This window comes from Acetobacter sacchari, from assembly GCF_017377715.1.
Classification (GTDB): domain Bacteria; phylum Pseudomonadota; class Alphaproteobacteria; order Acetobacterales; family Acetobacteraceae; genus Acetobacter; species Acetobacter sacchari.
The window spans coordinates 1-54,948 of record NZ_JAFVMF010000022.1 but is presented as its reverse complement, the minus strand read 5'-3'; the positions used below and the strand labels follow the sequence as shown (position 1 = coordinate 54,948).

The window sequence follows — 54,948 nt, the reverse complement described above, 5'->3', positions numbered from 1 at the left end:
CAGTCCTCGCGGGTAGGCGTCGAGTAATCCCAGCCGCCCTTTGAGGCGGTTTTTTTTGTATCTGGAAACTGAAATGCCTGCACAGGACACGACCGCGGTTGCAACCGTGGATCGCGAACTCGGACGCCTTGAGGGGCGAGTAGAGTCCCTTGAGAAAACTGTCGAGCGCCTTGAGACGTCCGTAAATGGCCTGATCAGCGTGATAGACTTCGCGAAGAACGGGATAAAGATCGTCTGGTGGGCGATTGGCCTGATTGGCCTTGATGGCGTCGTGCGGGCGCTGGCGTTTCTCGCCCATCTGGTGCGCCCATGACCGCCACCAACCTGCAGCCCTGCCTCTCGTTCACACTGACCGAAGAAGGCGGCTACCAGCGTCTCTCCGGTGATCCCGGCAACTGGTACCGCGGTCGCCTCATCGGCACGAACATGGGCATCAGCGCCGTCACTCTGGCGGCGTGGCTACGTCGCGGCGTCGAGATCTCGGACATGCGCGACCTGACCGTCGAGACGGCATCAGCGATCTATCGGCAGAATTACTGGCAGGAAGTGCGCGGCGACACGCTGCCGTCCGGCCTCGACCTGATGGGGTTTGACTATGGCGTCAATGCAGGAGTTGGCGCGTCTCTATCGGCGCTTAGTGATTCTGCGGTTGCTGGCGTGGCGTATCAGGCCATGAACATGGGTCGGTCTCGCCTGCGCGTGCTGCAGGATCGGTTGGGTGTGACGACGGACGGCATCTACGGCCCGATCACTTCGTCCGCGCTGGCGGAGAGTCAGCCCGGGCAACAGGTGGCGCGCATCCTCTACGTCTCCCGCCTGCAGGAGCGGCGCTATCGCAGCCTCGACGGTTTCCCGCAATTCGGCGCTGGCTGGCTGGCGCGTCTCGCCCGGCGGCAGGCGAGGGCTCTGGAGCTTTTTGATGGAGTGAGCGCATGACGACGACGCTACCCAACGGTCTCGTGCCTAGTGCGCTGCGGCTCTACACGGTTCCGGGCGCGAGTAGCGGCGGCGGGTGTCGGCCTGATCAGTGTCGGATGCGCGGGTTTCAGACTGCATTCAAGTCTCCCTCGTTTCCGAAGAAGGCCAGCGCAGACGTCCTGGATTATTCTGTGGACTGGTCGATCTGGGGGGCTGGAACGGGAGACACGATCGAAGACGTATCCGTATCGATCACGTTGTCTGACGGCTCATCTTTACCGGGCACTGCTTACGACTTGGCTGTGATTTCAGACAAATGGCCCGCCGCGGATGGCATGGTCGGCGTCGTGATGCTCGGGTCCGGCGTGCCGGGCACGACATATCGCGTCCTGTTTGAAATCGAGACCGCGCAGGGCCGCACTGACAATCAAGTCGTGCTGCTGATGATCACCAACGACACTCCAGCGACATCACTTTCCGACGCGCTGCTTGCTGCAAACGGAACAATTGTCACAGCCAAAGGCGTCGCGCTCGCGGCGGCAGCGTCATGACAACCACAATCGACATCACTGCGGCAGATGCAGCCACGGCGCTTGAATCTGGCGACATCCTCGCCCTCGTGCGCGGCGGCGTCTGGATGCAGGTTGCAGCGTCGTTGCTTGGCGGCTCTGTGGCGGGGTTCGCGGGCGCGTGGAACGCTGAGACCGCATATACAGCCGGGCAACTGCTGAAATACGCAGGCGCGATCTACGCTGTTACGGCGTCATTCACATCAGGATCGTCCTTTGACCCGACGAACCTGACTCTGGTTAAGGCGCCGACCGGCGTGACGGCTACGACGCTCGGCACACTACCGGACGACGTGACGCTCGAAGGCGACGTCTACATCGCAGGCGCGACCGCGCTTCCGACCGGCCTGACCACCAACGGCTCCGTCATCATGACGGACGGCACGGTCTATTTCCCGAACACACAATCGAACGGCGGCGTCCTGTCCGTCTATACTGGAGCGTAACCGTATGTCTGTTGCAAATGGCAATCCTGTTTTCGTTACTGTCGGCGGCGATGTTTCGGCAGCGACAGTCACGGCGTCAGGTGGGGACACGTCGCAGACGCTGGCGACGCTGGCGGCAACTGTTGCGTCCAACACGACAGCCGCGACTACAGCCACGATCAACGCTGCGGCTGCCGTGACGACAGCAAACGAGGCCACTACGTCCGTCGCAAATTCTCTTGCTAAATATATCCCCTTGACGAGCATAAACGCCGCCAGTGGCGTGCTGGGGCTTGATTCTGGCAAGGGCGTTACGATCCCGACATCGCCAGCCACGAGCAACGCTTATCTGACGATCGGCGACTCCTCGACGACGCAGCCTTATCTCCAGTTCCAGATCGGCAGCGCGTCAAGTCAGGCGGCTATTTTCGGATGGAACAGCAGCTCAAGCCCATACCTTGCGGTTACTGCCGCAGCATTCCATCCGCAAACCAGCGGCGCTTGCACACTCGGGACGGCCAGTAATCCGTGGGGTACGATCTACTCCACGACGAGCACCATCAGCACATCCGATGTTAACGCCAAGGTTAACATAAAACTTCTGTCCGATCCGGCCGGTCACGGGGCGGCAGTTGGGGCGGCGGCCCCCGACGACGAGGCGCAAAAACTTTTGCGTGTTGGACGCAATATCCCCGTTTCGGTCTGGACCTTTTCAGATGGTAAGCGTCGACACATCGGGTCTCTGGCGCAGGCTGTGCAGAAGGCTTTCGAGGCCGAGGGCATGAACGCCGCTGATTACGGCATGTGGTGCGAGGACGCCGTGACGGAGATTGGCACGGACGAAAACGGAAAGACTGTAGAGCGGGCTGTCCTCAATGAGGATGGATCGCAGAAAATGAAGCAAGGCCTGCGCTATGACGCCGTGCATGCTCTGTGCATCGCCGCCCTGCGCGCCGATATCGCCAGCAAGTGAGGTAAGCTGTGGCCACTCCGTCAGCCATCGACAATGCGGTCTGGGGGCTGCGGTCGTCAGAGACGTTCGTCTCCCTGGATTTCCCGGATCGCATTGTGATTACCACAACAGCGCTTCCCGCCATTGGCGACACTGTGGACTGCAACTTTGCGCTTATGCGCGGAGATGCGGTTCTATACTCAAACGATAGCGGCCTGAGCACACTTGAGATACAGGGTCAGACGAGCGCCGATGCCGTAAAGCAGAACTGGAAGATCAAGGTCAAGAACGCCAGCAAGGACAAGGTGGCGCTGCGGTTCGGATCGTGGGACGAGACCACGTCGATCACGTTCAAGGCTTACGGCTCGATCAACAGCAACGCGACAGCCTTTGACCGCACCATGACGCGAGAGGCGATCTGTCTGGAACTCTGGCGTCGCATTCGACGCGCCTACGATCCGCCGAACAATCGTATCGCGCCGTGGTATGCGTGGATGGATGCCGACCTGTCGTTGCTGTCAGATGCGCAATTCTCATGTGACTGTCGCCCGATCGCCGTTTACATGCAGATAGGGTCAGCGACGGCGCCAACGCTTTACGGCGCATATATGTTGCGGTCGAACAACACCAACGCGACATACCTGATCGACGACAGCAACGCGCAACACTATCTGCTGCAACCACAGCACGGACCAACGGATCTTTGGTCCAATACTGCCCACCTGTCAGATGACACGGTGTGGGAGTTTTCGTCCCCGGCGACGCCTGACGATACCGTCCCGGCGCGATTGTTGGCGTGGTTCAAGGCGGTTCTCGCGGGGACGGATAGCTGGGCGAACTACCCAAGTTATCTGCGGCTTGAGTCGTGGATCGACTACAAGATTTTCTGCGATGTGGTCGGCAGCTTTGACAGCATGACCAACAATCTGATGCTCAAATCCTACACCGGGACCGAAACTTCGGGCTTGTGGGAGGTAGATGCATACGATCTCGACGAAAGCCTCGGCTGCAAGTGGAATTTCCCGTACGGCTCTGACCCCGAGACGACGGGTATAACCACTGATCAGGACGCTATGTGGACGTCGTTTTCCGTATACTTCGCGGGCGCTATCAACGCCCGCTACGCCTACCTGCGCGCCAACGGCGTTCTGACGCTCGAAACACTCACGGAGATACAGAAATTCTACAGCGCAGGCTTCCGGCCAGCGGATGTGGAGTATGACTGGACGACGTGGGGCACAAACCTTCCGTCGAACAATCCCTATATCCTCAACTGGTTCTCCAGGCGTCTCGCGTGGCTCGATGACCGATGGGGCTACTCAGCATAATTCAGGAGTCCAACAATGGACCTCTCAACAATCCTCGCGCTGCTCCCGGCGCAGTATGCGGGCGACGCGACGATCATCGTGTCGTTCGTCGTCTCGACATGCGCGCTGATCGCCCGGTTCTGGCCGCGTCCTGCCGCCGGCTCGAAGTGGCTGCCGCTTTACCAGATCGTCAATGCGATCGGTATGAACGGCAAGCACGCGGCAAACGCGGATGATGTTGGGGCCGGGAAGTAACGGCCAAAGCCTATAGTGATTACTTTCTTGTAATAAGCCGAATTATTCTGTCGACACGACTCGTGGAAATTCCACAAACATCGCTGCAAAACACAAATACCACGGCATAAAAACAAGCAAAATCATGAATATACTGATCAAGAATCCCGGAAGACTGGCGTCAAGGAATTTTTTGCGATTGCGACCCCATATCTTGTGTTGGGTCAGGCACCCAATCAGCATATAGTAGTCACTGCTGGTTCAGCGTCGTGATGGCGGCGAACGGGATGCGGGATTTACCTTGGCCGGAACCCGCATCCCAAGCACGTCTCCCGCGCGTCAACGCGGGAAATCACATCAATCGGAATAGGAGTCCGAATGACGAACCGTACACTTACCACCATTCCGTTTCATGGCGCCACCCTTGCTGCTGTTCAGGGCGATAGCCCGCAGACGACGCTGGTAGCGATGAAGCCCGTTGTCGAAGGTATTGGGCTGGACTGGGAGCCTCAGCGCAAGAAGATCATGCGTCACCCCGTTATCAAGTCACGAACCTCCATAATGGAGGTTCGTCTTGATGGAGATGACCGCGTCAGGGAGCATACTTTCCTGACGCTCGACATGCTGAATTTCTGGCTTGCGACAATCCATCCCGACCGCATCAAGGATGCAGGAACGCGAGCCAAGGTCATCGAATACCAGACCGAATGCGCCCGCGTCCTGTTCAATCATTTCTTCGGTAGCGCGCTGCACGCGAATGACGCGTCCTCACTCAGCGACATCGACGCCGGAGACCTGAACGCACGCATCAACGCCTCAAAGCACGCAATGCGTCTGTGGGGTCGGGCAGCAGGCGCGTGGGCGTGGAAGTCATCGGGGCTCCCGGTTCCGCCTCGTAATTTGCTGACGCACTCGCAACAGGCGGTCCTCAATCTCTTGGATAATGCCGCCTAACTTTTCCTAATCCGTTGCCGGATAGACACCGGCCTGCCGACACACAGCCGCCCCTAACCGGGCGGCTTTTTTATTGGAGAAAGACCATGGCCGATCTGGCCTCGATTACCTCGCTCGAAAACCTGATCTCGACCGTTGCGGGCAAGCATGAATCGTCTGCCGTCAAAGCGGACATCGCGCTCGCGGGCAACGCCCTGTCGCTGCTCGTCAACGCGCTAGTGCCGAACCTCGCGCCCGGCGTGGATCTGTCCGGCATCGACGCCGGCCTGTCCAAGGCATTCGACGGGATCACCGCCGTCATCAGCGCCGTCGAGGGCACCGCCAGCACGGAGACCGCCGCCAATGCGTAACGTATCCCGTCGCGCCGCACTGCGTGGCGTCGGTATGCTCGCAGCCGGGACCGCGCTTGCCGCCTGCACCGTCACCACGTCGGGCAACGTCACCACGATCACGCTCAACGTCGCCAAGATCACAGCTTACGGGCAGGCCGGGGTCAACGCTGCGGCCACGATCATCAGCCTCGCGTCGGGCATCTCGGCGCTGACGCCGTATCTCGCCGCTATCGAGGCAGCCGAGACCGCGCTTTCCACGGCGTTGACGGCGTTCTCCACCGCCGCCGGTTCGAGTGTCACGATCAGCTACGACGACACCAACTGGAAGACGCGCGTCGACAGTCTGCTGTCGGATATCGAGTCCGTAAGTTCGACGATTGCGAAAGCGATTTCCGGCGCGGGCTCGTCTCTGTCGTCCACCGTCAAGAGTGACGCGACCACGGCGGCGAACGCGCTGGCGACGGTCGTGTCTCTGTTTGAGGCGCTGCTCGGCTCCACGTCGGCGGCGCGCCTTGGCATGACCGAATCGCAGGCGTTCAAGACGCTGGGCGTGTCGCGCTAATGTGGGGCGCGGCTCTCATCGTCGCGGCTCCGGCACTGGGTCTTTGGCTGTTCTCATGGGCTCTGTGCCGTGCGGCCGCCCGGTGATCCTCGCCGGGATGGCGGCTGCGGCCGTCGTCCTGTGGTGGCTCTGGCGCTGGTATTAGCGATCTCCGCATTGCGCCAACGCGAAATACTCAAAGGGCGATGGGTATGACCATTCAACTTCTCAGTTCAAAACTGGCAACGATCACACATGAGCGCGACGGACTTCCCATCAGTGTGCAGCATTTTACGTGGTGCCCCGGCTGTCAGATGATTCATCCCATCAATGTGACCGGATGCCCGCAAGATGGTCCAAAGTGGTCGTTCGATGGGAATGCGCAGGCCCCTACCTTCGGGCCGTCCGTCAAAGTCGATCTTGGGAGGAATCCCGGCGCGACGTGTCATTATTTCGTTCGAGCGGGCCAAATTCAGTTTTGCGGCGATAGCACGCACGCATTGGCGGGAAAAACTGTCCCGCTGCCCGATATCCCTGACGATTGGCGAGATTGATGCGCGCGCTGATCTTTGCTCTGGCGCTGGTATTGAGCCTCGCGGCCTGCGCCGACCGCACGGAACAGGCGCGCGCCGAACTGGTCGGCATGCCGTATCCAGATCTCGTCGCGTGCGCTGGGCCGCCATCGGTGCGCGTGCAGACGGACGCGGACGATTGGGATGGCGAGTGGGGCGGCTCAGTCTCGACTCCGTCCGTATCCGGCGCAGTCCCGCTGATGGGCGATCTGGTCAAGCCGACCGTTTCCGCCAGCGCCGCAATGTCCTGTCGCATGACGGCGCGCATCCGTGGCGGGCGCGTCTACTCCATCCACTACGTCGGCACGTCGTCGCTGATCTTCGGTGCCCATGCTGCCTGCGCTGCTCTGGTCCGCGACTGTCTGCTGCATCCAGACCACACGACGCTGCCGGACGGTTATGATGCCGGGCGGTATCTTGGGGTAAAATGACGTGACTGCGGGCCGGGCTTGATACCGGCTGTGCATGTGCTCGTGACCCGGGTCTCGAAACCCGGAACGGCTGAACCCACCCACATGCAGGCAGCCCCTGTGCTCAGGGACTAGACCGTCCAGCGCCTAAACGCTGCGTCAGGGTATCCCATTCCCCCAGTCCCGCGTGTCCATCCACGCCGCCGCAGTCATGCGCCAACAATACCACAAATCAGGAACTGAAATGCAAAGAAAGCTGGGCAAACTTTCTCCGCGCCATGACGCGCGCACCTACCGCATGGCCGTGCCACTGGCCGCCGCACTCCCCGTCATCCCTGCGTCCGCGAACTGGGCGAAGGATGTAGCGTGGCCGGTTTGGGAAAACGACCGATACGGCTGCTGCACTCAGGTAGGCGTGGCCAGCGCGATCCGCACGTGGACCGGCGCGGCGCAGGCTCCGGTTCTCCTCGACGACGCGGAAGTCCTGCAGAACTACGCCTCGGCCACGTCGCCGCCGTTCGATCCGGCCACGGGTGCGAACGACAACGGCGCGGTCGAACTGGACGTCCTGAACAAGTGGTGCGTCGACGGCTTCGAACGGCCCGGTCAGACGCGCGACTACCTGACGGCTTACGGTTCGATCGCGCCGACCGACGTGCAGGGCATCCAGCGTGCAATCGCGTTCTTGGGTGGCGTCTATATCGGCCTGTCACTGCCGGAGTGGGCGTGCGTCGTCGGCTGCGGGGATTGGGTGTTCAATCCCCAGCAGAACAACAGCATCGCGGGCGGACACTGCGTCTGGCTGCATGGATTTGACGCTGACTGGCTCTACCTGAATACCTGGGGCGAGCAGAAGCGCATGTCGTGGAGTTTCCTGCGCCAGTTCTGCGACGAGGCTTATGGTCTGGTGTCGCGGCAGAACTGGACCGGGATCAGCGGCCTGTCACCCAACGGCGAGGCGCTTGACGCGCTGGTAGCTGAGATGCGGGCGAGCGCAGCATGACCGACTTCCAAGCAGGCTTCGCGGCAGGCGCTATCTTCGGCGCTTTCGCCGCTGGCGTCGTGATCTTGCTCGCGGTCAGGGCGCACATGCGGCGGAAGTGGCCGGATTAGGGGTGGACTCGCCGACCTTAATGCAAAACAACTCCCAGAGACCCGGGTGCATTACCCGCGTCCCAAGCTCCCAATTTTGCCACGTCCGGCGCTGAGAGTGGATCAGAGCAGCCGCATCCTCCTGCGTGAGACCGGCGGCTACGCGGGTATCTCTGATCTGGTCAGGGGTTGGTTGCATCGGGCTTAGCCTTTTGTCCGGCGCGCATATTACGTCCCTTGCGAGGCGCGCTCGCCTCGACGCTGGTTTGCAGCCTGTTGGTTATGCCTATCGGGCGCGGGGAGATCGGGGACGGCCCCTCTCTCCAACTGCGTCCCTGATCTCGCTCTATTGCAGCCTGCCTTTGTTTTTCGGCGGCGGCGGGTGAGAGTAGGGATGACGTGCGCTTGAGGCCAAACACCTCTTTGTATGTCTCGGCGTCCAGATCATGCACACGGACATGCGTGTTGAGCGCGCCAAATAAACGACCGCAGGCGTGGCAGCGGATTTTTGTGCCGTCTGCGCTGTATTCGTAAGCGCCAAAGGGCGGCAGTCCGTTACGCTCCTGCGTCTCTGGACTCGGCCGATGCTTTGCCCGGTATGCCTCCAGATATGCGACCCTCTCGGCTCGTGACTTATGCGGCATCCGCCGCGTCCAGCATCGCTTGAGCCTTGCGTTGGTCGAGTGTCCCGATCGACCCCCCTGGCAGTTGGATAACCAGAGCGCCGGATGCGAGGCGCAACAACCGCCCCTGATCGTCGCCGCGCTGGATATAGCCGAGAGCCGACGCGCCGGGCGGATTTGTCCAGCTGATTATCTCCAGCGCGCGAGGCGATGGGGACAGGAGCGTGATGCGGGATCTGTGCTTGCTCATTAACGATTGGCTGCGTCGCACGCCTCAAACGTAACGTCGCGGCCCTTATCATCCAGCACCCGTCGGAGATTGCCAGTGTGTGCTGACTGGTAGGAGCGGCCAGCCGCTGCCAGCGTGCGGTGCTCAGACACCAAAGACGTGTCTTTCTGATCAACGTTCGCAAATACGGAGAATTTAGCCATCGTCTTGTCCTAACCCCTGATCCAGCGAGGTGCCTGATGTGATTGTTATGCACTCATTGGGTGCATTGGTCAACGGGGAAATGCGGGTTGGCGCGAATTATTTTTGCTGATCACATGCGGCGGAAGTGGCTGGGGTAGGGGGCGATCGGCTCCAGAGCGAATCCGGGGTAAATGTGGCTGACTTCTGCCGTTTTTACCCGATAGGATGGGCTAAATCGCGATATTCGGACCCGGCCTTATGGGTGATTCTCTCTTGCCGATACGGCTGTCCCGTACGCTCATTTTCTGGCTGTTAACTGCCGAAAACGGGGCGATTTCCTCTCGTTCGTACGGCGGCCAGTTACTCGGAAATCCCGCTCAGCCAGCGGCGCGATCAACAAGCAGAATACCCCATGTGCGCGGGTAAACGCCGGGGCAGTCCGGGCCGCACGCGGCGTCGGACAGGCTCACGTTCGCAAATGGCTCCCCGCACTTGTTGCATGTCAGTCGCTCCGCCAGAGCGATCACGGTCATGCGCCTGACCGATGGCCTGTCGCGCACTACCATCTCCAGATGGGCGGACCCCGATCTGCCGCACCCGCACCGAGCATACAGACTCAGCCCCAATCGCGCGGCCGTCGCAACATCAGTCTCACGCAATGCGGCGTCGAGCGACGGATGGTGAGTGTGATTGCTGCGTCCAAGCATGGATGGAACAGAACGAGAACGCGCGCTCAGAGTCAAGCGCCTCAATGCCGCGTGTCGCTGCCCCACTGCATGATCTGCCGGACGTGCGCGCGGACCTCCATCCAGTCGCGGGCGTTCATTGGTGAACGGTATTGTCCCAAGCGATACGTGGCATCCACACTGTGATTCCCTGTGACCGCGCCTGACGGATCATATCATCAGTGCCTCGACCACCAGGGAAGGCGACAACTCCGTCCGGCGCTCCCTCTAGTAGCATTCGAGAATTTCGATCCGGGCCGGCCCTGCGACCAACAGACCAATCTGCTGGGTATCGATCTTCGGCGACACCGCGCGCAGCGGCCCATTCGCTTGAGAGCTTGTCGGCTCCGCTCGCGCACCCATGGATGATGCGTTCAACCCCGTATCTGCGTGCGATGGCGTCAAGGCAATCGAACACAATATGTCGATGCGGGTATGATCTCCCGCCGCATACGAGTATTCGCACGGATCACGCCCCCTATGGAGTGTTGCCGGGCTTCCACCGGCTGCGGCGTGGGTGGCGTTAACCAATCCACGACTCTGCATGCTCCTTATGACGGGTTCATGCTCCCGGTCCGTCTTTATACGGCGACGACTCTAACGGCCTTGCGGCTACCGTTTTGCTACCGCCTCACGACGGGGGCTGCTGCGGCGGTCCGTACCCACCGTAGTGTTGATCCGACTACTCCACCTCTAACAAGTAGATATGGCCAGTATCGGCACCCAGACCGCCCACGACTTACGCGGTCCCTCTATACTGATTGCTCAGCGCCGCAGCCCGCGCAGAATCGCACGGATGGGGGTGGGGTACAAGGGGAATTTTCTGGAGCGTTTTGTAAAACCGAATCCGCGAACTGTAAAACCGTCTCAAGAAATGGCTGTTTTCTGCGGTTTTTTATTGGTGCTGGTGTCCGCGGCGGACACCGAACGTATGTATCAAGCAACGTCGCGGTAACTCAAAATATCCCGGTAATCCGCCATTTTTTCCGCACCATGTGCGTCTCTTTGCGGCTCGTTGTATCTCCCTATAGCACGCTCTATCGTGGGTTCTATCAGGGGGCGAGGCCCTCTCTTGGGACAGGGATTCGAACCTCATGCCACGGGTAAGACCAGGGCGATTGACCGCTCGGCAGGCGCAAACCGCTAAGCCGGGAGCGCACGGCGACGGGGGCGGCTTATGGTTGATCGTCCGCGAGAGTTCGCGTTCGTGGGAATTTCGCTTCCGGTCGCCGGTGACCGGCCGGGACAGGGCTATGGGCCTCGGACCGACTTACGACGTCGGGCTGGCCGCCGCGCGGGAGGCGGCGCAGAAGGCGCGTGAACTGATCCGCTCGGGTGGCGATCCCCTTGAGGATCGGCACCGTGAGCGGGCGCAGGCGCGGCGTGAAGTTGTTCGTACATTCGAGAGTGTCGCGGATCGGTACATCGACTTGCAGGCGCCCGGTTGGCGCGACCAACGGCGTCCCGAGATCTGGCGTAGCTCCCTGCGCATGTACGTCTACGAGTCTTTCGGGCGCGCGCCGGTGGCGGCGATCACGACTGACGACGTAATTTCGGCCCTGAGTCCGGTTTGGCAGACGGTGCCGACCACGGCGAGCCGCATTCAGGGGCGTATAGAGCGCATTCTCGATTACGCCCGGGCGCAGGGCTGGCGGGAGGGCGAGAATCCGGCTCGCTGGAAAGGGCATCTGTCAGCGATATTCGCCCCGCCGACGAAGATATCCAAGGTCAAGCATCGGGCTGCGATCGATCACAAGGACATAGCCCGCGCCATGGCGGCTTTGGCAGCCTCGCAAGGGCTGGCCGCGAAGGTCGTCAGGTTCGTCGCGCTTACCGCTGCGCGCTCGAACGAGGCGCGGAGCGCGACATGGGCCGAAATCGATCTCAATGCGAGAGTGTGGACGATTCCGGCGAGCCGCGCGAAAACGGGCAAAGAGCACCGCGTGCCTTTGTCCGAGGGTGCTGTGGCTATCCTGCAGGAAGTGCGGCCGCTCCGAGACGAGAAGCAAGGCGATCTCGTATTCCCCGGCCAACGCGCCGGTAAGCCGCTCTCAGACGTGGCGGTGTCCAAGGCCCTTCACATCGCCGCCGGGACAAAGGATGTCACCGTGCATGGCCTGCGATCCACGTTTCGCGACTGGGCGAGCGAAGAGACGGGCTATCCCCGCGAGGCCGCTGAGATGGCGCTGGCTCACGTTGTCGGCGGGGTCGAAGGTGCCTATCGCCGGGGCGATCTGTTCGAGAAGCGGCGGGAGATGATGGGGGCGTGGGCGCAGTGGTGTGCGACCGGCGGAAGGGGAGAGGGGCAATGAGAAACGCTGTCGATGTTCGAGACATTTCGCCCGTGGCGGATGACAAGATAGAAATGGTGAGCGGATGGCTGAAAGAGATAGGAGTGGTTGACTCCGAGCAAAAGGATATCAAGCCCTTTGTCACTCGAATTGAGCTTTTGTCAAAAAGAGCTGCATTACGAAAAGAATCTAAAACTTTCTCCGAATCCAACGAGGAAGCCAGAAGAGAGCTTGTAAAGTGTCTCCGTTCCGCCGATCTGGCGATAACGCGTTACCTCGGTAACAATGGCGCTGAGAACGATTTTTGTGACGACTTGGCGCCCGTGAAACTCGGTTTAGAGGGCTTCCTCACAAGGTGGGGTGAAGTATACACTGCGCGCAGTCCGGACAGCCGCTCGGGGCATTACCCGGATGTTCGCGACGCTGTCAGTTTGGCTAGAGCGTTTTTTCGACTTCGGGGGTTCGGACCCACAGCTCCTCAAATAAAACTCGCCGCTTATATAATAAGGTATACAAGACCTGACCTGTGGAACAATAACTCAATTAGTGAAATCGTAAAAAAAATAAAGGAAATTCAAAAAACTACATCCAACCCACGACCGCGTAAGTCAAAGGTCGCGCCCGGTGCCCATCAAGGCGGTATAGGGGGAATTTCTACCCCCAAAGTTTCCCCCTAGGGGAAATATCGCTCGCTAGAGATGCACTCTATGCCGCACTGTTCCGAAAGACATAGAAAGCTCCTGCTTGATATAACAAGCAACATCAATGCAGGGGGATAGAGATGAAAAAGTTTTACTCGATCCGCGAAGTTTGTGAGATGGCGGGCGTTAGTCGCGCGACTGTCCAGCGTCGTCTGGACGACGGTACGTTACAGTCTATCAAGCTCGGGACAGCCCGTCGCATTACGGTCTCCAGTCTGAATGGGTGGCTAGGCGGGACTCTTGCTGAGGAAACCGCATGCGCGGTGCGCGGACGATGACCGATCACCAGGAAGCTGCGGAGCGCGTCGCGGGAATCGTCGTGGATTCCTACGAAAATGACTTCCGTCGTGCTGTTCGAGCAGGTGCGGCATGGCCAGATCCCCGGTCCCTGGTGGCGGCCCTGTCCGAACATTTGGAGCCCGCGTACGCGCCTGAACAGCGCCGCGAGCGGATCGCATGCCTCACTGCGAGCGTCGCGTATGAGCTCGCCGTCGAGAATGTCGTCACGCCACCGGCCGTCGCCAGCATTCGGAGGCGCTTTGATCGAGCGATCGCGGAGCAGTTCGAGAGCGAATATCCTACGAAGCCGCTTACCGCTGCGATGCACTAAACGCGAAGATGTGGAGATCAATAATGGCGCGCAATAAGACAATTCCTAATACATATACCGTAAAAGAAGTGTCTGATATTACCGGATACTCAGAAAGCACGATCCGTCGGCAAATCGGGGCCGGCCAACTGTGGGCGGTCAACATAAACGGTCTGAAATTTGAGGATATAACCGCAGGCGAGCGGTTTGTCATGGGTTGTTGGGCGCAGGACGCGCATGTCCACTTCCTGAGTCTGTTCTTTTCCGCAGCCAGGGCTTCCGAGCATCCTCGTACAGGGGGCGAACGCAAAGAGATTGATAACGCTATCAGCGTCGCCGTACGCAGCTACAAACGCCGTTTTCGAGCGGCAACTCTTCGCAATACGAGTCGGCCCTTTCCCGAGTGCCTCATCTGGTTACTAGAATCATTCGTCTGGAAGATATACGCTCCGGAAGAGCGGCGGGACGAGCTAACGAGCCTCGCGGACCAGGTCGTGGAAGATTTGCAGTGTCTCGGCGACATCCCGATACACGTCATCGCGGATGTCCGGCATCGCTGCTATCGGGCGATCGCGGAGTATTTCGAAGTTGCGGCGTGAGTTGTGTGTATAAATAGGCTATATCCTATCTATACGTTTTGAAAAAAACTGAAAAAATGATGGATTGTTGGGGCGGAACGTGCCAGCGTGACAACGGCGCCGGGAATGGTCCCGGAAACATGCATTCAGGAAAATAGGCCATGAAATCAGAAACTATGCGCGTATTGCGCAGGAAAACGTGTGAGGTCGACTGTGAAACAACCAGAGCGTATTCTACTCCGGCCAGGCGAAGCGGCGCGAATGCTTGGCGTGACGACGGCGACCGTGCGGGCGTGGCTCGATAAAGGCAAAATCGCCGGATACAATACGAAGGTGGGGTGCCACCCGCGGTACGATCGAATTTCGGTCCAGAACTACCTCGAGCAGACCAAGGGCGGTGACCGCAAATGACGGTCCTCGAGTTCAAACGAAAACGCCCCCGGTTGCAGGCCGGGGGCGAGATCGAAATCAACAATGACGCAAGCGAAGAATACTGCGGAGGGAGTTTTCGACGCAAGGGAAATCGATTCCAGTATGCAGAGAAAACGCAATCGCAAGGCGTCGAAATTGTTCTCGCCTATCGTGATCTTTGTGCCGCGTTCACTGTAGTGGGCCGGCTGGCTGGCGATCCATGCTGTACACTGCTCGCAGTTCAGAATTTCTCAGGAAAAACTGTCGAGCTGGAGATTCACGCCGAGATCGTTACAGAGCGCCTCGGGTTTGTGAAGTTGTTCCGGGCGAGCGGGGTTTACGTTGCCGCCGGTAGAGGCATAAACGAGCTGATCGTCTCGCTCCTTACCGCTCTGGAGCAAGACTCGCCTGTGTATCCGACACAAGCGAGGCCAGGATGGAGTACTGATTTTTCCAGCTACGTAATGGCCAACGGTGAGGTCATCGGCCGAGCAGATCCGCCTCCGTATCTGCGCGGCAAACGTCCAGATCGCCATGTTCGGTATCCTGAAGGTGGCCGAGGGAGATATCCGCAGTTCGCACTCGCCACGGGTAATCCGACCTTGTTGACTGCGGTAGGTGCGGCACTGGCTCCCGTGCTATTGCGGCCGCTCGGTCTGGAGGGCTTCGGACTACATCTCGACGGGGAGTCCGGGCTCGGAAAGTCAGTCGCGCTGTTGGTCGCGGGTAGTGCCTGGGGGGACCCGGGCAAAGAACGACAATCCTGCGCAGGTACTACAAACGCCCTCCTCGCGCGGCTTGCGGCGGCCGACGACGGGCCGCTTGTTGCCGACGAGTTGGGCGAGATAGGACTCCGGGGACGCGGTGACATTGCGTACGCCGTCGGGAACGGCGGCGGAAAGTCGCGTTGTCGCGTGGATGGCAGTCTTAGACCCACAGTCAGCTTCCGAACGGTTATGCTTTCAGCAGGCGAAATGTCGTATCGGGCTCTGGTCGAGAGTTCGAAAGACGGTGAGGGTGCAGCAGGCCAAAACGCCCGACTGCTAGATTTGCCCGCCGAAGGGTCTGCAGGCGGAATATTTGACGAACTGCATGGCCGCGGGGGCAGTTATGAACTGTCGCAAGAACTGCGCGACTGTGTTCGGCAGGAACACGGCATACTAGCGCGCGCATTCATAACCTCGATTTTGTCTGATCTTGGAACGGTCAGGCGGGAGTGGGGGCAGTTTGGCCCCGCGTTCCGCGTGCGATGTGTTCCTGTGAACGCTTCCGCCCAGGTCGACCGCGCCGGACAATCTTATGCGGTCATCGCCTTTGCGCTTCGCCGCGCATGCGGCGTCATACCTCGGTGGCGAGGGCTTGAACAAGAAATGGAGACGGCCGTCGCGACTTGCTTCGGGCGATGGCTGGACGCGCGGGGAGGTGCTGAAAACGGCGAATTACTTCGGCTGGTGGAAGGCCTCCGCGCTTTTCTGGAAACGCAGGCCGCGAGATTCATGCCTATGACAAGCGGCGGTCCATCGAGTTTAACGCCCCCGCCAAATGCAGCGGGTATCCTTCTACAAAATCGATCAGGCGATTCCGATCTGCATTTACTGAACACGGCCGTGTTTAAGGAAATTAAGGGCCGCATGAATGTCGAAGCTGCAGCGCGCATGCTTTTCAAGGCGGGATTGTTGCGAGGATATGGCGCGGATCCGGAAAAATACCGCTGGAGATATCAACTTCGTTTAGGAAGCGGGCGACAATCCTCTCCGCGATATTTCTACGCGATCGAATCTTCGATCTTTTCTTACGGGGTCGCGAACAATGAAAATTGAACTCGAGAAAATCCGAAAATTCCTTCCTGAAACTGGCGAAGTCGCCATTGTCGGCATGGTCCGCGACCCTGATGCAGGATTCTCCGTCACCGCCGCGCACCACGTCTGGCTCGACCTCGATCGTCCTGACCTACTCGATTACATCGAGGGCGCCGTCGAGGCGTTGCAGGCGCGCGGCGCCACGGATTTTTACTGGACGCCGGCCGCCTTCGAGTTCGAAGCAGGTGTGCCTAAGCGCCGCAATGCGGCCATGGCCAAGGCGTGGCGGTGCTTCTATGCCGATCTGGACGCGCACGGCGGGGATGACGGCTATGCCAACCCCCGTGCGGCGCTGGAGCACCTGTTCGAGGTTTGCCAGCAGGTCAACCTCATGCCGTCCTGCGTCGTGTTCACGGGGCGCGGCGTGCAGGCGATATGGGGGTTCGACCAAGACCTGAGCGTCACACGATGGCGCGTCGCCGCAGATGATATCTGGACGGTCCTGTCGCACTACGGCCTGAAGATGGACCCTGCATGCCGGCAAGACCGCGCACGGGTGATCCGTCTGCCCGGCACTACGAACAGCGTTGCGGGGGCGCAGGCGCGCGTTGTCTACGAGGGTGACCTTATCTACATCCCGCGCCGGATGGTTCGGTACCTCCAGGTCTTCATGACGCAGCGCGGAATCATGCCCCCGCCCGAACCGAAGGCCCCGGTCGCACGTGCCGCCAGTGATGACGGGACGGTGTTCGATTGCGAAACGAATCGTAAAACTTTGGAGTTCCTGCTCGACAAGATCCCATCCAGCTTCACCGGCCGCAAGGCGAACAATTCAAACGGCGCCGTTGATCCGAAGTCCGGTTACGAGCGCTGGAGGGACGTCGTCTGGGCAGCCAAGCGCACCGGTCTGCCGAACGCGTGGAGCGTTGTCTACGACTGGGCGCACAAGGCCGCGCGCGAGTATGACGATCTTGACGAAGCGCTGACGCGCACATGGGACAGCGACAACGCGGGAGCTGCCAACGCGATCGGGCCGGGAACGCTTGTCATGACGGCGCGGCAGTTCTGCCGCAGGAAGGCTGACGTTTCTGCGCTGCAGCGCGCGCATTTCATCAATCACGGCGAGGCTGTTCTGCGGGGCGAAGCGCTGCCCGATGAGCGCGTGGACTGGTGGGGTCATCAGATCGTTCGTGACGAGCAGGGGGAAGTGGCATGAATTACGAACACGAAACGATCTGTGCGGCTGCGCCCGTGGTCGTCTGGGCAGCACTCGGGGCGCCTGTGACCGTTACACATTTTGCGATTGTCGATCGGGACGACACTTTTTCAGTCGTCGATTCTACGCTCTCGCAGGCGGCGTACCAGCTCACGCCCAACGCCATTGCGGCGACTATGGCCGGGTATCTTGCCGCACCGATCGCGCACCGAATCTGCGAGAAGCGGGTTGTCGACGCGCTGTGGGACTGGCGGGTAGCAGACCCTTATGTGCAAGAGTGTGAGAAATTTCTTGCGGAGATGGGCTACGGTCCGGACCGAGTTGCGATTTTCAGCCACGCAATGGACGCGGCGGAATTCGCGCTCGGTGATCCCGAAGTATGGCGCGCGGTTCAGACGCTTGCGCGTCATGCCCGTCATCGACACGGCCCGATGCAACGAAGGGCGCTCGCTGCAGTGCTGCGTGACGTCCACGGGACATGCGCTGGCATAGCGGGCGACTTCCGCATAGCGGGCACTTGATAGGACGCCCCCTCAATCTATGGCCTGCATAGTTATGCCGCGCCCTGTAATGCTTTAGGGGTGCGGTTAGTGCGATCGCTGTCCTAGCGTGCGGCGTCGGTCGTACAGCCTGTTGGCGAGCGCCACTATGAACGAACTTAGAGCGAGCGAGGCGATCAAGGCAAGAATCCCGAACGTCGTGTAGACGGCTTCGTCTCCAGGCGGGCTCATTCGCGCGAGCAATTGAGCGCCCGACGCAGGCATATTTGTCGCGGCCCAAACCCACGCGACACGCACGCCGAGGACCGTCAACAGTGCAATGCTGGCTAGGTTTACAGTGAACCGCTTCATCGTACTTCGACGGTCCCGTAGGCAAGCATTCCAGCGCCAGGGATCGACATCATTTGCCCACCAAGGATTTTTGTGCGCAACCGGGCATAGCCGGTCCTGTCCACGACAGTAATGCACCCTTCGGAAATTCCACGGATACCGGCAGGATGAAGCCGAAAATTACCACGTTTGATTCCTTCGATAAACGTATAATCGTCTATCTGACCGTCTGCACGGTATAGTGCAAACCAGTCGGATTGGTCCGATTGCAAGATGTATCGATGAACCAGTTCATAGAGCCAGCCGAACCGGCCCCCTGATTGCCTGCCGACGATGTAGTAAAGCCCGCGCGGGAGGGGGCCGACCATTGGGATTCCAACTTTGGCTGGATTGTCTACAGCCCCAGCCGCCCCTGAGAACGCGGGCAAATCCCCGAAACCCTCGCAGTGCAGGACGGATGAGGATTTGTTGTTCAGAGAAAATGTGCAGCTAACCGCCATAAGCCACGCTCGTTTACTTTACGAGACATTGATAGCGAGCGGCTAGTTCAGAAGCAAATTATCGTCGAAAAATACTTGCTTCGACCATTCGCGGCGGTGGGAGCCGTGACTCTGATCGCCACAGCGCCACGGCGAGCGCCATCACGACGTCGTCGTGAACGCCTTGCCGGGCGTCGCCTTCGAACGCGATCGTACCAGACGCGCGCCGTTTTGCCCGGAATCCCGCGAGTTCTTGCCGGAGGATGGCGGAAGCAGAACTTTCGCCTGTGATCGACAAGCGATCGTCGGCGAGGACTGCATCGAGCGTGCTGACGAGGAGCGATTTTGCGACGCCGAAATCTTTCGTACCATGCGCGACAAAGTGCTCGCCCGAGGTGATCGTCACCGCGACAGGGGCGAGGCCGTTGTGACGGAGCAGGTCGATGACCGGGCGCCCGACGCCCGATGCGTCGACGACCAGTTCCGGGCGCTCTTCGCGGAGGGACAGTTGGCCGAGAACCCCTGCGACCGATCGCGTTATTGCCAGATAATCGCATCCAACCGGGTAGCGATGCACGTTACGCACCGCATACTCGCGCCGGACGCGCGATGCGACCCGCTCCGGACGATCTGGGCCGAACTTCAGGCGCATGCGCCGTTCCTCTCGCCGGTGCGATTCCTCGATCACGACGAGCGCCGTATGGTCGCTCATTTTTCCCAGATCAACGCCGACAGTGAATCGCTTCGGCTGGGTATCGGTAACCACCCACTCGTCACTGACAACCAACTCTTTCGCGGAATGCTGCGGAGCGGCGGACATCACAGCGTCTCCAGGGCGTCCGGGTGGTCGGGAGCCGACGTTTCCTCCACAACGCCGAAATGAAACCGACCGGCGATCACGGTGAAGGGGCCGCCCCAGTAACTCACTGCCAACCCTGCGGCATCCGCCAAGTATGCGCGCTTGAACGGGTCGATTACGTGGCGCCGTGCGGGGATGCGCGGGACACTGTCTGGCAGGGTCGAGACACCGTCGGTGTAAGTAAGGATGAGCGGCACTACGCCCTTGTTCGCAACCAGCACGACGTTTGCAGGCGTGTCGCCTGCCAACGTCCCGGGGAACACAACGGCGGCGCCCAGTGGGGCGACAGGGACTTGGATCGCATCGGCAATGCCCGAAGGCGTTGCGTTGCCGGAAGCTGGATTGTGTGGGGCGGATAGAAAAAGACGCGTGATCTTCATCTCGAAATCCTCAGAACCGTAGGGGAAGAAATTCAACATCGCGATTGAATGCGCGATCTATTGCGGCATCATCGAACAATTGCAGGTCATCGCCGATGAATTTGCATTGATACTCCTGAGAGAACTTGAAAGGCCCGGCGGTTCTTCTGGCTTCTTCAAGAAATTCCGCAGATATGCGCGGGCATTGCTCGGCGGGCACTTCGAACCGGCGCCAGGTTTCGCCGCCTTCACTCCAGAAGCGGTAGAATGCGCCGTGTTGCCCGTTAGGCGTCGACAGGAGCAGCATGCGGGCATGTGGCGCGGCGGCGATCATCGGGAATAGCGCGGTAAACACGCGCTCATCGATGAATGCCGCTTCGTCGGCGATTATGAGGTCCGGCGCGCTGTATCCGCGGATCGCATCCTCATTGTCGCCGGGAAGCGCCACGATGCGCGACTTGTTGCCCAACTTCAGTTCGAGCGTGGCGTCCTTGTCCAGAGAAGGTAATCCGGGAACACGACCGAGGAAATCTCGTGATTTTCCCAAAAGCTCAACAGATTGACGTTGCGCGCGGGCTATCATGAGAACGAGTGATCGCGGGCGGTAGAGCGCGGTATGCGCGGCGAGAGCCGCCGTGATGGTCGACTTTCCACTCTGCCGCGAGCAATTTAGCAAAACGCGCTTGTCTGCGCTCCGCAGGAATTGCGCTTGCCAGCGATCAGGCTGAACACCGAGTACGTTTGTGGCGAAACGGACAGGGTCGATTGCGTTCGCTAGATCGCGGGCGAATGGATCGGACGTCATGGCGCGTCGATACCCTCCAGCGCGTTCGCGACGGCCCTGCGCGCATCTGCGTACGGCGCCAGCGCGTCGGCAAGTTTCGTCCGGATCGTCTGCCAGCGATCAGAATCCAATGTGACGTCGCTTGCGGCCGAGACCTCGGCCGCAGCCCGGGCTTTAGCAAGTGATTCCAGGCACTGCCTGTATTCCCGGTTGAGCGGGCCGATATCGCGTTTCGGGAGACCTTTCCGCTCGGCTTCATCGAGAACCGCCCGGAGACGCCGGGCGCTCCGTTCGAGTTCGTCGATCGGCACGATCGGCGCATCGTCTGGCAGCGCATCGACCGTCGGTGAGGCTGCGCGCCCCAGATGCCGCGCTAGGTGGCGCTGGATCGCCGCCCGGTGCAGGCCGTACTTGTCCGCAAGCGCCTGCTGCGTGGCGCCCGCTGCGGCGTCTGCGTCAATCGACGCCAGATCCGGATGCGCGCAGACGGCGCAGGTCCTGCCCTTCGTCGTCTTCAACATGCCGCGTCGCCCCGGTTACGTTCGGTCTGAATCATCCGCTCGACGTGCCGAAGCTCTGCTGACAGCGCCGCCAGATCCGACGCGGGGAAGGCGTCGTCAGATGCCGCGCGGATCAGACGATCGCGCAGGGCGCCGGCTGCACTTACGAGCCGCGACGCTCCATCGGCCCGGAGACGCCGGACGCGGCGGTAGAGGGACTGTTCGGCCGTACCGAAACGGGCGGCGATGTCCGGGACACGCGCCCCGCTCAGGAGCGCCGCGTCGATCTCGGCGATCCGGGGGTGATGGCGTAGAGGGCGGCTCATAGCACCAGCTCGACGGGCACGCAGGGGCGTGCGCGGATGCGTTGAATCGTAGTCGGACGCGACCCGTTGATGAGCTCCCTTTCTGACGGCTCAAGTTTCACACCGGCCGGACAGAAAAGGCGTACCTTGCCATCCGGCGTAGCTTCGTAGTGGATGCCGCGCTCCAACCACGCGTCGAGCATATCGTCAGTCTGCTCGACCAGCGTTTTCGCCTGAATGGGAGGCGACGGGGGCGGTGGGGGCGGTGGGTCGATCTCTCGGACGATGGCGGCGGTCGGAAGGCTCTCCCACCGGGCGACGTCGGAACGCAGCTCCCGGAACACGCCTGCAATGTTTTTCAAGTTGACGGCGTTCTCAGTGCCGCCGATGCCGCCTTGCATGGATCGTAGGTTCGCGACGTTGTAGGACAGATTGCGTCGGCGCGCCGCAAAACCTTCCACAACATGAGGCGGGGCTTCTTTTGCCAGGCGCGCCGCCATAGCGTTTATTGCGGGCTCCGCCGCAAGCCGTGCGTTGTGCAGGTCGTTCCAATTTCCGATAGTTTCAGGCATTTCAAAAATCCTTCGGGTATAGGCAAAGGGGGCGCGCGGCAATGTCCGTCGCCAATTCCTCAGGCGTCATTTTTTCCCAACGATCGACACGCATTTTCGCAAGACCGACCGCGAAAGCAGCGGAGTCCGCAACCATTTGGCGTTCTGCAGGCGAGGTGCGCTCCTCGCTCAACCGCCGGGCGCGTTCCTCAAGTCTGATCTGCGCTTCGCCGATCCAGCGATAGATGACGCCTATGTGCGGGCCGCCCGCGCGCAACGCCTGCTGAAGCGCCCGAGGGCGTAGAGCCCGGAGGGATGCCAGGCATCGTTCGAAGGCACGAGGCGCAGGTGCGATGATGGGAACACTTGAGGCAATTTCCCGGTCGAACTCCGCCTCAGACATGCGACGACGCCTCCGTGATCGCATCGATCACCGCTCCTACGTGAACGGGATCGGCGACGCCCGCCAGTCCGGACGGGCGGACTGTAATCATCGGGAACGGTCGACATTCATGCTCGATCCGACGACGATCCGAGCGTCAGCGCGGCCCCGGCGTGCCATGAGCCTTGCATAAGCTGCCTCATGGTCGTGGCGATTGGTGCCCGTCTGGATGAAGTGCGCACCGACGTCCGGATTGATCCCGAGTTCGGCCGCACGCGCCCGGCGCTCTTCCGGCGTTGCAGTGACGGCGTTGAAGCGTGGGCCAGCAGCGTAATCCGCCACAGCTTGCGCCCGGGCCTCTTCTGCCTGGGTGGCCAGCGCGAGGCGTTCATGTTCCGCCTGGAGGGCGCGGGCGGCGCGCTCTTCCATGACCTGCTGAACAGCGATGGACGGCCGGGGACGGCTGCGATCAAGCGCCAGAGCATTCGCAGCCTCTCGCAGCTCGAAAATGTTCATCTCGGACGCAGGTTTTCCCCGCCATCTACCTGTAATCGGATCGATATTATGCATAACAATTTCTCGGTAGGGTTTCGCGTGTTCGTAATTGACGCTTTTTCACACGTTTTAGTCAATAAAATGTATAATCAATACTTTTGATATTTTTAAATTTTGCAATGTTTTTACTTTTATATCGCTGTGTGCGTTTTGCGCCCTCCGCTCGATTGCGGGGTATATGGTTAGAAAATATTGTTTATCAGTCGATGGAATTTAAAAAACTGATTTTTTGTGAGGCTACCATGCGCGCCCGCGCAGGGGGCGGGGTGGGTAGGGCACCCCCCGGCCTCTCGCGCACGCGCGGGCGCGCGTGGGGTGTGCTGGCGCGCATGCGCGAGGCGCGACGGGGGTAGCGTGCGCTCCGATAGGGCTTGCTCCAGTGGAGCGGCGACGGTGGAGCACAATATCGCTCCATTAGGGTTGACTATCTGATTTTCGGAGCGATATGGAGTGAATGTCTAAACCCTATTGGAGCAATTCCCCATGCGCATCGGATACGCCCGCGTCAGCACGACGGACCAGTATGCAGGATTGGCGGCGCAGGAACGCGACTTAGAGGCGGCCGGATGCGAGCGCGTCTTCGCGGAGCGCGCCAGTGGGGCGCAGGGCGACCGTCCTGAGCTGGCCCGCGCGCTGGATATGCTGCGGGAGGGCGACACACTGGTGGTCACCAAGCCGGACAGGCTGGCGCGCTCCACAACCGACCTGCTGGGCTTTGTGGAGGCCGTGAGGGCGAAGGGCGGCGCGCTGCACGTCCTGTCCATGAGCCTGAACACGGCGGACGCATCGCCCACGGGCACGCTGTTACTCACGATGCTCGCCGCCGTCGCCCAGTTCGAGCGCGACATCATGAAGGAACGGCAGGCGGAAGGCATCGCCAAGGCCCGCGAGGAAGGCAAATACAAGGGACGCAAGCCAACCGCCCGAGCGCAGGCGGACAAGGTGCAGGAACTCGCAGCGCAGGGCGTAGGCGCGACGGAGATCGCCCGCCGTCTGAACATCGGGCGTAACAGCGTCTACCGCTGCATGGGCAAGGATTTCTGAGGAGTCGGGCTGCGCGCCTTTACGCGCGGTTTCCGCCTAGCTTCTGCGCGGCCAGATGCCGAAAGGATCGCGGGCGACGGCTCGACAGGCGGCGGAGGCGTTCCGCAATTCGTGCGCTAGGCGCACACAATCCTTTCTGAGGCGCGAGCGAGAGGCTGCCACTCGTAAGCCTCCCACCAGACACGCCCTTCGCACCTGCCGTCAGCCCGGTCGTGCGTATCCGGAGTATCCGCCAGTATCATCGGCAGGTGGATACACGAAAAACCGCAGAAAACTGCCGGTTGCAGCCTATAAATATATCTATGTATCCATGTATCCAGACATTTATATATACATACCGCGAATCATATCTGACTGTTTACAAAGTCGTTTACTGTTTATGGAGTGTGTACCGTATGAGTGTGTGTGCGCCGCGAAAATTGATACACGGATACACCGCCTAAAGCCCGCGGTTTTCTGCCGTTCCGGTGTATCCATCAAATCCGGATACACGCCCCGATAATTGCCCTTTTCGCGCCCACACACGACGTTCACAGCCTGTAAACATCGTTCACATGCTCGCGCCGGGTGGCCGCCCGTGCGAGGTAAACTATGTTGTAAACGTCCGGCTGGTCTTGCTGCAGCCATGCCGAGGCTTCCAGCGGCCCGGAGCAGGGGGCTGCGAACAGTGCGAACAATGGCCGGGTGGTGTCCGGTAGATTGTGCGGACTCTGACATGCCTATTATGTGGCTGAAATATGTAGGTGGTGTGCTATCAAGCGCGCGGAGCTTGTTTCAAGGCGGCCGCTGCTACACGCCGCACTCAGATCTGAGCGGCAAAGAGGACTAAGGTTTGATGTAGTAACTTCGGCATGCTACCGAGCATACCGCTATGGCTTTCATCTCAACTGTTCTAAATGGCGGCACATACGAGGAGCGCTCGTTTGTTCGCGATACGGCGCGCACTACTGTCGTGTGCATTGGATACGATAGTGCAGATCCAATTAGTTATTCACTGCTAGCTGATATATCCCCATCGCAAAATGGCAATGAATTGTTTTTTTGTTTGGTGGAGACGTTTAATGATGTGGACAGAGAAATACTAGATTCAAGTGAGGCATGTTCGATTATTCCAAAATATAGTAGAGGTGCGGTACGGGCCGTACTCTTAAAAATGATTTTGAGTCTCATTCGATCGACTGATATTGATGATTGCTATATGGTAACGTTTTGCGCGCATTTGCCGTTAGCTGCGCTGACGAAGTATCACGATATTTGTAAAGTTTTTGAAACGTGTGGTTTCCAAGTCGAACATGAGGGACCCGATGCGTGCGGTAAGCATATCTGGATGATGAGCAAAGCTTAGCGCCATTGACGATATGGCAAGAATGTTCGTATCTGATGCTTAGCGGGTTCGCATGCAGTTCTACAATCAATGGCAACCACCGGTTTCTATGATCGTTAGAGCTTATGATCCCGTCATAGTTTAGGGGGTTGTTATGACCGACAAGAAGACATTGACCGACGCCGAGAAGGCCGAAATCAAGAGGGATGCGTCGGCGCGTATGATCGCGCGCGCGCGCTCTTGGTTGCAGGACAGCAAGGTCAAGAAGTCGCTCCGCGAGACTGCGCCTGTCCGTGTAGTGATGCGGCAAGCTAGCTAATCCAGCAGGGACAGAGTGTCTGAGCCGACATCGCCCCGCTTCGGCGGGGTTTTTCTTTGCTTTTTTCGTCAACATCGGATCGCGAATTATCACGAAACCGTGAGTAACGGCGATTTTCTTATCGTGGGTTTTATCGGGAGTTGACGCTGAAACTTCCCGCTAAGCTCTTGATTTAATTGATAAAAATTAGCTTAGTGGTGTCCGCGGCGGGATTCGAACCCACGGCCCCAGGATTCATACCACTTCGGCTTTCGCCGCCGCGTGGCGCAGGCCCCGCGTTCGTGGTCTGGACTGTCCCTTCGCCGTAGGCTGTGAAGCCTGTAGGCGTCGCCCGTCCAGTCTCTACACCTTCCCGTCTCGGAGAGACGGGCTTGGCTCGGGATTGGCACAACCCGAGAGGGTCAAGCGTTCCCCGAATTTGAGCGATTCCGTCGCGTGGTTTCCCCTCGCGACGCCCAATTCAATAGGAATCCTGTGCTCTATCCTGCTGAGCTACGCGGACGACACGCGCCTTTGTATCGACAGCGTCAGCAGATCACAAGTCGTATTCAGCGTTGTCAAAACGGATACGTCGCTCACGTTTACAGCATATGCGGCAGCCTGTGTTTGGGCGGATAGCTCAGGCGGACAGATGACGCCGTGGCGTGTCGGCCGTTTGTCGAAGGCGCGGGGTGAGGCGTATGTGGACGCTTGGCGTCTATACAAGAATATCGAGAAGAGCGCCCCGTCTTCGGAAGGGGGGAGGCGCGCCGCTAGGTGCGAGCGTAGTTCCGATCGCCCGGGGTTGGGTTTCATCGGAAATTGTGCTGCGCGCGATCACCGTCGTGGACGATTTTACTGTCGCGCGTTTCGAGTCCGTATTGGCGGGAGACGAAAGCAGGCTCAAAAGATCGGTCGAGAGCATCAGAACAGTAAAGCCGAAACGTAAAAACCCGCCCATTGTGGTAGCGGGAAATCGTTAAGGTTTAGACAATCGTACAGTCACTTCTGGACTCCACGTGTGGGACTGTCGTTTACGTGGGAGGACGCCGAGACGCGTTACGGCTGATGGTCGGGGGAACCGTCTCTCGCGTATGCCGGCGCCACATTAGGACCGAAGGCCCTGAGGCTACCTACGCAGGCGAGCCTCACATTGGGACGCCTGCGCGGTCTGTTTCTTGTCAGCAAAAGAGATTCAACGCCTATCAGAGAGGCGCTGCTTCCTGCCCGATTGCACGCAGCATCTGGATTCCGGGAAGAATCTTTCCCTCGAGCCACTCTAGGAATGCTCCGCCCGCAGTAGAAACATAGGACATGTCGTGCAGGACGTGCGCGTGGCGTAGCGCGGAGACGGTGTCTCCGCCGCCAGCGACGGTCTTGAGCTTGCCTTCCTTCGTCAGGCGGGCCGCTTCTTGGGCCACGGCGTTGGTTCCTTCATCGAACGGAGGCAATTCGAACACGCCGAGGGGGCCGTTCCACACAAGCGTCTTCAGCGAAGCGAGCTTCGATTTCAGCAGGGCGACCGTCTCCGGTCCGACGTCGAGCGCCATCCATCCTTCGGGAATGGCGGTGACGGGGACGATCTTCGTGGGTGCGCCAGCCATGAATTCTGCTGCGACGACGACGTCGACAGGCAACACCAGATCGCAACCACGCTCGCGCGCCTTGGCGAGGATGGCCTTCGCGGTATCGAGCATCTCCTCTTCCTTCAGCGACGTGCCGATCGAAAGCCCGTTCGCGGCGAGGAACGTGTTCGCCATGGCGCCGCCGACCGCCAGAACGTCGACCTTCTCGATCATGTTGTTAAGCAGGTCGAGCTTGGTCGAGACCTTCGCCCCGCCGATGATCGCGCCGACAGGGCGCTCCGGCGCTTCGAGCGCGGTTTCGAGGGCGCCGAGTTCGATTTCCATCAGGCGGCCGGCGAAAGACGGCAGGTGGTGCGCGACGCCTTCGGTCGAGGCGTGGGCGCGGTGCGCCGCCGAGAAGGCGTCATTGACGTAGACGTCGGCCAGAGAGGCCAGAGTCTTCGACATGTCCGGGTCGTTTTTCTCTTCGCCGGGATAGAAGCGGGTGTTTTCCAGTACGACGACATCGCCGTCAGCCATCGCGGCGACCGCTTTCGCTGCGACATCGCCCAGGCAATCCGGCACGAAGGCTACGCTATGGCCGAGAGTCTTGGCGAGGGCTTCAGAAATCGGAGCCAGAGACATTTCCGGCACGGGCTTGCCTTTGGGGCGGTCGAAATGGCTGACCACGATCACGCGGCCGCCCTTGTCTGCCAGTTCCCGAATCGTGGGCGCCAGACGCTCGATGCGGGTCAGGTCGGTAATGGCGCCGTCACGCACCGGCACGTTCAGGTCTGCGCGGAGCAGGATCTTTTTTCCGCGCGGATCAAGCGAATCCAGTGTCTTGAAAGAAAGCGTCGTCATGGAAAAATCCTTCCTGCCCCGCCGGAGCGTCATGGTGGCGTCTGCGCGCCCGTGCCTAAATTCACAGACGACCCGTAGGGCAGGGTCGTCGCCCCGCGCGTCGCTCCGTCACCGGAGAGCGTCGCCCGGGAACTGCGTCATCGGACGGTTCAGAGGTTCCCAAACACCGCCGCAGTGTCGGACATGCGGTTGGAGAAGCCCCATTCGTTGTCGTACCATGTGCAGATACGGACGAGCTTGCCACCGTCGACCAGCGAGGTCTGCGTGGCGTCGAACGTCGACGACGCGATGGCGTGGTTGAAATCCGAGCTGACGAGCGGCGCGGTGTTGTACGCCAGAACGCCCTTCAGGGGGCCTTCCTCGGACGCCTTCTTCACGACCTCGTTCACGGCTTCGACCGATGCCGGGATGGTCTTAGGCACGAAGTCGAGCGAGACGAGGGAGACGTTAGCGGTCGGCACGCGGATGGCGGTGCCGTCCAGCTTGCCTTTCAGGTGCGGCAGGACGAGCCCGACCGCGCGTGCGGCGCCGGTGGAAGTCGGGATCATGTTCAGGGCGGCGGCGCGGGCGCGACGCAGATCCTTGTGCAGCGTGTCGACCGTGCGCTGATCGCCCGTGTACGAGTGGATCGTGACCATGTAGCCGCGTTCGATGCCGAATGCGTCGTCGAGGACCTTCGCCACGGGCGCGAGGCAGTTGGTGGTGCACGAGGCGTTGGAGATCACCGTCATGTCGGATGTCAGCGTGTTCTGGTTCACGCCGTAGACGATGGTCGCGTCCACGCTGTCGGCGGGGGCGGAGATGATGACCTTGCGTGCGCCAGCGGCGAGCAGCGGGGCTGCCTTTTCCTTGGTGGTGAAAATGCCGGTGCATTCCATGGCGACGTCGACGCCCTGAAGCGGAACTTTCGACGGATCGCGCTCGGCCGACACGGTGATCGGGTCCCAGGTCCGGCCGTTGGCCGAGATGATCAGGCTGTTGCCCTCGACGCGGACATCGGCGGGGAACCGGCCGTGCACGCTGTCATAGCTCAACAGATGTGCGTTGTCGGTGACGCTGCCGAGGTCGTTGATGACGGTCGGGATGACGTCCGTCCGCCCGCTTTCGATGATTCCGCGCAGCACGAGGCGGCCGATACGGCCAAATCCGTTGATCGCGATCTTAACTGCCATCTGAACTGTCTCCGTCTTTTTCTGATTGCCCCGTGACGATGCGTCGTGGCGAGGCGTCGCGTTTGACCGTATGGCGGGGGTCGGTGCGGCGATTGGGTGCTCCGGCCTTATGTGCGCCGGACGCGCGTCCCGTTAAGGCGGCGCCATCGCTCCCCAGGTTGGGAAGCCGAGAATCCGACACTCGTGAACCCAGAAGTTGGCGCACCCGATCGCGTACTCCCTCGGGAGTGATCCCGAAACTGTCGTGGAGCGTGCCCATGCTGGAGGACGAACCGAAGTCGTCCCGCCCGATGAATACGCCCTCAAACCCAAGCCATCGTTCCCAGCCGAAGCCGGACGCCGCCTCGATCGCGACGCGCGGCGCTGAACCGAGCACGGCAGCACGATAGGCGGTATCTTGTCGCGCGAATAGCTCCCAGCATGGAAGTGACACGACGGCGACGGAGATGTCGTCACGCATCAAAAGGACCTGCGCTTCTCGGGCGATCGCCAGCTCCGGGCCTGATGCGATGATGGTGGCTTGCCGGGCCGTCGGGCCGCCGGGGGCTTCGGCGCGCACATAACCGCCATGCGCTGCGGCAAATGTCATAACGCCGGCTTGCGACGACGCGTCCCCGCGCAGATCGTCCATCATGCCGCTCTCGCCATTCGTCGCAGGACCTAACCCGAGAACGATAACGGCTGGACCGTCGCGCCATTCCAGAGCTTTCTCCCAGACCGCGATCACTTCCTGACGGTCGCCGGGCCGGAAAAGTGCCAGATTCGGCATCGCTCGCAGGCTCGCGAGCTCTTCTACCGGCGGCCACAAATCGGCGGCGGTCCGAGGATCGTCCTCGACCAACAGACACAGCATTCGTCGTCCCGCCAGCGCAGCGAAACGGAGCGCCGGACGTATGCGATCAACCATCGATAACGTCGCCACGCCACAAGCCAGAGCGCCGCCATGCAGCGATAGTCCGTTCATCAACCCGACCATTGCTGGCTCGCGGGCTCCGAAGAACAGAGGCTCGCCGGGGACGACGAGAGGCGTTGTGGAAATGTCGGAATTCGTTTGCGTCGCCTTGCTTCGCCGTCGTCCGGAAGACGGCGCCGGCGGGGAAGGCGAATCTTCACCAACGTGGCGTGAAGAGTCGCCACCTGCCGACATTGAAACGAACTCGGGCAGGAGCGTCGTCAGAATGTCGCGTCCGCGAAGCCCGTCACGTACAATCGACCGGGCCGCTCGTTCTTCCCCGGCGTGGTAAGTCTCGATCGAAGGTGCGTTCTCAACCGTAGCCCATGCCCGGCGCCAATCGTCTATCAGGCGTGGCATTGCACGCGATTCGGTGGTCCGCTCGAACTCCGCTCGCAACCTGTGGCGCGCAAGACGACGAAGCCATGTATGCCGCGCCACACGACCGCGCCGCGCGGTCACGCTCCACGGACCGACCAGTTCGTATTCGCCGTCGTCCTCGACCGGGAGCCGCGTCCCGTCATCCTCGCCGTCGCAGACCAGAAGACTCGGCCGCCGGCTTCGTTGACATGTTGCGAGCGCGGCGCCCAAGGCGTTCGCATCGTTCGCCGCGACGCGTCGGACCGCCCAGCCAGACGCCTCGATCCGGTCGATCGCAAGGTTTAGATCGTGGGTAGAGGAACGCGTAAACGCGTCGCCGACGATTACAGTGAGCCGGTCGAGGCGAAAGCGTCCGGCGATTGCGGACGCTTCAAGCGCAACGCCTGCGTCAAGATCGGCGGGGGTGGCGAGGAGCCAAGTGCGGTGATCGACGAGGGACTGCCCGAAACGTGCGGCGAGCATCTTTTCTGTCAGGCTCATGCCGACAGCCGCCGCAACGCCTTGTCCGGCCAGGCCGGCTGTCATGCCGATCGCGTAACCATTTCCATGGTGAGCGGCAACGTTGTGTTCCGGCGCTCCTGTCAGACGCAGAAAGGCATGAAGCAGGGGAGAAAGCCGCATGGAGGAGACGTAGAATCGATCGCTGTCCGCCCATGCGGGGGCAGATGGATCAAAGCGGAGAAACCGCTCCCATAGTATGGCGACGACGAGATAGAGCGCGTTCACGCCTGAATGCCCGAAGGATATGCCGGTTTCGCCGGAGCTCTGCGCGCGTGCGGCGCGCGCGAAGCGTATGGCCGAGCGAAAATCGCGTCCTGCGCCCGAAGAAAAATCGGCGCTGATCATCTCGCGGTCGGGCCGCCTGCTTTTAGGAGCCCTTTTTTCCGGGAGATCCGGTGCACCCATAAACGGATCGTCAGACATTCACGCGGGGACGTCGCGCCGGAACGGGAAAATCGCTTCATGATCGTCACCTCATGCACTCTTGCTCCTTGGCGCGGTTCCTGCAACCGTCCCGCCATGCCGTTCCGAGCCCTATTCCGTCGTTCCGCCGCCATAAAGACCACAGCGTCATCGGCTGTTCCAACATCCGTTCAGGCGAAGCCCGTAATCTCCGGGAAAGCAGGCGACAGGCTGCCTCGCCGGTCGTTCGCCGGACTGTCGCTGACGGCTGCAGCCCTGTCGCTCCCCGGGTGCAAGCTGGTGGACCAGCGGACCTTCGATCATACTGCAAGCCGCCCCCCAAAAGTCATCGTGCCGCCGCCGCCGCCCGGTCCGCCGCCGATCCCGCCGTTGGTGGAGGTCATCGCCGGGACGCCTGTCGCCGATTGGCAGGGGCCGCTGGAGGCCATCGTGAAGCGTGCTCTGGCGCGCAAGCCCAATATTCTCTTCCGTGTGCAGGCTCTCGCCCCGCCGGGGGCTGACGCGGACGCTGATCGCGCCACGCTTGCGCGCCTGACGACGAACGACGGACAGGCGGTGGCGAACGCGATTGTCGCGGGCGGCGCCTCCCCGGCACAGATAGAGATGACGGCTATGCCCAATTCCGGTGTGGCAAGCCCGCGTATCCGGGTGTATGTGCGCTGAACGACTAATCCTCGCCGCTGCGTCAGCCGATCTGGCGTAGTGTCGCCGCCGCAGGGTGTAATGCGCTGCGGCCCCTGTGGCTCGATAGACGCCATCCGCGTTTCGGCGGTTATGCATCGTCGTCGGCCCACCGATGAAGACAGGAGTAGACTGGGTGACTATCCGGAACGCGCGACACCCGTTTTACGATTTCTGCGACGAAGCTCTCGAAGACATACGGCGACAGGGCCGCTACCGCAGCTTCACGCCGCTGGCCCGTCAGGCTCCCCGTTACCCGGTTTACGAGGAAGAAATAGATCCGGTTCCCGGTGAGACGCCCGAGGGCCGGGAAGTCATCGTGTGGTCTTCGAACGATTATCTTGGGATGGGCGTTGAGCCGGAGGTTTGCGAAGCTGCGATCGCCGCCATCCGCGAGCATGGCGCAGGTGCGGGCGGAACGCGGAATATCGCAGGCACCAGCCCTCTGCATAAACGTCTTGAGGCCGAACTCGCCGCGCTGCACGGCAAGGAGGCGGGACTGTTGTTCGTTTCCGGCTACGTGTCGAATCAGGCCAGTCTGCAAACCATCCTCACGTCGATGCCTGGCTGGATCTGCTTTTCCGACCGGTGCAATCATGCCTCGATGATCGCTGGCATCAAGGGCGCTCGTGGATCGACGACCGTCATTTTCGAGCATAACGACCTTGCCGATCTGGAGGCCAAGCTCGCCGCAGCTCCGATTGATGCGCCCAAGCTGATTGCGTTCGAGAGCGTTTATTCGATGGATGGCGACGTTTCGGACATCGCCGGGATCTGCGCTCTCGCCCGGAAATACGGCGCGATGACGTATCTCGACGAAGTGCATGCCGTCGGCCTTTACGGTGACGAAGGCGGCGGCGTTTCCCAGCGTGACGGCGTCGCCGATCAGGTCGACATCATCGAGGGCACGCTGGCCAAAGGGTTCGGCGTTCACGGCGGGTACATCACGGCTTCGGCTCAGATCGTCGATTATCTCCGTTCATCCGCGTCGGGTTTCATTTTCACCACGTCGTTGCCGCCCTCGATCGCCGCCGCGGCGTTGGCCAGCGTGAAACTGGTGCGCGCCCAGAACTGGCGTCGCGAGAAGATGTTTGAGAGGGTGAACGAATTCCGCCGTCGCATGCGCGCTGCGGGCGTGCCGTTCATGATGACGGCGAGCCATATCGTGCCGGTTCCGGTAGGGGACGCGGAATTGTGCAAGAAGATCAGCCGTCGGCTGCTTGATGAGTACGGTCTTTATGCGACGCCGATCAATTACCCGACGGTGCCCAAGGGAACAGAGCGCCTGCGTCTGACGCCGGGGCCGTATCACACCGACGAGATGATGGATCAGATGGTTACGGCGCTCTTGCGTCTGCTGACGGAAGAGGGGCTGCGGCCCGGGGCCGAAGGAACTGCGCAGGCCGCGTGATCGGAGCAAATGCGCCGCTTTGTTGACTGAGTCATGCATTAATATTGACTTAGTCAACTATCATGATCCATGTTCCGAGACATGGAAAACTTTGTCGCATCTGTAAGAACGTTCAACAGGTTCTACACTCGCGCCGTCGGCGCTCTTAACGCACGATTTCTCGGCGCAGATATGACGCTGGGTGAGGCTCGTCTGCTGCACGAGATTGCTCGTGCGGATACCGCGCAGGCCAGCGAACTGAAGCGGCGGCTCGATATGGACGCGGCGCAGATGAGCCGAATGCTCGCGCGCTTCGAAGCCAGGGGCTGGATTGTTCGAGGGCAGGAGAACGACGATGCCCGTGCCAAGACCGTTGCGTTGACGCCAGAAGGTTCGGCGGCTTTCCAGGAACTGGACCGCCGCCAGATCGAGGCGACGACGGCCATGCTTGCCGATCTTGACGCCTGGGGCGCTGGCGACGTGACGGCGGGTCTCACGATGGCGCGGCTCAGGCTCGACCCGTCATCGGGCGAAGTCCTGAATGTGCGGCCGTTTCGGAGCGGCGACGTCGGGATGATCGCTGCGCGGCAATCTCTGCTCTATGCTCAGGAGAATGGCTGGGGCGCGCCGCTGGAGGCGCTGGTCACGACGACGGCCGCCAATTTCCTGCGTGATTACCGACCCGGACGGGATGCTTGCTGGGTCGCCGAACTCGACGGCGTTATGGCCGGTTCAGTGATGGTAACAGATGAAGGCGGGGGGCAGGCGCGCCTGCGCTTGCTGTACGCCGAACCCTTTGCGCGAAACAGGGGCGTCGGAGCCGAACTGATCGGTCGATGTGTGAGTTTCGCGAAAGAGGCAGGGTACGAGAGCCTGATCCTCTGGACACATACCGTTCTTGAGGGCGCCCGCCGGTTATATTCCAGATACGGGTTCGTCCTTACGGAAGTTGAGACCCACACCAAATTTGGCGAGCCTGTGCAGGGGGAGACCTGGTTGCTGACGTTCCGGCGTTGAGCGTCGTCGCAATTATCCGGCGGGATACAATCGCCGCATCTGTGAAGCAGGCGGCGGAGTAAAACGCCGCCTGCACTTTCCGAATCCCGCGATCCGGATGGGCTTAGTTGCCGGAAGCGCCCGCTGGTGTCGCAACGTCAGGCGTCGCAGGAGCCGGCGGGGCGACCGTTCCGGTTCCAGCTGCGACAGAAGGGACCGTCGGAGCGACTGGAGCCGCGGTGGGGGCGGTTGCTCCGATCGACGGAACCTTGTCCTGCTGCGCAGCGGCCAGGCTGCGGGCGTTCAGGTCTTCGGTTGCGCTCGTCGGGGCCGTTTTGCCCTTCGACATCTCGCCATCATGGTGATGATGGTGGTGATGGTGCTCTTCGGCCGAAGCGAAAGAAGCGCCGGATATGGCGATAGCAGGCGCCGCGATGGCGAGCGTAGCGGTCAGGACGACCTTCGACAGAACTGCTTTCATAATTCCACTCCTTACAATTGCCACGCACCGTCCCGCCTCAACCTCGGCTCGACGCCCGTGGGCGCGGCACGTTCTGGCGCGCAAGCATAACCTTCGAGGGGTCGTTCCCAAAATTCGGCCAAACGACAACAACCGGCGTATTCGCGAATCCTCAAACGCTCAACGCCCGCTCTTGGACGATTAAGCGTCTGGAACGCAGAGGAGTTTCTTTTTTCGGGGACGAAACTGACTCGCTACTGTCCGACCACGCCAAAAACCATCCGCAACCCGAGCGACAGAACGGCGCCGACGCCGAACCCCACCAGCGTGCCGTTCATGCGGATATATTGCAGATCCTGCCCGACCCGCAGTTCCAGCCTGTCGGCGATCGCCGCCGCGTCCCAGTTTCCGACCACGGTTGCGATAAAGTCGCCGAGGCGATCGCGCAGGGTGGGAAGGGCGCGCCAGACCGTCTTGCGGACGCTGTCCTCGATACGGCGGCGCATTAACGGGTCATGTTCCGCCTGCACCGCCAGACGCGCCAACGTTTCCCGGACGATAGTGGCGATCCAGCCGTTGTCGCGTTCGGTATCTTCAATGATCATGCGGCGCAGGCGCGCCCAAAGATCGCCCCCCCATGTCACCATGGAATCGTGATGGAAGACGTCGCGCAGTGAGCGCGACAGTTCATCGGCGCGTTCAGGGTCGTTTTCAATCCGGTCGATTTCGGCTCGAACCCAGGCGGTGAATCCCTCGCGAAGGGCGGAATCCCGTGGGTTTATGCGGTCGAGTTCCTCGGCAGCCGCGACAAGAACTTTCGTGGCGATCGAGCCGCCGATCGCCCAACTGAGAAGGCGCCCGCCCTGTTCGCGCACGCGATCTTCGATCGTTACGCGGAGGGCGGCCTCCTTCGACTGCAGCATCGATTTCAGTTGCCCGACGAGGAAAGACAGAACCTCCTGATGGTGCTCGCTCTCCACCAATGCACGCAGGGCGCGCGCGATGACTGGAGCGAGATTGCCCCCTCCGAGCAACACCGGCAGGCTGCGCCCCAGGGCCGCCCCGGCGCGACCGTCCTCCAGCCGTTCCAGCGCATTCGGAACCATGCCGATCGCTCCCCGCGTGAGCGATTCGGCTGTCGTCGGGTCGGCAAGCAGTCTGGCGACGATGCCCGGGAGATCGGCGTTCAACAGAACCCGATCAACCTCGGCCTCCGTGAGCACCTGCGTCGTGACGAAGCGTCCGAGCGCGCGCCCGAGACGCTCTTTTTGGGCCGGAATGATCGCTGTGTGCGGAATGGGCAGGCCCAGAGGCTGTCGGAACAGGGCTGTGACGGCGAACCAGTCGGCCAGCCCGCCGACAATTCCCGCCCTGCCGCCAGCTCGAAGCGTGTCTATCCAGAGCGATTCGGAGAGCCATCCGCGTGCAGGGAGAATGTACCCCGCCAGCGTCAAGGCGGCCATTCCGCCGAGCATCCCGGTAGCCATACGTTTTTGCCGGATGAGCGCCCGGCGTGCTTCGTCGTCTGGTGAGGTCTGTGCGTTCATGGCCTCGCCTGATAGCATCCCCGTGAACGGCGCCCCAAACGCGGTTTGGTATGTGGCTCCGGCATTGCGTCGAATGTGTGGCCGTGAAACCCTTAGCCCCTAATTCCTGCGTGTGAGATTTTTTATGGCCGATACGTCGCCCGCCGAATCACGGACTCCGCCTGCTCAGACCTTGTCGGGGCATAGCGGCATGACGGACGCTGCGCGTGCGGCGTTCTCGCTGCTGGCAGGGGAGACCCAAATCGCTGGCGATGAGACTTCCGGGGCGAAATCAGGACCAAGCCTCCATACGCTGGTAAGCCGCCTTGAATGGATGCTTGATCGCGGACGTCTCTCCGTGGACGATTTGCGTGAAGTCGTAAGGCGCCTGCGCGACGAGGCGTTCCTGCGGCGCGCCACCCGGCTGCACCGTTATCCGGGAGGAGCGGCTGCTGCGGATACGGCGGAACGGCTGGCAGGGGTTGCTGCCCACATTGTAGAAGAGGCGGTCTCCGCGCCAGACGGAAGCGGTCTGGACGCGTTTCGCGCAGCGGTCGAGCGTACAAGATTCGCGGCTGTGTTCACTGCTCATCCGACATTCGCCGTGGCGAACCCGGTCTATGCGGCGCTCGCAGAGTGCGCCTCCCTGCCGACGCCGCCGGTTGCGGCTCCAGCGTTCGAGACCCACCGGCGTTCAGGTCCGCCGACGCTTGAAGAAGAGTTCGGTCTGGCGTCCGACGCGATCCTGCGGGGGCGGGATGCGATCGACACGTTCGTGACGGATCTGCTGCGAGAGGCGCGCGAACGCTGGCCCGATAACTGGACGACGCTCACGCCGAAGCCGCTGATCCTGACGAGTTGGGTGGGTTACGACACAGACGGCCGCACCGACATTGGCTGGTGGGACACGATGCGGCTGCGGTTGCGGATGAAGCTGTTCCAGCTTCAGCGTCTACGCGCGCAGGTGCAGCAGAGCGGCGTCGACGCTGCGGCGCTGATCAGTAGAGTTTCGCGTGCGATCTACACGGTCGAGGCGCAGATCGCTGCGACGCCGAAAAGCGCCGATCCGGCGGCGGCGCTGGAATTTGCGGCGCTGATTGTCGACCGGGCGGCTGACGCCATCTCGGACCCGCAGGCTCTGGCGGACGCGCTGCAGGACGCTATCGACAGTGCGCCGGACGATGCGAAACTGGGACTCGCAGTGGCGCGGTCAGGGTTTCTGGCGCACGGCATGGCGGCGGCGCAAACCCATACGCGGCTCAACGCCACCCAAATTCATAATGTGCTGCGTCAGCGTCTGCGGCTGACCGACGATCCGGCCAACCCGACTCACCGCCGTGCGCTTCTGTCGCGCATCAACGACGCGCTGGACACGGTGACGGCGACGCCGGTCGATTTTGGGGCGCTGTTGGTCGAGCAGGCTTCGGCGGCGCGGCTGATGATGACCATCGCGCAGATCGTCAAGCACGTGGACACCGCTACGCCGGTGCGTTTCCTCGTGGCGGAGACGGAGAGCGGCTACACGCTGTTGGCGGCGCTGTGGCTTGCGCGGCATTTTGGCATCGCCGACAAAGTGGAGATATCGCCGCTTTTCGAAACGCGAGAGGCCCTGATGGGTGGAGCGCAGATCGTCGAGGAGGCGCTGCGTTCGCCACACTGGCGCGATTACCTGCGCCAGACCGGGAAGATGAGCCTTCAGTTCGGATATTCCGACTCAGGCCGCTATGTCGGGCAACTCGCCGCGACGTACCTGATCGAACGCCTTCGTCTGAAGATCGCGGATCTTCTGCAGAAATGGGATCTGCATGACGTCGAGGTCATCCTGTTCGACACCCACGGCGAAAGCATCGGGCGTGGCGCGCATCCGTTCAGGCTGTCGGACAGGCTCGATTATCTCTCGCCGCCGCATGTTCGCGCACGTTTCGCGGAGCTGGGGCTGCGATATCGGGAGGAGAGCGCTTTCCAGGGCGGCGACGGCTATCTGCTGTTCGGCACCCCCGAACTGGCGGGGGCCTGCATCGCGACCATCGCGGAACATGTCTTTACGCCGCCGCGTCGGGAGCGGGATCCGGTTTATGACGAACCTGATTTCTCGGCCGATTTTTTCTCCACCATCGCCGAGGGCATGACGTCTCTGGTGGACGATCCGGGCTACGCGGACCTGCTCGGGGCGTTCGGTCCGTCGCTGATCGACAAGACAGGCTCGCGTCCGGCAGCCCGGCAGAGCGAGGGCGGCGGGGCGACCCCGCGCATCACGCACCCGAGCCAGTTGCGCGCAATCCCCAACAACGCGATTCTTCAGCAGCTTGGCTGGTGCGCCAACACCATTCAGGGGCTGGGGTCGGCGGCGCATCGGCATCCGGAGACGTTCGACTCCTTTCGCGACGGCAGTCCGCGTTTTCACCGTGCGCTGGATTTCGCGGCGCACGCGCTGGCGCATTCGGACGATCAGGTCTTGCGCAGCGTGATCTCTCTGCTTGATCCGGGGTACTGGCTGGATCGTGCGACAGCGGAGGATGAGGCTGCACGACGCGGACCCTATCTCGCGGTGATGCACGATCTGGAGAAACTCGATTTCTGGGCCGACACGCAGTCGATGTTCCGGCGTATTCAGGCCGACCATCTGGCGTTGCGTGCGGCATGGCCGGATGCGCCGTCCATGAGCGCGACCGAACGCGGGTTGCATGCGATCAGGATCGCGATGATCGAGCGCATCTGGCTTCTGGCGACGCAGATCCCGTTCTTCATGCCGCGTGGCGCTTTCACGCGCGACGTCATGATGCGGCGGATACTCTGCCTTGAAATTCCGTCAGTGCTTCGCGAACTGGATGCCGTGTTTCCTCGGGGAGATCGTGCGCCGGAATTCGATTTCCACGAACCCGCCGGGCCGCAGGTGGAAAACGCCTATACCTATGAGCACGACTACATTTTCCGCCCCATGCGCGCGATGTTCGATATCGTGCGGGAGATCAGCGTGGCCATCGCGCATAATGTGGGCGCGTTCGGCTAAAGCCTGCTGTGGTACCGTTCAGGGCGCGTCACGTAATGGTGTGCCCCCTTGACGGATCGAGGTCGGCGAAGCATCTGTCTCGTTGAAACAGGACTGATTTGGTCCTTAATGGTGGCGACGCCGTTTCAGCAGGTGACCTTCGTATGTTCAGGCTGTCGAAACTAACCGATTACGCCGTCAGGACGCTCGTCGAGCTGGGGCGACTGGATGGCGTCGTGACGTCGTCCACGTTGTCGGCGGAAACTGGCGTGCCGGAGCCGACTGTAGCGAAAGTCCTCAAAACGCTGGCGGGAGACGGTTTGCTGGCCTCCCAGAGGGGCGCTCGCGGCGGGTATCGGCTGGCGGCGCCGCTTGAGGAGATTTCCGTCGCGCGCGTTATTGCTGCGATCGATGGTCCGATCTCCCTGACAGCTTGCGTAAACGGTGGAGCGGGGTGTGAGGTCGGACCGGATTGCGCGCTTTATGGCTGCTGGGATCCGGTGAATGACGCGATTCACGAAGCCTTGTCCGGCATCTCCCTCGCCCGTATGGCGGAGACCAGCGGGCGGACGCGCGGCGCGCGCGTGAAGTCAGACGAAGCATGTGCAGATATGGCCGCGACGCGCGGCAGAGTGGCCGATTTTACCGGCGCGGTGGGAGGATAGGATAGATGCCAGCTGTTACAGAGACCCGCGAACAGGTCGAGAAGCTCGGGCAATCCTCCTATAAGTGGGGATTTGAGACCGATATCGAGATGGACTTCGCGCCCAAGGGGCTCAACGAAGACACCATCCGACTGATTTCTTCGCGCAAGGAGGAGCCGCAATGGCTGCTCGACTGGCGTCTGGCGGCGTTCGCCGCCTGGCAGACGATGGAAGAGCCGACCTGGGCGAAGGTTTCCCACCCGCCGATCGATTATCAGGACGCGTATTACTACGCTGCGCCAAAGAAGAAGGCCGGGCCGAAGTCTCTGGAAGAGGTCGATCCGGAGCTTCTGCGGACTTACGAAAAGCTGGGTATCCCGTTGCATGAGCAGGCGATGCTCGCCGGCGTCGAGGTTCCGGAGGGCGAAGAGGCCCGGATGCCGATCGCGGTCGACGCGGTATTCGACAGCGTGTCCGTCGCCACGACATTCCGCAAGACGCTGGCCGAGGCTGGCGTGATCTTCTGCCCGATTTCGGAGGCCGTTCGGGACTACCCCGATCTGGTGCGGCAGTATCTCGGCAGCGTCGTGCCGGTCGGCGACAATTTCTTCGCGGCGCTGAATTCCGCCGTCTTTACGGACGGGTCGTTCGTCTACGTTCCGAAGGGCGTGCGTTGCCCGATGGAGCTGTCGACGTATTTCCGCATCAACGCCCGCAACACGGGGCAGTTCGAGCGCACGCTGATCATCGTCGAGGACAAGGCTTCGGTCTCGTATCTGGAAGGATGTACCGCGCCGATGCGCGACGAGAACCAGCTTCACGCGGCGGTCGTCGAGCTTGTCGCGATGGAGGACGCCTCCATCAAATACAGCACGGTGCAGAACTGGTATCCGGGCGACGAGAATGGTCTTGGCGGCATCTACAACTTCGTCACGAAGCGCGGCGCGTGCCGCGGCGCGCGGTCGAAGATATCGTGGACGCAGGTCGAGACGGGCTCGGCGATCACATGGAAATATCCGTCCTGCATCCTGCAGGGCGAAGGGTCCGTGGGCGAGTTCTACTCGGTCGCGGTCACCAACAATCGCCAGCAGGCCGACACCGGCACCAAGATGATCCATATCGGGCGCAACACGCGCTCGACGATCATCGCCAAGACGATCAGCGCCGGTCATTCCGACAGCACGTATCGCGGTCTGGTCCGTATCCTGCCGAAAGCGTCCGGCGCGCGGAATTTCACGCAGTGCGACAGCTTGTTGATTGGCGATCAGTGCGGCGCGCACACGGTACCGTATATCGAGAACCGGAATATGGCGGCGCGCGTGGAACATGAAGCGACAACCTCGAAAATTTCCGAGGATCAGATGTTCTACTGCCGTCAGCGCGGACTTTCGGAAGAAGACGCGGTCGGTCTGATCGTCAACGGGTTCTGCAAGGACGTGCTCAAGGAACTGCCGATGGAGTTCGCTGTGGAGGCGCAGAAACTTCTTCAGATCAGCCTTGAAGGCAGCGTCGGGTAAAAATCGGGCGACCGCTCCGGGCGGTCGCGAAGCAACGTAGTAGGGATAGGTTATCGTCGTGGCGTCTTGGCCAGACGATCGCTCCGGGAGCCATGGTATGAGTGATTTTCTGAACATTTCCGGTCTGCACGCCAGAATCGACGCCGATGGCGCGCCGAAGGAAATTCTCCGTGGCGTGGATCTGGTCATTCCTCCTGGCGAAGTCCACGCGATCATGGGGCCGAACGGATCGGGCAAGTCGACGCTGTCCTATGTCCTCGCCGGGCGTGAGGACTACGAGGTGACCTCTGGTTCCGTGTCCTTCAAGGGGCAGGACCTGCTGGCGATGGAGCCGGAAGAGCGCGCGGCGGCTGGCGTGTTTCTCGCCTTTCAGGCGCCGATCGAGCTTCCCGGCGTCAACAACGCCAATTTTCTCCGCACGGCGGTGAATGCCGTGCGTCGCGCGCGGGGCGATGCGGAACTCGACGCCGTAGCGTTTCTGAAAACCGTTCGCGCGGCGACGAAGAAGCTCTCCATGTCTGACGAGATGCTGAAGCGCAACGTCAATGTCGGCTTCTCCGGTGGAGAGAAGAAGCGCAACGAAGTGCTGCAGATGACGATGTTGCAGCCCAGCCTCGCCATTCTTGACGAGACGGACAGCGGTCTGGACGTCGACGCCCTGCGTATCGTTGCCGACGGCGTGAATGCGCTCCGGTCTCCGACATTCTCGGCGCTGGTCATCACGCATCACCAGCGCCTGCTGGATTATCTGAACCCCGACCGTGTTCACGTGATGGCGCGTGGCCGCATCGTTCACAGCGGCGGCGCAGAACTTGCGAAGGAAATCGACGTGCAGGGTTACGCGTCGTTCCTGGCGGAGGCGGCATGAACGCGATAGCGCCTGTTGGCCGCAGTCTGGCGCCATTCGAGGCGCGGCTGGACGGCATTGCAGATCCGGTCCGCCACGCGGCGGTTGGAGAACTGCGGCGCGTCGGCCTTCCGGGACCGCGCGTGGAGGCGTGGCGCTACACGCATCTGCGGCCGCTCGCGGGACATGAGTTCCGCGAGGCCGCGGCGTCTTTTGACGCTGATGTTGTCGGGTGTGCGCTCGACGAAGTCTTGCCGCGCGACGGATTGCTGGCGTCCACGCCGCGTCTTGTCTTGGTCAACGGAAGATTTGCGCCAGAACTGTCGTCGCCAGCGAATGGCGTGGCCCTGCCAGAGGGCGTGATGTTCGAACGCTTCTTGGCGTCGCCGGAATTCGACGCGCTTGCGACGCCGGAGCGCGAGCCTCTCGTGGCGCTGAACACGGCGCTTGCGACGGATGGCGTGCGCCTGTCGGTGGCGGAAGGCGCGGCCGTAGGGCGGATCGTTCTCGTATCGGTCGCATTCGCGGGTGAGGAGACCGTTTCTTTCCATCCTCGACATAGCGTTTCTCTCGGGACGGGCGCGTCGCTGGAGTTGATCGAAGTCGCCGTTTCGAGTGGAAATAACGCCAGCGCGGTAACGTATTTTCACAATCCTGTCCTGACCTGCAGTGTCGGGGAGGGCGCGAAGCTCACGCATGTGAAGGTGCAGAAAGAAGCGGCCGGGGCGACGCATCTCGCCACGGTTTACGCCAATATTGCAACGCGCGGCGCCTATGACAGCTTCACGCTGGGACTTGGCGCCGATCTTGCGCGGCATGAGGTCCACGCGCGTCTCTCCGGTGCGAAGGCGGCTGTCCATGTAAACGGCGCACAGTTGCTGGGCGAGAAACAGGTCGGCGACATCACGAGCGTCATCACGCACGCGGCGCCCGACTGCATTTCCCGGCAGACGATCCGCAATGTGCTGACCGATCACGCGCGCGGCGTGTTTCAGGGCAAGGTGCACGTTCATCAGATTGCTCAGAAAACTGATGGCTATCAGATGAACCAGGCGCTGCTGCTGTCGCCGCACGCCGAGATCGACGCCAAGCCGGAACTTGAGATTTACGCCGATGACGTCAAGTGCAGCCACGGCGCTACGGTCGGCGCGCTGGACGACGAGCAGTTGTTCTATCTGCGCAGCCGTGGTGTGCCCGAAGCGCAGGCGCGGCGCATTCTGGTCGAGGCGTTTCTGCTCGAAGTGCTTGACCTGCATGAGGACGAGGCTGGGCGAGCGCTTCTTGACACAGCGCTCGGCGCTGCGCTTTCGCTGCGGATCGGACGAGAGCAGATCCTGGAACAAACTGCCGGGGAGGCCTCGGAATGATAGGAGACACGACGCTCGATACGAAGAACGTGGCGGACCTTTCGCATCTGCGCGCCCAGTTTCCGATCCTTTCGGAAACTGTGCATGGAAAGCCGCTGGTGTTTCTCGACAGCGCGGCTTCAGCGCAGAAACCCGACGCCGTCATCGATGCGATGTCGACGATGATGCGTACGCAATATGCCAACATCCATCGCGGCCTGCACTGGATGAGCGAGCGGGCCACCGAAGCGTACGAGATCGCACGCAGTCGGGTGGCGACGCTGCTCGGCGCTAATGCGCGCGAGGAGATCGTCTTCACACGCAACAGCACGGAGGCGATCAATCTGGTCGCCTATTCGTACGGCTCTCTGTTGAAGCCCGGACAAGCCGTTCTGATCTCCGAGATGGAGCATCATTCGAACATCGTCCCGTGGCAGTTGCTGCGCGATCGTGTGGGCGTAGAACTGCGCGTTGCGCCTGTTACCGATGACGGTGATCTCGATATCGAGGCGTTTGGAGACCTGCTGTCCGACGGAAAGGTTGCTCTCGTAGCAATCACGCACATGTCGAACGTGCTCGGGACTGTGACGCCTGCGCGGCGTCTGGCGGACATGGCGCATGCGGCGGGCGCGAAAATCCTGTTCGACGGCAGTCAGGCCGTGGTGCACCGTCGCGTGGACGTGCGTGCGCTCGACGCGGATTTCTATGTGTTCACCGGGCATAAATTGTACGGCCCGAGCGGGATCGGGGCGCTTTGGGCGCGCCGGGAGTTGCTGGAGGAAATGCCGCCGTTCATGGGCGGCGGCGACATGATTTCGACAGTCACGTTCGAACATTCGACCTGGGCGCCTCCGCCGGCGAAGTTCGAGGCTGGCACGCCCGCCATTGTCGAGGCTGTCGGGTTGGGTGCTGCGATCGACTGGGTCGAGGGCGTGGGTTTGGACGCCATCTCTGCTCATGAGGCGGCGCTGACGGCGCACGCCTTACGAGTGCTGCCGGAGGTTCCGGGCCTCAGGATCGTCGGTCGTCCGGCGGATCGTGGGGGCGTGGTGTCGTTTACGATGGAAGACGTCCATCCGCACGATATTGCGACTCTGCTTGATCGCAACGGCATCGCCGTGCGTGCGGGGCACCACTGTGCTGAGCCGCTGATGCGGCGCCTTGGCCTCAACGCGACAGCGCGAGCCAGTTTCGGCGTGTATACGACCGAGGCGGAAATCACAGTGCTGGTGGAGACGCTTGGGCGTATCCGCAGCTTTTTCGTCTAAGGGCGGGCTGTGGACGGAGATTCGCTGTACGACTCACTGATCGTTCGTCGGGCGCGCGAACCGCGTCATGCGGGAGAACTCGCCGACGCGACAGTTCAGGCGGCAGGGAGCAACCCGCTCTGCGGCGACAGGATTGCTTTGGGCGTGCGTGTGGACGGCGATCGCATCGCCGCCGCCCGGCATGTCACGAAGGGTTGTGCTATTTGCGCCGCTTCAGCCGACCTGATGGCCGGATCGATAGAAGGGCGCACATTGTCCGAGGCTCTTGATATGGCGGGAAGGTTCCACCACATGCTCGGTAACGGATCATCTGTGGAACTGGACGATCTTCCTGAGTCCATGGCTGCGTTTTTGCCTTTGAAGACCCATCGGTCGCGTCTGCGATGTGCGACGTTGCCCTGGACTGCGCTGGAGGAGGCGCTCGGCCATGACTGATCTGGATCAGACGCCTGCGGCGATGGACGCCACGAAGCCGGAGGATCGCCTTGCGGCTGAGGCTCCGGCGCAGCTTCGACACTGGACGCCGGACGGTGAAGCGCCCGCGCCCGAGAGTTCCGGCGCGCCGTCGGAAGATGCGGTTATCGAAGCGATCGCGACCGTGCACGATCCGGAAATTCCGGTGAATATATACGAACTGGGACTGATCTACGCCATTGACCTGCATGATGATGGCAAGGTGAAGGTAGAGATGACTCTGACGGCGCCGAACTGTCCGAGTGCTCAGGAACTTCCATTGCAGGTCAAGGATGCGGTCGAGAAAGTGCAGGGGGTAGCCTCGGCGGATGTCGAAGTCGTGTGGGATCCGCCGTGGGATATGTCGCGCATGAGCGACGAGGCCCGTCTGATGCTGAACATGTTTTGAGCGGGAGTATGGACATGAGCGCCGAACAGAACTCCGTAGTGGCTCCAGAAACGAAACAAACCGCCCGGCGCGCGTTGCCGCCATTAATGACGGTTTCAGACGCCGCGGCGGAGCGTCTGAGAACTCTTTACGCCAGCGCACATGCGGGACAGTTGCTGCGTATCTCAGTGACGACGAAGGGTTGTTCGGGCAAAGCGTATGACATGACGTTCGTGCCCGAGGAGGGGGAGAGCGGGGACGAGCGGATACTGGACAAAGGCGTTACAGTCCTCGTGGACCGCAAGGCTACGCTATTCCTGATCGGGTCCGAGATGGATTACCACAGCGGAGAAATGGAGTCGGGCTTCGTGTTCGCCAACCCCAATGAGAAGGGCCGGTGTGGCTGCGGTCAGAGCTTTCACGTCTGACAGTCGATTACAGAGTTAACCCCTCTTAGGGGGAGGGGCGTCGTATTTCTGCGGACGCAGATTGCAACTGATTTTCTGTCAGGCGTTGCGTCGCAAACGCGGTCGAATACGACCTACCCGGCACAAAATGCCGAGGCATTAACCGTCGGGTAAGGCCCGGCAAGCACAATCGTCCAGTCAAATCACGCTTTGCCGAGACGGACGATCGTGCGCCACATTTCCTTTACGTTATTACAGCCCAGCGGGTCGAACCACTTAAAGGCTTTCCGATCGGAAAGCCTTACGTGAAGGATATTCTTGCCAGTCTTCGGTCACTGGGCGTTCCGCGTCTGATTACGCTGGGCGTCGTCGCCGTCGGGTTGCTGGGGCTTCTGGGGGCTTTGGCCCTCCGCGGTTCTCAGGAGCCGATGTCGCTGCTGTATCGCGATCTCGATCTCCATGAAGCGGCTCAAATGGCCGAAGATCTCGACAAGGCTCACATCCAGCACGTCGTCTCGCCTCAGGGGGACAGCATACAGGTTCCGCGTGATCAAATCGCGGCGGCGCGTCTGCTTCTGGCGCGTGACGGTCTGCCGTCTGGCGGGTCAGTCGGATACGAAATATTTGACCGCGCAAACTCGATGACGACGACGCAGTTCGAGCAGAATATCCAGGAAACCAGAGCGCTGGAAGGCGAATTGGAGCGCTCGATACGCCTGATCCGTGGGGTTCGTGGCGTCCGCGTGCATCTGGTGCTTCCTCATCGAGAGCTGTTTTCAACCGAGCGACAGGCCGCGCAGGCGAGCGTTCTCCTGACTATGGGAGGCGGGAGGCTGGATGCGGAGGGCGTGCAGGCAGTGCTTAACCTTGTCGCGGCTGCCGTGCCTGACTTGAGTCCAGACAACATCTCGGTCGTGGATAATCGTGGTGACGTTCTCGCTAAGGCGGGCGACAAATCGGGTGCGCGAGGCGAAATTCAGACCGTCGAAGACCAGCGCCGGGCGATGGAGACGCACCTGGCGCAGACGGTGGAGACGATGCTGGCGCCGGCGTTGGGGGCGTCGCATGTCCGTGCGGAAGCTTCGGTGACGATGAACCTCGATGAAGTGCGGGATACTCAGGAGAGTTATGATCCTGATCAGCAGGTGTTGCGATCTCAGCAGATAACGACTGACAAGAGCGTTAATACGGAGGCTCAACCGAACGTTACGGTTTCCAATAATCTTCCAAACGCGAATGCGGGGCAGGCTAAAAGCGGCAGCCAGAACGACCGTAGAGAAGAGACCAACAATTACGAAATAGGTAAACGGGTGAAGACGCTGGTGCAGACGCAACCGCGGTTGCAACGCATCAGCCTGGCCGTGATAGTCGATGGGATCACTCGACTTGGCGCAGATGGCAAGTCGATCTGGACGCCCTTGGACGCCGCGACCATTGACCGCGTGACCACGCTTGCCAAGTCAGCGATTGGTTATGACGAAAAACGGGGAGATGTCGTTAACGTCGTTTCAATGAAGTTTAGTGAGGAAGCGCCTCCGCCGGTTGAAATTCACGGGTGGCTGGGCACGTCGTTCGACAGAGCCGATGTCATGCACATTGTGCAGTCTGTTCTTCCCGGGCTTCTGGTTTTTCTCGCGTTGATATTTTTCGCGCGACCATTACTACGCAAAAGTATTACCGCCGCCGCCGTGGACGCGGATGTCGAGGCGTCACTGAGCGGGCAAGACGTGAGCAGTAACGCTTTGACAAGCCCTGCCGCCCAGGCGTCTCAAGCGCTTGCCTACGAACCGGTCACGCAACTTGCGTTGACGGGGCCAGATGAAGGTTCCGCAGAGTTTGTCAGTCTGGCTGGAATAGATGGGCGCCTCAAGGCTTCAGCGATCAAGAGAGTGAGGGATCTGGCAATATCAAATCCTGAAGAAAGTCTGAATATCATGCGTAACTGGCTTACGCCCCAGCTTGAAGGTTAGTCTTATGCTTGGTACATTAGAGGCGACAGGCCCCCAAAAAGCCGCGATACTCATGCTGGCGCTCGGTGATCAAGGCGCTGCGCAGCTAATCGCTCTCATGCATGAAAGTGAGATACGGGAAATTTCGTCGGCAATGGCGACAATAGGACCAGTTCCATCTGAAACTGTTGAGTCTATATGCAAAGAATTTACGAAATCAATTTCCTCTACGGACATGATCGTCGGAACTTATGAGACTACGGAAAAAATTCTGCGCAAGGCCTTGTCGGATGATCGGGCCAGCCAGATTATGGAAGAGATACGTGGCCCCGCAGGCAGAACGATGTGGGACAAGTTGGCCAATGTTCCAGAAAATGTTTTGGCGAACTACCTGAGAAACGAATATCCGCAGACCGTTGCTGTAATTCTTAGTCGTTTGAATCCCGCTCATACAGCCAGAGTGCTATCGCTTATACCGGAAGAATTCGCAGTCGATGTAATGCTTCGTATGCTGCGTATGGAAAACGTACAACGTGACGTGATCGACAGTGTGGAAGCCACGCTGCGTTCTGAATTTATTGCGAATTTGGCGCGATCGACAAAAAGAGATAGTCACGAACTTCTTGCTGAAATATTCAACAGCTTCGAAAGAAAAATCGAAGGCCAGTTTATGAATGCCTTGGAACGGCGAAATCTCGAAGATGCAGAGCGTATCAAGGCTCTTATGTTCACATTCGAGGATATGAAGAGACTTTCTCCGGAGTCCATCATGAGAGTCATGAGAGATGCGGACCGAGAGCGTCTGCCCTTAGCATTGAAAGGCGCATCAGAAGATATACGAAAATTATTCTTGTCGGCAATGACCGGACGAGCGGGAAAAATTTTGCAAGACGAAATTCAATCACTCGGCCCTGTGAGAGTGAAAGATGTCGATGCAGCTCAAGCCGAAATAGTCGCAACGGTCAAAATGTTGGCCAATCAAGGAGAGATAGATATAACGCCTGCGTCAGGCAATAATGAAGTGATTCTTTGATGCGGATAGAATATATTGAAAGGCCGTCGTTCGATAAGTTTACTTATGGAGAAGATTTTTCGGAGGTTATTTCCGAGCAGAGCGTCGTAGAAGACGAAATAGAGGAAGAAAAATCGGGAGATATTCCTGCCGCGCATCAGGCAGAGATCGTTTATTCGCAAGAGTATTTAGATCAAGCTATTTCTGATGCCGTAACGCTTGCGAATACGAAAATTCTCGAGAAAATAGCAAAAAATCAAAAATGTGATATAAATTATAGTATAAAAAAAATAAATGAAAAAATTCACAAACTACACAAATTCTCTCTAGGTCAAATTCAAATGTACTCTGAGTCTATTTCTAGATCTCTATTGGACTCTTTTTTTGCGATATTTCCTGTGTCTGAAGATGTTGTTGCTGCAGATGTAGTGATTGGGATTTGTGGCAAGGTATTGCCCCTTTTAGAAAATAATTTCAAAGTTACCGTGACTATTAACTCACTGACATTCGATGCAATTATGGAACGGGATGAAACGTTAAAAATTTCACAATTTCCGTGGCTCACTGTTGAGAAATCCATGATATTGGGCCCTTCTGATATCGAAATAACATGGCCGGACGGCCACCTAATTCGGAATGTTAAGTCGACCGCAAAAGATATACTCACGTATATTTTGGACAGTACTGATAGATGATATCAAAAAATAGGCGTAATAAATGAACGATGTGACGATGTTGAATGAACTGACTGACCTAGGCATTGATGCCTCGGATGCTGGTGGTATTCATGCGCATAATCTTGAAGCCGTGTACGATATTCCGGTAACGGTTAGCGCTGTTCTGGGAAAATCAACGATGCAAGTAAGCCAACTTCTGAAACTTGGAAGGGGGGCGGTTGTGGAGTTGGATCGGAGAGTGGGTGAGGCAATCGATATATATGTAAATAATAGACTCATCGCGCGCGGTGAAGTCGTTATGGTTGATGAGAGCAGGCTTGGTGTGACCATGACCGAGATAATAAAATCAGAAAAAAAAACGTGAGAATTGAACATGCGTGTCCTTATCGTTGGTTGTCTCGGAAGTCGGCTTGAACAAGCTGCGAATATTGTCATCAGTCGAGGCTCGCAGGTGGATCACGTGGGGACCGTTTCCCAGGCGATAGACCGGGCGTGTTCCGAGGGGAACCATCATCTTGTTATTTGCGAGGTTGAGTGCGGAATCCGCTCACTTGTGAATGGGCTAGCAAGTCAGCGCGTTCATATCCCCGTATTGGCTTGTGGACCTGCGAGTGCAGCATTGGCGACAGGTGCGATATCGGACGGGGCGGATGACTACTTGCCTCTTCCTCCTGATACAGATTTGGTAGCTTCTTTTTTACAAGATGTCGCGTACGAATCACATAAACTGATCAGTATTGATCCTGGTATGTCGCAGCTGCTGTGTCTGGTTCAAAAGGTTGCTGTCTCTGACGCTTCTGTGCTTGTGTGTGGAGAGTCCGGTACTGGAAAAGAGATTTTATCAAGATATATTCACAAAAAATCTAAGAGATTTAAGGGTCCATTCGTGGCGTTCAATTGCGCAGCTCTTCCAGAGACTCTTATTGAGTCTGAGCTGTTTGGACACGAGAAAGGGGCTTTTAGTGGCGCAGCTACGCGTCGAATCGGACGCTTTGAAGCGGCCAATGGCGGAACTTTGCTTCTTGATGAAATAAGTGAAATGGATGTGCGGATGCAGGCAAAACTTTTGCGTGCAATACAAGAACGCGAAATAGATAGACTTGGTGGTAATGCATCGATTCCACTCGATGTCCGGATAATAGCAACGTCTAATAGAGATCTAAAAAGTGAAATAAAAAATGGAAGATTTCGTGAGGATTTGTATTTTCGATTGAATGTCGTTTCGCTTACGGTGCCACCATTGCGATCACGACGGCTCGACATTGTTCCGCTGGCACAGCATTTTAGTAAGAAATACTGCGAATTGAACGGCCTGCCGTCGCGAATCATTAGCGATAAAGCTAATGAAATCCTTACAAATGGAATTTGGAAGGGTAACATTCGAGAGTTAGAAAACGCGGTTCACAGAGCCGTTCTTTTATCGCGAGGTGACGTAATCAATGTCGAGGACTTCAACGCCGCCGGAGTTTCTTCTTCGGTAAATAGCGAGAGGTCGATAATAAACACAAACCCGTGGGTTGGTAATAGTGTCGATGATGTTGAACAAGCTTTAATCTTAGATACCCTTACATATACTGATGGAAATCGAACGCATGCGGCGTCTATTCTGGGAATTTCCATCCGCGCGCTTCGCAACAAATTGCGAAATTATGCTGACAAAGGAGCTAATGTTCCTCGGCCGTCTTTGGGGTTGGTCACGCAGCAGTGATTGACATGATACACAAACGCGACGGAAAAAGTAAATGAATTTGACAATTTATCAGGATATAGGTAAATTATTTAAAGTAGAAAATGTGAAATTCGGAGCGTGGAAGAGCCTCATTCCGGGAACCGACATAGGGCTCGCTTTGGGAGTGACGGCTCTTTTGTCTATTTTAATAATTCCGTTACCAACGTTAATTCTAGACGCCGGTCTATCTATTTCTATTACCTCTTCAGTTTTGATTCTGATGGTGGCTCTTTTTCTCAAAAAACCATTAGATTTTACTTCATTTCCAACATTGTTACTGTTGACGACCTTACTGAGGCTCTCTCTTGAAGTTGCCACTACCCGCTTAATTTTGGCGCATGGGAGCGATGGGGTGTACGCGGCTGGGCATGTTGTGGCCGCATTTGGTGGTTTTTTGATGGGGGGTGACGTTGTCATAGGTGGAATTCTCTTTTCTATTCTTCTTATTGTAAATTTTATGGTGATTACAAAAGGGTCCGGTCGCATAGCGGAAGTCGCGGCTCGATTTTCTTTAGATTCTATGCCTGGAAAACAAATGGCTATTGATGCGGAATTGGCGTCTGGCGCAATTTCGGACAAAATGGCCCGTAAAAAGCGTCGCGAACTGGAGGAGGAAAGCGGGTTTTATGGCTCGATGGATGGTGCTGCCAAATTCGTGAGAGGTGATGCTATTGCGAGTCTGATTATTACCGCAATCAATATTCTCGGAGGGCTGACAGTCGGTGTTATTCGACACGGGATGCCGCTCAGGGATGCTGCGTCCGCGTTCACAACGTTAACCATTGGCGACGGTCTTGTGTCTCAAATTCCGGCGCTGCTGGTTTCGACTGCTTCCGGTATCGTGGTTACAAAAGGAGGCACTGAGGGTGGTGCTGATGTTACGTTGGTACGGCAGTTGGGGGGGGGGGGGGGCGAAGCCGCTCGCTCTTGCCGGAAGCGTGGCGATGATACTTGCGGTCATACCTGGCTTGCCAATGCTTCCGTTTTTGGCGTTGGGGGGGATGTGTGGGGCGGCTGCCTGGTCAAGATTTAAGCGTCCGGTCGATGAGGACGAAGATATATCTTCGACTGTGCAGGCTTCTCTCTCGCCCACTGAGCCTCCAATTGCAGATTCGCTTAGAATTGACATGATTCGTTTGGAGCTGGGTTTTGGTTTATTGGGTCTAGCTGGCGGAGAGAATCCACAACTAGCGGAGCAAATAAAAATATTAAGAAAAACCATTGCTGCAGAAATGGGATTTATATTACCTTCTGTTAGAATTCAAGATAATTTGCAGCTGGATTCAGATAGATATTCTTTAAAAATTAAAGAAATTGAAGTTGGTAGTGGTGAAGTTCGTCCGAATCGTTTGTTGGTTATGAATTCTAAGGGAGGTATGCCTGATTTGCCAGGTGAGGAAACGAAGGAACCAGCGTTCGGTATTCAGGCAATGTGGATTGACGTTGGTCTGCGTGAGAAGGCTACATTTAAAAATTATACAGTCGTAGATCCTGCTAGTGTTATCGTCACTCATTTAAGTGAATTGGTGCGAGAAAATCTTGCAGATTTACTAACATATGCAGAAATGCAAAAACTTCTCGATGAAATACCAAGAGATCAACAGAAATTGGTTTCAGACCTTATTCCCTCTCAAATTTCGTTGAATGCGGTGCAGCGTGTAATGCAGGGGTTACTTTCCGAAAGAATCTCGATTCGAGATATCTCTGCAATTCTTGAAAGCATACAAGAAGGATGTGGCCAAGGTATACGCTCTGTGTCGCTGTTGACTTCACACGTTCGGACGCGATTGTGTAGGCAAATTAGTGCTGCTTATACGGGGTCCAATGGTTATATTCCTTTAATCACCCTAAGTTCGGAGTGGGAGGCGTTGCTTCACGACAGTATAGTCGGCCCCCCAGATGACAGGCAATTGGCGATTGCCCCCTCAAAATTGAATGAATTTATTGTTCGTTTGAAGGTCGTTTTGGATCAAGCGGCCGCGATGGGCGAGGCGCCTGTTCTGATTGTGGGCGGAAGCATTAGGGTTGCTGTTCACGCCATATTGGAAAGATTGAGGTTGGCCACTCCAGTCTTAGCTCAAACTGAAATCGCACCGCGTGCCAAAATAAAAACCATTGCAACGATTAGTTGAACCTCGTTTTCAGATTGTGTTTGTATATGAACGAGGGATTTTTTTAGGTTATTTATATATAAAAATTCTTTTACAATAAATATATATTTTTTCGTTTATTTCAAATGTATCGATCGTGTTTTCGGCAAGTTGCGGTGTGTTGAGCGGTTCTGTGGCGCTTATCAAGGCAAGAAATTTACTGTGTATAATGAAAATTGTAATTTCAATTAAATGTCGTGCTAATAAATATAATTGCAGATGTGTCCCATTTTGGCGCGAAATTTGAATTCGGAGAATTGTCAACAGGGAAATCAACCATGAACTTTGTGTCTGAAAATGCGAAAGGTATGCCGTGTGTAGAAATAGTGAAAATTTTGAGATCACAGAGAAATTGTTGTGGCATGGTGTGCCAAAAATTTTGACGTCATATTTGAATCAGAAACCTCTACAAGATTCATTACGTAATATAATTTCATTTGGAAAATTTTCTTTTCTTCCTGGGAAATCGCCCATAGCTGTGGTAGGTGGAGCAGGTTTTGGTAAAACACTTACGGTCGCTAAGCTGGCAGCTCGCTTGAAAGTTGGTGGCTTGCAACCGCTCGTCGTAAGTGTTGAACGCGCGACCTCGGTTGGCGCTCATGCGCTGCGGGCTCATATGGCGCAACTGAAGATTGATTGCTTTTCTGTTATTGATGCTTCGAGCTTAAAATTGATTCTACGTGAATGTAAGAGCCTGTTTGGAAAATCACGGGTGAGCATTTCTGCGCATGAGATTGGCG

At 59.1% G+C, this 54,948-nt stretch carries 64 protein-coding genes and 1 pseudogene; 45 read left to right on the top strand and 20 right to left on the bottom strand.

The genetic code is table 11. The annotated features are described in order from the left end of the window. The first annotated feature begins 73 nt into the window (after positions 1-73). From J2D73_RS16835 to J2D73_RS16780, 13 genes are all read left to right on the top strand, one after another. Positions 74-313, top strand: coding sequence for a hypothetical protein (locus tag J2D73_RS16835; protein WP_207883203.1), 240 nt, complete (start codon positions 74-76; stop codon positions 311-313). Next, positions 310-936: a glycosyl hydrolase 108 family protein gene (locus J2D73_RS16830; protein WP_207883201.1), complete on the top strand. Its 627-nt coding sequence runs from the start codon at positions 310-312 to the stop codon at positions 934-936. Before J2D73_RS16835 ends, J2D73_RS16830 begins: the two co-directional genes overlap by 4 nt. Continuing rightward, complete coding sequence (locus J2D73_RS16825) at positions 933-1,469, top strand: phage fiber-tail adaptor protein (RefSeq protein WP_207883199.1); 537 nt, start codon at positions 933-935, stop codon at positions 1,467-1,469. Before J2D73_RS16830 ends, J2D73_RS16825 begins: the two co-directional genes overlap by 4 nt. Continuing rightward, positions 1,466-1,933 carry a hypothetical protein gene (locus tag J2D73_RS16820; protein ID WP_207883197.1) on the top strand — a complete coding sequence of 156 codons (468 nt, stop codon included), beginning with the start codon at positions 1,466-1,468 and terminating at the stop codon, positions 1,931-1,933. Before J2D73_RS16825 ends, J2D73_RS16820 begins: the two co-directional genes overlap by 4 nt. A gap of 4 nt (positions 1,934-1,937) precedes the next feature. Continuing rightward, positions 1,938-2,885 carry a tail fiber domain-containing protein gene (locus tag J2D73_RS16815; RefSeq protein WP_207883195.1) on the top strand — a complete coding sequence of 316 codons (948 nt, stop codon included), beginning with the start codon at positions 1,938-1,940 and terminating at the stop codon, positions 2,883-2,885. 8 nt (positions 2,886-2,893) lie between these two features. After that, the gene (locus tag J2D73_RS16810; RefSeq protein WP_207883193.1) at positions 2,894-4,192 is read left to right on the top strand and encodes a CotH kinase family protein; all 1,299 of its coding nucleotides are present in this window, start codon (positions 2,894-2,896) and stop codon (positions 4,190-4,192) included. A 15-nt stretch (positions 4,193-4,207) separates the two neighbouring features. Further along, complete coding sequence (locus J2D73_RS16805) at positions 4,208-4,426, top strand: hypothetical protein (protein ID WP_051291754.1); 219 nt, start codon at positions 4,208-4,210, stop codon at positions 4,424-4,426. A 357-nt stretch (positions 4,427-4,783) separates the two neighbouring features. Continuing rightward, entirely contained in the window at positions 4,784-5,359 is a 576-nt protein-coding gene (locus J2D73_RS16800) for a phage antirepressor N-terminal domain-containing protein (protein ID WP_207883190.1), read from the top strand. An 86-nt stretch (positions 5,360-5,445) separates the two neighbouring features. Continuing rightward, entirely contained in the window at positions 5,446-5,709 is a 264-nt protein-coding gene (locus J2D73_RS16795) for a hypothetical protein (protein WP_207883188.1), read from the top strand. Next, positions 5,702-6,253, top strand: a complete 552-nt coding sequence (locus J2D73_RS16790) for a hypothetical protein (protein WP_207883186.1) — start codon at positions 5,702-5,704, stop codon at positions 6,251-6,253. Before J2D73_RS16795 ends, J2D73_RS16790 begins: the two co-directional genes overlap by 8 nt. Positions 6,254-6,438: 185 nt before the next feature. Then, a complete protein-coding gene (locus J2D73_RS20905) occupies positions 6,439-6,786 on the top strand; it encodes a DUF6527 family protein (protein WP_341535120.1) in 348 nt (115 codons plus the stop codon). Then, positions 6,786-7,235 (top strand): hypothetical protein, encoded by a 450-nt coding sequence (locus tag J2D73_RS16785; RefSeq protein ID WP_207883184.1) that lies wholly within the window; start codon positions 6,786-6,788, stop codon positions 7,233-7,235. The genes J2D73_RS20905 and J2D73_RS16785 overlap by 1 nt, the downstream gene beginning before the upstream one ends. 223 nt (positions 7,236-7,458) lie before the next feature. Beyond that, positions 7,459-8,217: a hypothetical protein gene (locus J2D73_RS16780; RefSeq protein WP_207883182.1), complete on the top strand. Its 759-nt coding sequence runs from the start codon at positions 7,459-7,461 to the stop codon at positions 8,215-8,217. A gap of 75 nt (positions 8,218-8,292) precedes the next feature. Here the strand turns inward: J2D73_RS16780 and J2D73_RS21290 are convergent, their stop codons facing one another. The 5 genes from J2D73_RS21290 to J2D73_RS16760 all read right to left on the bottom strand — a co-directional run bounded on the left by J2D73_RS21290 (position 8,293) and on the right by J2D73_RS16760 (position 10,532). Then, complete coding sequence (locus J2D73_RS21290) at positions 8,293-8,505, bottom strand: helix-turn-helix domain-containing protein (RefSeq protein WP_369334006.1); 213 nt, start codon at positions 8,503-8,505, stop codon at positions 8,293-8,295. Beyond that, on the bottom strand, positions 8,489-8,950 hold the full coding sequence (locus J2D73_RS16775) for a MucR family transcriptional regulator (protein ID WP_207883180.1): 462 nt from the start codon (positions 8,948-8,950) through the stop codon (positions 8,489-8,491). The genes J2D73_RS21290 and J2D73_RS16775 overlap by 17 nt, the downstream gene beginning before the upstream one ends. Beyond that, on the bottom strand, positions 8,940-9,179 hold the full coding sequence (locus J2D73_RS16770) for a hypothetical protein (protein WP_207883178.1): 240 nt from the start codon (positions 9,177-9,179) through the stop codon (positions 8,940-8,942). The genes J2D73_RS16775 and J2D73_RS16770 overlap by 11 nt, the downstream gene beginning before the upstream one ends. A gap of 539 nt (positions 9,180-9,718) precedes the next feature. Continuing rightward, positions 9,719-10,048, bottom strand: coding sequence for a hypothetical protein (locus tag J2D73_RS16765; protein ID WP_207883176.1), 330 nt, complete (start codon positions 10,046-10,048; stop codon positions 9,719-9,721). A gap of 115 nt (positions 10,049-10,163) precedes the next feature. Further along, a complete protein-coding gene (locus J2D73_RS16760) occupies positions 10,164-10,532 on the bottom strand; it encodes an SLOG family protein (protein ID WP_207883174.1) in 369 nt (122 codons plus the stop codon). A gap of 240 nt (positions 10,533-10,772) precedes the next feature. Here J2D73_RS16760 and J2D73_RS16755 point away from each other — a divergent pair, with 240 nt between their 5' ends. The 10 genes from J2D73_RS16755 to J2D73_RS16710 all read left to right on the top strand — a co-directional run bounded on the left by J2D73_RS16755 (position 10,773) and on the right by J2D73_RS16710 (position 18,172). Next, complete coding sequence (locus J2D73_RS16755) at positions 10,773-11,021, top strand: hypothetical protein (RefSeq protein ID WP_207883172.1); 249 nt, start codon at positions 10,773-10,775, stop codon at positions 11,019-11,021. A gap of 139 nt (positions 11,022-11,160) precedes the next feature. Beyond that, entirely contained in the window at positions 11,161-12,378 is a 1,218-nt protein-coding gene (locus tag J2D73_RS16750) for a tyrosine-type recombinase/integrase (RefSeq protein WP_207883170.1), read from the top strand. Then, positions 12,375-13,034: a hypothetical protein gene (locus J2D73_RS16745; RefSeq protein WP_207883169.1), complete on the top strand. Its 660-nt coding sequence runs from the start codon at positions 12,375-12,377 to the stop codon at positions 13,032-13,034. Before J2D73_RS16750 ends, J2D73_RS16745 begins: the two co-directional genes overlap by 4 nt. Before the next feature lie 104 nt (positions 13,035-13,138). Then, positions 13,139-13,336, top strand: coding sequence for a helix-turn-helix domain-containing protein (locus J2D73_RS16740; protein WP_207883167.1), 198 nt, complete (start codon positions 13,139-13,141; stop codon positions 13,334-13,336). Next, on the top strand, positions 13,333-13,668 hold the full coding sequence (locus J2D73_RS16735; RefSeq protein ID WP_207883165.1) for a hypothetical protein: 336 nt from the start codon (positions 13,333-13,335) through the stop codon (positions 13,666-13,668). The genes J2D73_RS16740 and J2D73_RS16735 overlap by 4 nt, the downstream gene beginning before the upstream one ends. Positions 13,669-13,691: 23 nt before the next feature. Then, positions 13,692-14,246, top strand: coding sequence for a MerR family transcriptional regulator (locus J2D73_RS16730; protein WP_207883163.1), 555 nt, complete (start codon positions 13,692-13,694; stop codon positions 14,244-14,246). Between the two features lie 180 nt (positions 14,247-14,426). Beyond that, positions 14,427-14,636 (top strand): helix-turn-helix domain-containing protein, encoded by a 210-nt coding sequence (locus J2D73_RS16725; RefSeq protein ID WP_207883161.1) that lies wholly within the window; start codon positions 14,427-14,429, stop codon positions 14,634-14,636. Further along, a complete protein-coding gene (locus J2D73_RS16720; RefSeq protein ID WP_207883159.1) occupies positions 14,633-16,456 on the top strand; it encodes a DUF927 domain-containing protein in 1,824 nt (607 codons plus the stop codon). The genes J2D73_RS16725 and J2D73_RS16720 overlap by 4 nt, the downstream gene beginning before the upstream one ends. After that, the gene (locus J2D73_RS16715; protein WP_207883157.1) at positions 16,446-17,651 is read left to right on the top strand and encodes a hypothetical protein; all 1,206 of its coding nucleotides are present in this window, start codon (positions 16,446-16,448) and stop codon (positions 17,649-17,651) included. Before J2D73_RS16720 ends, J2D73_RS16715 begins: the two co-directional genes overlap by 11 nt. Then, the gene (locus J2D73_RS16710) at positions 17,648-18,172 is read left to right on the top strand and encodes a hypothetical protein (protein WP_207883155.1); all 525 of its coding nucleotides are present in this window, start codon (positions 17,648-17,650) and stop codon (positions 18,170-18,172) included. Before J2D73_RS16715 ends, J2D73_RS16710 begins: the two co-directional genes overlap by 4 nt. A gap of 66 nt (positions 18,173-18,238) precedes the next feature. On the opposite strand, the gene J2D73_RS16705 is transcribed toward J2D73_RS16710, so the two are convergent. From J2D73_RS16705 to J2D73_RS16660, 10 genes are all read right to left on the bottom strand, one after another. After that, positions 18,239-18,502 carry a hypothetical protein gene (locus tag J2D73_RS16705; protein WP_207883153.1) on the bottom strand — a complete coding sequence of 88 codons (264 nt, stop codon included), beginning with the start codon at positions 18,500-18,502 and terminating at the stop codon, positions 18,239-18,241. Continuing rightward, entirely contained in the window at positions 18,499-18,981 is a 483-nt protein-coding gene (locus J2D73_RS16700; RefSeq protein ID WP_207883152.1) for a DUF2778 domain-containing protein, read from the bottom strand. The genes J2D73_RS16705 and J2D73_RS16700 overlap by 4 nt, the downstream gene beginning before the upstream one ends. Positions 18,982-19,039: 58 nt before the next feature. After that, a complete protein-coding gene (locus tag J2D73_RS16695; RefSeq protein ID WP_207883150.1) occupies positions 19,040-19,780 on the bottom strand; it encodes a hypothetical protein in 741 nt (246 codons plus the stop codon). Then, positions 19,780-20,199: a hypothetical protein gene (locus J2D73_RS16690; protein ID WP_207883148.1), complete on the bottom strand. Its 420-nt coding sequence runs from the start codon at positions 20,197-20,199 to the stop codon at positions 19,780-19,782. Before J2D73_RS16690 ends, J2D73_RS16695 begins: the two co-directional genes overlap by 1 nt. Positions 20,200-20,209: 10 nt before the next feature. After that, positions 20,210-20,983, bottom strand: coding sequence for a terminase large subunit domain-containing protein (locus J2D73_RS16685; RefSeq protein WP_207883146.1), 774 nt, complete (start codon positions 20,981-20,983; stop codon positions 20,210-20,212). After that, positions 20,980-21,483, bottom strand: a complete 504-nt coding sequence (locus J2D73_RS16680; protein WP_207883144.1) for a hypothetical protein — start codon at positions 21,481-21,483, stop codon at positions 20,980-20,982. The genes J2D73_RS16685 and J2D73_RS16680 overlap by 4 nt, the downstream gene beginning before the upstream one ends. Next, positions 21,477-21,788 carry a helix-turn-helix domain-containing protein gene (locus tag J2D73_RS16675; RefSeq protein WP_207883142.1) on the bottom strand — a complete coding sequence of 104 codons (312 nt, stop codon included), beginning with the start codon at positions 21,786-21,788 and terminating at the stop codon, positions 21,477-21,479. Before J2D73_RS16675 ends, J2D73_RS16680 begins: the two co-directional genes overlap by 7 nt. Further along, entirely contained in the window at positions 21,785-22,339 is a 555-nt protein-coding gene (locus J2D73_RS16670) for a hypothetical protein (protein WP_207883140.1), read from the bottom strand. The genes J2D73_RS16675 and J2D73_RS16670 overlap by 4 nt, the downstream gene beginning before the upstream one ends. Before the next feature lies 1 nt (position 22,340). Next, positions 22,341-22,721 (bottom strand): hypothetical protein, encoded by a 381-nt coding sequence (locus tag J2D73_RS16665; protein ID WP_207883138.1) that lies wholly within the window; start codon positions 22,719-22,721, stop codon positions 22,341-22,343. Positions 22,722-22,808: 87 nt separating this feature from the next. Then, complete coding sequence (locus J2D73_RS16660; protein ID WP_207883132.1) at positions 22,809-23,216, bottom strand: hypothetical protein; 408 nt, start codon at positions 23,214-23,216, stop codon at positions 22,809-22,811. Positions 23,217-23,738: 522 nt separating this feature from the next. On the opposite strand from J2D73_RS16660, the gene J2D73_RS16655 reads away from it, so the two are divergent. The 3 genes from J2D73_RS16655 (at position 23,739) to J2D73_RS16645 (ending at position 25,942) form a co-directional block, all read left to right on the top strand. After that, positions 23,739-24,299: a recombinase family protein gene (locus tag J2D73_RS16655; protein WP_207883130.1), complete on the top strand. Its 561-nt coding sequence runs from the start codon at positions 23,739-23,741 to the stop codon at positions 24,297-24,299. 871 nt (positions 24,300-25,170) lie between these two features. Continuing rightward, positions 25,171-25,644, top strand: coding sequence for a hypothetical protein (locus J2D73_RS16650; protein WP_207883128.1), 474 nt, complete (start codon positions 25,171-25,173; stop codon positions 25,642-25,644). 133 nt (positions 25,645-25,777) lie between these two features. Continuing rightward, positions 25,778-25,942, top strand: coding sequence for a hypothetical protein (locus tag J2D73_RS16645; protein WP_207883126.1), 165 nt, complete (start codon positions 25,778-25,780; stop codon positions 25,940-25,942). A 1,184-nt stretch (positions 25,943-27,126) separates the two neighbouring features. Here J2D73_RS16645 and J2D73_RS16640 read toward each other — a convergent pair. The 3 genes from J2D73_RS16640 to J2D73_RS16630 form a co-directional block, all read right to left on the bottom strand. After that, positions 27,127-28,350, bottom strand: coding sequence for a phosphoglycerate kinase (locus J2D73_RS16640; RefSeq protein ID WP_207883124.1), 1,224 nt, complete (start codon positions 28,348-28,350; stop codon positions 27,127-27,129). A 149-nt stretch (positions 28,351-28,499) separates the two neighbouring features. Continuing rightward, a complete protein-coding gene (gene gap / locus J2D73_RS16635) occupies positions 28,500-29,522 on the bottom strand; it encodes a type I glyceraldehyde-3-phosphate dehydrogenase (protein WP_207883122.1) in 1,023 nt (340 codons plus the stop codon). Then, positions 29,512-31,701 carry a transketolase-like TK C-terminal-containing protein gene (locus tag J2D73_RS16630; protein ID WP_207883113.1) on the bottom strand — a complete coding sequence of 730 codons (2,190 nt, stop codon included), beginning with the start codon at positions 31,699-31,701 and terminating at the stop codon, positions 29,512-29,514. The genes gap and J2D73_RS16630 overlap by 11 nt, the downstream gene beginning before the upstream one ends. A 117-nt stretch (positions 31,702-31,818) precedes the next feature. On the opposite strand from J2D73_RS16630, the gene J2D73_RS16625 reads away from it, so the two are divergent. The 3 genes from J2D73_RS16625 (at position 31,819) to J2D73_RS16615 (ending at position 34,867) form a co-directional block, all read left to right on the top strand. Next, a complete protein-coding gene (locus J2D73_RS16625) occupies positions 31,819-32,442 on the top strand; it encodes a hypothetical protein (RefSeq protein WP_207883111.1) in 624 nt (207 codons plus the stop codon). Between the two features lie 154 nt (positions 32,443-32,596). Continuing rightward, positions 32,597-33,871 (top strand): 5-aminolevulinate synthase, encoded by a 1,275-nt coding sequence (gene hemA, locus J2D73_RS16620; protein WP_341535119.1) that lies wholly within the window; start codon positions 32,597-32,599, stop codon positions 33,869-33,871. An 81-nt stretch (positions 33,872-33,952) separates the two neighbouring features. Beyond that, a complete protein-coding gene (locus J2D73_RS16615; RefSeq protein ID WP_243430045.1) occupies positions 33,953-34,867 on the top strand; it encodes a bifunctional helix-turn-helix transcriptional regulator/GNAT family N-acetyltransferase in 915 nt (304 codons plus the stop codon). A 103-nt stretch (positions 34,868-34,970) separates the two neighbouring features. On the opposite strand, the gene J2D73_RS16610 is transcribed toward J2D73_RS16615, so the two are convergent. Both J2D73_RS16610 and J2D73_RS16605 read right to left on the bottom strand, forming a co-directional pair. Further along, on the bottom strand, positions 34,971-35,327 hold the full coding sequence (locus J2D73_RS16610; RefSeq protein WP_207883105.1) for a hypothetical protein: 357 nt from the start codon (positions 35,325-35,327) through the stop codon (positions 34,971-34,973). A 233-nt stretch (positions 35,328-35,560) separates the two neighbouring features. Next, positions 35,561-36,853 carry a DUF445 domain-containing protein gene (locus J2D73_RS16605; protein WP_207883103.1) on the bottom strand — a complete coding sequence of 431 codons (1,293 nt, stop codon included), beginning with the start codon at positions 36,851-36,853 and terminating at the stop codon, positions 35,561-35,563. A gap of 190 nt (positions 36,854-37,043) precedes the next feature. On the opposite strand from J2D73_RS16605, the gene J2D73_RS16600 reads away from it, so the two are divergent. From J2D73_RS16600 to J2D73_RS16525, 16 genes and pseudogenes are all read left to right on the top strand, one after another. After that, positions 37,044-39,842, top strand: coding sequence for a phosphoenolpyruvate carboxylase (locus tag J2D73_RS16600; RefSeq protein WP_207883101.1), 2,799 nt, complete (start codon positions 37,044-37,046; stop codon positions 39,840-39,842). 143 nt (positions 39,843-39,985) lie between these two features. Next, positions 39,986-40,486 carry an RrF2 family transcriptional regulator gene (locus J2D73_RS16595; protein WP_207883099.1) on the top strand — a complete coding sequence of 167 codons (501 nt, stop codon included), beginning with the start codon at positions 39,986-39,988 and terminating at the stop codon, positions 40,484-40,486. A gap of 5 nt (positions 40,487-40,491) precedes the next feature. Then, a complete protein-coding gene (gene sufB / locus J2D73_RS16590) occupies positions 40,492-41,982 on the top strand; it encodes a Fe-S cluster assembly protein SufB (RefSeq protein WP_207883097.1) in 1,491 nt (496 codons plus the stop codon). Positions 41,983-42,079: 97 nt separating this feature from the next. After that, positions 42,080-42,850: a Fe-S cluster assembly ATPase SufC gene (gene sufC, locus J2D73_RS16585; RefSeq protein ID WP_207883095.1), complete on the top strand. Its 771-nt coding sequence runs from the start codon at positions 42,080-42,082 to the stop codon at positions 42,848-42,850. Further along, positions 42,847-44,196: a Fe-S cluster assembly protein SufD gene (sufD, locus tag J2D73_RS16580; RefSeq protein WP_207883094.1), complete on the top strand. Its 1,350-nt coding sequence runs from the start codon at positions 42,847-42,849 to the stop codon at positions 44,194-44,196. The genes sufC and sufD overlap by 4 nt, the downstream gene beginning before the upstream one ends. After that, a complete protein-coding gene (locus J2D73_RS16575) occupies positions 44,193-45,443 on the top strand; it encodes an aminotransferase class V-fold PLP-dependent enzyme (protein ID WP_207883092.1) in 1,251 nt (416 codons plus the stop codon). The genes sufD and J2D73_RS16575 overlap by 4 nt, the downstream gene beginning before the upstream one ends. 9 nt (positions 45,444-45,452) lie before the next feature. Continuing rightward, the gene (gene sufU / locus J2D73_RS16570) at positions 45,453-45,878 is read left to right on the top strand and encodes a Fe-S cluster assembly sulfur transfer protein SufU (RefSeq protein ID WP_207883090.1); all 426 of its coding nucleotides are present in this window, start codon (positions 45,453-45,455) and stop codon (positions 45,876-45,878) included. Positions 45,879-45,900: 22 nt separating this feature from the next. Further along, positions 45,901-46,305 (top strand): SUF system Fe-S cluster assembly protein, encoded by a 405-nt coding sequence (locus tag J2D73_RS16565; RefSeq protein ID WP_243430048.1) that lies wholly within the window; start codon positions 45,901-45,903, stop codon positions 46,303-46,305. 14 nt (positions 46,306-46,319) lie between these two features. Further along, positions 46,320-46,712 (top strand): HesB/IscA family protein, encoded by a 393-nt coding sequence (locus J2D73_RS16560; RefSeq protein ID WP_207883086.1) that lies wholly within the window; start codon positions 46,320-46,322, stop codon positions 46,710-46,712. A gap of 284 nt (positions 46,713-46,996) precedes the next feature. Continuing rightward, complete coding sequence (fliF, locus tag J2D73_RS16555; RefSeq protein WP_207883083.1) at positions 46,997-48,661, top strand: flagellar basal-body MS-ring/collar protein FliF; 1,665 nt, start codon at positions 46,997-46,999, stop codon at positions 48,659-48,661. 4 nt (positions 48,662-48,665) lie between these two features. Beyond that, the gene (fliG, locus tag J2D73_RS16550) at positions 48,666-49,673 is read left to right on the top strand and encodes a flagellar motor switch protein FliG (protein WP_207883081.1); all 1,008 of its coding nucleotides are present in this window, start codon (positions 48,666-48,668) and stop codon (positions 49,671-49,673) included. Then, the gene (locus J2D73_RS16545; protein WP_207883079.1) at positions 49,673-50,347 is read left to right on the top strand and encodes a hypothetical protein; all 675 of its coding nucleotides are present in this window, start codon (positions 49,673-49,675) and stop codon (positions 50,345-50,347) included. The genes fliG and J2D73_RS16545 overlap by 1 nt, the downstream gene beginning before the upstream one ends. Before the next feature lie 37 nt (positions 50,348-50,384). Then, positions 50,385-50,693, top strand: coding sequence for a flagellar motor switch protein FliN (gene fliN, locus J2D73_RS16540; RefSeq protein ID WP_243430046.1), 309 nt, complete (start codon positions 50,385-50,387; stop codon positions 50,691-50,693). 9 nt (positions 50,694-50,702) lie between these two features. Then, positions 50,703-52,037 carry a sigma-54-dependent transcriptional regulator gene (locus J2D73_RS16535; RefSeq protein WP_207883075.1) on the top strand — a complete coding sequence of 445 codons (1,335 nt, stop codon included), beginning with the start codon at positions 50,703-50,705 and terminating at the stop codon, positions 52,035-52,037. 34 nt (positions 52,038-52,071) lie between these two features. Then, positions 52,072-54,190 (top strand): annotated as a pseudogene (gene flhA / locus J2D73_RS16530) (flagellar biosynthesis protein FlhA). A gap of 373 nt (positions 54,191-54,563) precedes the next feature. Further along, positions 54,564-54,948: hypothetical protein (locus J2D73_RS16525; RefSeq protein ID WP_408736856.1), on the top strand; the 385-nt coding region annotated here is incomplete at its 3' end.

Coding starts and splice junctions, on each gene's coding strand:
- J2D73_RS16735 (WP_207883165.1), top strand. CDS start 13,333: ATGACCGATCACCAGGAAGCTGCGGAGCGCGTCGCGGGAATCGTCGTG.
- J2D73_RS16630 (WP_207883113.1), bottom strand. CDS start 31,701: ATGATCAGCGCCGATTTTTCTTCGGGCGCAGGACGCGATTTTCGCTCG.
- J2D73_RS16800 (WP_207883190.1), top strand. CDS start 4,784: ATGACGAACCGTACACTTACCACCATTCCGTTTCATGGCGCCACCCTT.
- J2D73_RS16790 (WP_207883186.1), top strand. CDS start 5,702: ATGCGTAACGTATCCCGTCGCGCCGCACTGCGTGGCGTCGGTATGCTC.
- J2D73_RS21290 (WP_369334006.1), bottom strand. CDS start 8,505: ATGCAACCAACCCCTGACCAGATCAGAGATACCCGCGTAGCCGCCGGT.
- J2D73_RS16595 (WP_207883099.1), top strand. CDS start 39,986: ATGTTCAGGCTGTCGAAACTAACCGATTACGCCGTCAGGACGCTCGTC.
- fliG (WP_207883081.1), top strand. CDS start 48,666: ATGCTTGGTACATTAGAGGCGACAGGCCCCCAAAAAGCCGCGATACTC.
- J2D73_RS16755 (WP_207883172.1), top strand. CDS start 10,773: ATGGCCAGTATCGGCACCCAGACCGCCCACGACTTACGCGGTCCCTCT.
- J2D73_RS16750 (WP_207883170.1), top strand. CDS start 11,161: ATGCCACGGGTAAGACCAGGGCGATTGACCGCTCGGCAGGCGCAAACC.
- J2D73_RS16645 (WP_207883126.1), top strand. CDS start 25,778: ATGACCGACAAGAAGACATTGACCGACGCCGAGAAGGCCGAAATCAAG.
- J2D73_RS16615 (WP_243430045.1), top strand. CDS start 33,953: ATGGAAAACTTTGTCGCATCTGTAAGAACGTTCAACAGGTTCTACACT.
- J2D73_RS16680 (WP_207883144.1), bottom strand. CDS start 21,483: ATGTTGAAGACGACGAAGGGCAGGACCTGCGCCGTCTGCGCGCATCCG.
- J2D73_RS16640 (WP_207883124.1), bottom strand. CDS start 28,350: ATGACGACGCTTTCTTTCAAGACACTGGATTCGCTTGATCCGCGCGGA.
- J2D73_RS16565 (WP_243430048.1), top strand. CDS start 45,901: ATGGACGCCACGAAGCCGGAGGATCGCCTTGCGGCTGAGGCTCCGGCG.
- J2D73_RS16560 (WP_207883086.1), top strand. CDS start 46,320: ATGAGCGCCGAACAGAACTCCGTAGTGGCTCCAGAAACGAAACAAACC.
- J2D73_RS16820 (WP_207883197.1), top strand. CDS start 1,466: ATGACAACCACAATCGACATCACTGCGGCAGATGCAGCCACGGCGCTT.
- J2D73_RS16705 (WP_207883153.1), bottom strand. CDS start 18,502: ATGAAGCGGTTCACTGTAAACCTAGCCAGCATTGCACTGTTGACGGTC.
- J2D73_RS16700 (WP_207883152.1), bottom strand. CDS start 18,981: ATGGCGGTTAGCTGCACATTTTCTCTGAACAACAAATCCTCATCCGTC.
- J2D73_RS16740 (WP_207883167.1), top strand. CDS start 13,139: ATGAAAAAGTTTTACTCGATCCGCGAAGTTTGTGAGATGGCGGGCGTT.
- J2D73_RS16830 (WP_207883201.1), top strand. CDS start 310: ATGACCGCCACCAACCTGCAGCCCTGCCTCTCGTTCACACTGACCGAA.
- J2D73_RS16745 (WP_207883169.1), top strand. CDS start 12,375: ATGAGAAACGCTGTCGATGTTCGAGACATTTCGCCCGTGGCGGATGAC.
- J2D73_RS16670 (WP_207883140.1), bottom strand. CDS start 22,339: ATGCCTGAAACTATCGGAAATTGGAACGACCTGCACAACGCACGGCTT.
- J2D73_RS16795 (WP_207883188.1), top strand. CDS start 5,446: ATGGCCGATCTGGCCTCGATTACCTCGCTCGAAAACCTGATCTCGACC.
- J2D73_RS16655 (WP_207883130.1), top strand. CDS start 23,739: ATGCGCATCGGATACGCCCGCGTCAGCACGACGGACCAGTATGCAGGA.
- gap (WP_207883122.1), bottom strand. CDS start 29,522: ATGGCAGTTAAGATCGCGATCAACGGATTTGGCCGTATCGGCCGCCTC.
- J2D73_RS16685 (WP_207883146.1), bottom strand. CDS start 20,983: ATGACGTCCGATCCATTCGCCCGCGATCTAGCGAACGCAATCGACCCT.
- J2D73_RS16575 (WP_207883092.1), top strand. CDS start 44,193: ATGATAGGAGACACGACGCTCGATACGAAGAACGTGGCGGACCTTTCG.
- J2D73_RS16785 (WP_207883184.1), top strand. CDS start 6,786: ATGCGCGCGCTGATCTTTGCTCTGGCGCTGGTATTGAGCCTCGCGGCC.
- J2D73_RS16625 (WP_207883111.1), top strand. CDS start 31,819: ATGATCGTCACCTCATGCACTCTTGCTCCTTGGCGCGGTTCCTGCAAC.
- J2D73_RS16650 (WP_207883128.1), top strand. CDS start 25,171: ATGGCTTTCATCTCAACTGTTCTAAATGGCGGCACATACGAGGAGCGC.
- J2D73_RS16720 (WP_207883159.1), top strand. CDS start 14,633: ATGACGGTCCTCGAGTTCAAACGAAAACGCCCCCGGTTGCAGGCCGGG.
- J2D73_RS16825 (WP_207883199.1), top strand. CDS start 933: ATGACGACGACGCTACCCAACGGTCTCGTGCCTAGTGCGCTGCGGCTC.
- J2D73_RS16665 (WP_207883138.1), bottom strand. CDS start 22,721: ATGTCTGAGGCGGAGTTCGACCGGGAAATTGCCTCAAGTGTTCCCATC.
- J2D73_RS16690 (WP_207883148.1), bottom strand. CDS start 20,199: ATGAAGATCACGCGTCTTTTTCTATCCGCCCCACACAATCCAGCTTCC.
- J2D73_RS16730 (WP_207883163.1), top strand. CDS start 13,692: ATGGCGCGCAATAAGACAATTCCTAATACATATACCGTAAAAGAAGTG.
- J2D73_RS16710 (WP_207883155.1), top strand. CDS start 17,648: ATGAATTACGAACACGAAACGATCTGTGCGGCTGCGCCCGTGGTCGTC.
- J2D73_RS16605 (WP_207883103.1), bottom strand. CDS start 36,853: ATGAACGCACAGACCTCACCAGACGACGAAGCACGCCGGGCGCTCATC.
- J2D73_RS16535 (WP_207883075.1), top strand. CDS start 50,703: ATGCGTGTCCTTATCGTTGGTTGTCTCGGAAGTCGGCTTGAACAAGCT.
- J2D73_RS16610 (WP_207883105.1), bottom strand. CDS start 35,327: ATGAAAGCAGTTCTGTCGAAGGTCGTCCTGACCGCTACGCTCGCCATC.
- J2D73_RS16715 (WP_207883157.1), top strand. CDS start 16,446: ATGAAAATTGAACTCGAGAAAATCCGAAAATTCCTTCCTGAAACTGGC.
- sufD (WP_207883094.1), top strand. CDS start 42,847: ATGAACGCGATAGCGCCTGTTGGCCGCAGTCTGGCGCCATTCGAGGCG.
- J2D73_RS16660 (WP_207883132.1), bottom strand. CDS start 23,216: ATGAACATTTTCGAGCTGCGAGAGGCTGCGAATGCTCTGGCGCTTGAT.
- J2D73_RS16765 (WP_207883176.1), bottom strand. CDS start 10,048: ATGCTTGGACGCAGCAATCACACTCACCATCCGTCGCTCGACGCCGCA.
- J2D73_RS20905 (WP_341535120.1), top strand. CDS start 6,439: ATGGGTATGACCATTCAACTTCTCAGTTCAAAACTGGCAACGATCACA.
- J2D73_RS16545 (WP_207883079.1), top strand. CDS start 49,673: ATGCGGATAGAATATATTGAAAGGCCGTCGTTCGATAAGTTTACTTAT.
- J2D73_RS16780 (WP_207883182.1), top strand. CDS start 7,459: ATGCAAAGAAAGCTGGGCAAACTTTCTCCGCGCCATGACGCGCGCACC.
- J2D73_RS16775 (WP_207883180.1), bottom strand. CDS start 8,950: ATGCCGCATAAGTCACGAGCCGAGAGGGTCGCATATCTGGAGGCATAC.
- sufB (WP_207883097.1), top strand. CDS start 40,492: ATGCCAGCTGTTACAGAGACCCGCGAACAGGTCGAGAAGCTCGGGCAA.
- sufC (WP_207883095.1), top strand. CDS start 42,080: ATGAGTGATTTTCTGAACATTTCCGGTCTGCACGCCAGAATCGACGCC.
- J2D73_RS16815 (WP_207883195.1), top strand. CDS start 1,938: ATGTCTGTTGCAAATGGCAATCCTGTTTTCGTTACTGTCGGCGGCGAT.
- J2D73_RS16695 (WP_207883150.1), bottom strand. CDS start 19,780: ATGTCCGCCGCTCCGCAGCATTCCGCGAAAGAGTTGGTTGTCAGTGAC.
- J2D73_RS16600 (WP_207883101.1), top strand. CDS start 37,044: ATGACGGACGCTGCGCGTGCGGCGTTCTCGCTGCTGGCAGGGGAGACC.
- fliN (WP_243430046.1), top strand. CDS start 50,385: ATGTTGAATGAACTGACTGACCTAGGCATTGATGCCTCGGATGCTGGT.
- J2D73_RS16675 (WP_207883142.1), bottom strand. CDS start 21,788: ATGAGCCGCCCTCTACGCCATCACCCCCGGATCGCCGAGATCGACGCG.
- J2D73_RS16835 (WP_207883203.1), top strand. CDS start 74: ATGCCTGCACAGGACACGACCGCGGTTGCAACCGTGGATCGCGAACTC.
- J2D73_RS16805 (WP_051291754.1), top strand. CDS start 4,208: ATGGACCTCTCAACAATCCTCGCGCTGCTCCCGGCGCAGTATGCGGGC.
- J2D73_RS16770 (WP_207883178.1), bottom strand. CDS start 9,179: ATGAGCAAGCACAGATCCCGCATCACGCTCCTGTCCCCATCGCCTCGC.